Origin of the sequence: Actinoplanes sp. NPDC026619 (assembly GCF_040638295.1) — a bacterium.
Lineage (GTDB): Bacteria > Actinomycetota > Actinomycetes > Mycobacteriales > Micromonosporaceae > Actinoplanes.
The window spans coordinates 57,672-110,592 of the sequence record NZ_JBEZYA010000031.1 but is presented as its reverse complement, the minus strand read 5'-3'; the positions used below and the strand labels follow the sequence as shown (position 1 = coordinate 110,592).

General features: G+C 71.4%; 40 protein-coding genes and 1 pseudogene (1 of these 41 running past the window's edge). 23 read left to right on the top strand and 18 right to left on the bottom strand.

Going from position 1 to position 52,921, the window contains the following annotated elements; genetic code table 11:
* Positions 1 to 89: 89 nt before the first annotated feature.
* Positions 90 to 1,241 carry a PQQ-binding-like beta-propeller repeat protein gene (locus AB0E90_RS43065; RefSeq protein WP_360418118.1) on the bottom strand — a complete coding sequence of 384 codons (1,152 nt, stop codon included), beginning with the start codon at positions 1,239 to 1,241 and terminating at the stop codon, positions 90 to 92.
* Positions 1,242 to 1,373: 132 nt separating this feature from the next.
* Between AB0E90_RS43065 and AB0E90_RS43060 the strand changes: the two genes are divergently transcribed.
* Complete coding sequence (locus tag AB0E90_RS43060) at positions 1,374 to 2,366, top strand: hypothetical protein (RefSeq protein WP_360418117.1); 993 nt, start codon at positions 1,374 to 1,376, stop codon at positions 2,364 to 2,366.
* Positions 2,367 to 2,491: 125 nt separating this feature from the next.
* Here AB0E90_RS43060 and AB0E90_RS43055 read toward each other — a convergent pair whose 3' ends face one another.
* The gene (locus AB0E90_RS43055; protein ID WP_360418116.1) at positions 2,492 to 2,743 is read right to left on the bottom strand and encodes a hypothetical protein; all 252 of its coding nucleotides are present in this window, start codon (positions 2,741 to 2,743) and stop codon (positions 2,492 to 2,494) included.
* Positions 2,744 to 2,848: 105 nt separating this feature from the next.
* On the opposite strand from AB0E90_RS43055, the gene AB0E90_RS43050 reads away from it, so the two are divergent.
* Both AB0E90_RS43050 and AB0E90_RS43045 read left to right on the top strand, forming a co-directional pair.
* Positions 2,849 to 4,591 carry a hypothetical protein gene (locus AB0E90_RS43050; protein WP_360418115.1) on the top strand — a complete coding sequence of 581 codons (1,743 nt, stop codon included), beginning with the start codon at positions 2,849 to 2,851 and terminating at the stop codon, positions 4,589 to 4,591.
* A gap of 215 nt (positions 4,592 to 4,806) precedes the next feature.
* Complete coding sequence (locus tag AB0E90_RS43045) at positions 4,807 to 6,513, top strand: CBM35 domain-containing protein (RefSeq protein ID WP_360418114.1); 1,707 nt, start codon at positions 4,807 to 4,809, stop codon at positions 6,511 to 6,513.
* Here the strand turns inward: AB0E90_RS43045 and AB0E90_RS43040 are convergent.
* From AB0E90_RS43040 to AB0E90_RS43025, 4 genes are read right to left on the bottom strand one after another with little or no spacing between them, the layout of a single operon-like run.
* Positions 6,454 to 7,560, bottom strand: a complete 1,107-nt coding sequence (locus AB0E90_RS43040; protein ID WP_360418113.1) for a MarR family transcriptional regulator — start codon at positions 7,558 to 7,560, stop codon at positions 6,454 to 6,456. The two genes, AB0E90_RS43045 and AB0E90_RS43040, sit on opposite strands and share 60 nt — an antisense overlap.
* Before the next feature lie 23 nt (positions 7,561 to 7,583).
* Positions 7,584 to 8,402: a carbohydrate ABC transporter permease gene (locus AB0E90_RS43035; protein WP_360418112.1), complete on the bottom strand. Its 819-nt coding sequence runs from the start codon at positions 8,400 to 8,402 to the stop codon at positions 7,584 to 7,586.
* Positions 8,402 to 9,280 (bottom strand): sugar ABC transporter permease, encoded by an 879-nt coding sequence (locus AB0E90_RS43030; protein ID WP_360418111.1) that lies wholly within the window; start codon positions 9,278 to 9,280, stop codon positions 8,402 to 8,404. The genes AB0E90_RS43035 and AB0E90_RS43030 overlap by 1 nt, the downstream gene beginning before the upstream one ends.
* A 1-nt stretch (position 9,281) precedes the next feature.
* On the bottom strand, positions 9,282 to 10,592 hold the full coding sequence (locus AB0E90_RS43025) for an ABC transporter substrate-binding protein (RefSeq protein WP_360418110.1): 1,311 nt from the start codon (positions 10,590 to 10,592) through the stop codon (positions 9,282 to 9,284).
* A gap of 147 nt (positions 10,593 to 10,739) precedes the next feature.
* Here AB0E90_RS43025 and AB0E90_RS43020 point away from each other — a divergent pair, with 147 nt between their 5' ends.
* Positions 10,740 to 11,891: a hypothetical protein gene (locus AB0E90_RS43020; protein WP_360418109.1), complete on the top strand. Its 1,152-nt coding sequence runs from the start codon at positions 10,740 to 10,742 to the stop codon at positions 11,889 to 11,891.
* On the opposite strand, the gene AB0E90_RS43015 is transcribed toward AB0E90_RS43020, so the two are convergent.
* Positions 11,862 to 13,097 carry a neutral/alkaline non-lysosomal ceramidase N-terminal domain-containing protein gene (locus tag AB0E90_RS43015; protein ID WP_360418108.1) on the bottom strand — a complete coding sequence of 412 codons (1,236 nt, stop codon included), beginning with the start codon at positions 13,095 to 13,097 and terminating at the stop codon, positions 11,862 to 11,864. The genes AB0E90_RS43020 and AB0E90_RS43015 overlap by 30 nt on opposite strands.
* A 202-nt stretch (positions 13,098 to 13,299) precedes the next feature.
* Between AB0E90_RS43015 and AB0E90_RS43010 the strand changes: the two genes are divergently transcribed.
* The 3 genes from AB0E90_RS43010 to lepB all read left to right on the top strand — a co-directional run bounded on the left by AB0E90_RS43010 (position 13,300) and on the right by lepB (position 16,832).
* Positions 13,300 to 14,340 (top strand): RNA polymerase sigma factor, encoded by a 1,041-nt coding sequence (locus AB0E90_RS43010; RefSeq protein WP_360418107.1) that lies wholly within the window; start codon positions 13,300 to 13,302, stop codon positions 14,338 to 14,340.
* 268 nt (positions 14,341 to 14,608) lie between these two features.
* Positions 14,609 to 16,300 carry a serine/threonine-protein kinase gene (locus AB0E90_RS43005; RefSeq protein WP_360418106.1) on the top strand — a complete coding sequence of 564 codons (1,692 nt, stop codon included), beginning with the start codon at positions 14,609 to 14,611 and terminating at the stop codon, positions 16,298 to 16,300.
* A gap of 40 nt (positions 16,301 to 16,340) precedes the next feature.
* Positions 16,341 to 16,832: a signal peptidase I gene (lepB, locus tag AB0E90_RS43000; protein WP_360418105.1), complete on the top strand. Its 492-nt coding sequence runs from the start codon at positions 16,341 to 16,343 to the stop codon at positions 16,830 to 16,832.
* Here lepB and AB0E90_RS42995 read toward each other — a convergent pair.
* A complete protein-coding gene (locus tag AB0E90_RS42995; RefSeq protein ID WP_360418104.1) occupies positions 16,819 to 17,415 on the bottom strand; it encodes a TetR/AcrR family transcriptional regulator in 597 nt (198 codons plus the stop codon). The two genes, lepB and AB0E90_RS42995, sit on opposite strands and share 14 nt — an antisense overlap.
* Positions 17,416 to 17,499: 84 nt before the next feature.
* Here AB0E90_RS42995 and mddA point away from each other — a divergent pair, with 84 nt between their 5' ends.
* The 5 genes from mddA to AB0E90_RS42970 all read left to right on the top strand — a co-directional run bounded on the left by mddA (position 17,500) and on the right by AB0E90_RS42970 (position 23,117).
* On the top strand, positions 17,500 to 18,234 hold the full coding sequence (gene mddA, locus AB0E90_RS42990; RefSeq protein WP_360418102.1) for a methanethiol S-methyltransferase: 735 nt from the start codon (positions 17,500 to 17,502) through the stop codon (positions 18,232 to 18,234).
* The gene (locus AB0E90_RS42985; RefSeq protein ID WP_360418101.1) at positions 18,221 to 20,326 is read left to right on the top strand and encodes an alpha/beta fold hydrolase; all 2,106 of its coding nucleotides are present in this window, start codon (positions 18,221 to 18,223) and stop codon (positions 20,324 to 20,326) included. Before mddA ends, AB0E90_RS42985 begins: the two co-directional genes overlap by 14 nt.
* A gap of 84 nt (positions 20,327 to 20,410) precedes the next feature.
* Positions 20,411 to 21,409: a ricin-type beta-trefoil lectin domain protein gene (locus AB0E90_RS42980; protein ID WP_360418100.1), complete on the top strand. Its 999-nt coding sequence runs from the start codon at positions 20,411 to 20,413 to the stop codon at positions 21,407 to 21,409.
* Between the two features lie 77 nt (positions 21,410 to 21,486).
* Entirely contained in the window at positions 21,487 to 22,638 is a 1,152-nt protein-coding gene (locus AB0E90_RS42975; protein ID WP_360418122.1) for a protein kinase, read from the top strand.
* A 20-nt stretch (positions 22,639 to 22,658) separates the two neighbouring features.
* The gene (locus tag AB0E90_RS42970) at positions 22,659 to 23,117 is read left to right on the top strand and encodes a nitroreductase/quinone reductase family protein (RefSeq protein ID WP_360418098.1); all 459 of its coding nucleotides are present in this window, start codon (positions 22,659 to 22,661) and stop codon (positions 23,115 to 23,117) included.
* Here the strand turns inward: AB0E90_RS42970 and AB0E90_RS42965 are convergent.
* Both AB0E90_RS42965 and AB0E90_RS42960 read right to left on the bottom strand, forming a co-directional pair.
* Positions 23,114 to 24,028, bottom strand: a complete 915-nt coding sequence (locus tag AB0E90_RS42965; protein WP_360418096.1) for a pentapeptide repeat-containing protein — start codon at positions 24,026 to 24,028, stop codon at positions 23,114 to 23,116. The genes AB0E90_RS42970 and AB0E90_RS42965 overlap by 4 nt on opposite strands.
* Positions 24,025 to 31,320 (bottom strand): RHS repeat-associated core domain-containing protein, encoded by a 7,296-nt coding sequence (locus tag AB0E90_RS42960; RefSeq protein WP_360418095.1) that lies wholly within the window; start codon positions 31,318 to 31,320, stop codon positions 24,025 to 24,027. Before AB0E90_RS42960 ends, AB0E90_RS42965 begins: the two co-directional genes overlap by 4 nt.
* A gap of 169 nt (positions 31,321 to 31,489) precedes the next feature.
* On the opposite strand from AB0E90_RS42960, the gene AB0E90_RS42955 reads away from it, so the two are divergent.
* Entirely contained in the window at positions 31,490 to 31,942 is a 453-nt protein-coding gene (locus tag AB0E90_RS42955) for a helix-turn-helix transcriptional regulator (protein ID WP_360418094.1), read from the top strand.
* Here the strand turns inward: AB0E90_RS42955 and AB0E90_RS42950 are convergent.
* A complete protein-coding gene (locus AB0E90_RS42950) occupies positions 31,922 to 32,980 on the bottom strand; it encodes a Dyp-type peroxidase (protein WP_360418092.1) in 1,059 nt (352 codons plus the stop codon). The two genes, AB0E90_RS42955 and AB0E90_RS42950, sit on opposite strands and share 21 nt — an antisense overlap.
* Positions 32,981 to 33,057: 77 nt before the next feature.
* Positions 33,058 to 34,005 (bottom strand): sugar ABC transporter substrate-binding protein, encoded by a 948-nt coding sequence (locus AB0E90_RS42945; RefSeq protein WP_360418091.1) that lies wholly within the window; start codon positions 34,003 to 34,005, stop codon positions 33,058 to 33,060.
* 122 nt (positions 34,006 to 34,127) lie between these two features.
* On the opposite strand from AB0E90_RS42945, the gene AB0E90_RS42940 reads away from it, so the two are divergent.
* Positions 34,128 to 36,083 (top strand): EAL domain-containing protein, encoded by a 1,956-nt coding sequence (locus AB0E90_RS42940; RefSeq protein WP_360418090.1) that lies wholly within the window; start codon positions 34,128 to 34,130, stop codon positions 36,081 to 36,083.
* A gap of 10 nt (positions 36,084 to 36,093) precedes the next feature.
* A pseudogene (locus tag AB0E90_RS42935) lies at positions 36,094 to 37,368 on the top strand (DHA2 family efflux MFS transporter permease subunit); the annotation flags it as partial.
* A gap of 14 nt (positions 37,369 to 37,382) precedes the next feature.
* Here the strand turns inward: AB0E90_RS42935 and AB0E90_RS42930 are convergent.
* From AB0E90_RS42930 to AB0E90_RS42915, 4 genes are all read right to left on the bottom strand, one after another.
* Positions 37,383 to 38,498, bottom strand: coding sequence for an FAD-dependent monooxygenase (locus AB0E90_RS42930; protein WP_360418089.1), 1,116 nt, complete (start codon positions 38,496 to 38,498; stop codon positions 37,383 to 37,385).
* A gap of 47 nt (positions 38,499 to 38,545) precedes the next feature.
* On the bottom strand, positions 38,546 to 39,775 hold the full coding sequence (locus tag AB0E90_RS42925; protein ID WP_360418088.1) for an MFS transporter: 1,230 nt from the start codon (positions 39,773 to 39,775) through the stop codon (positions 38,546 to 38,548).
* A gap of 215 nt (positions 39,776 to 39,990) precedes the next feature.
* Positions 39,991 to 42,588 (bottom strand): BTAD domain-containing putative transcriptional regulator, encoded by a 2,598-nt coding sequence (locus AB0E90_RS42920; RefSeq protein WP_360418121.1) that lies wholly within the window; start codon positions 42,586 to 42,588, stop codon positions 39,991 to 39,993.
* Positions 42,589 to 42,702: 114 nt separating this feature from the next.
* On the bottom strand, positions 42,703 to 44,082 hold the full coding sequence (locus AB0E90_RS42915) for a M20/M25/M40 family metallo-hydrolase (RefSeq protein WP_360418087.1): 1,380 nt from the start codon (positions 44,080 to 44,082) through the stop codon (positions 42,703 to 42,705).
* Between the two features lie 117 nt (positions 44,083 to 44,199).
* Here AB0E90_RS42915 and AB0E90_RS42910 point away from each other — a divergent pair, with 117 nt between their 5' ends.
* From AB0E90_RS42910 to AB0E90_RS42885, 6 genes are read left to right on the top strand one after another with little or no spacing between them, the layout of a single operon-like run.
* The gene (locus AB0E90_RS42910; protein ID WP_360418086.1) at positions 44,200 to 44,664 is read left to right on the top strand and encodes a DUF6098 family protein; all 465 of its coding nucleotides are present in this window, start codon (positions 44,200 to 44,202) and stop codon (positions 44,662 to 44,664) included.
* A gap of 43 nt (positions 44,665 to 44,707) precedes the next feature.
* Complete coding sequence (locus tag AB0E90_RS42905) at positions 44,708 to 44,923, top strand: CDGSH iron-sulfur domain-containing protein (protein WP_360418085.1); 216 nt, start codon at positions 44,708 to 44,710, stop codon at positions 44,921 to 44,923.
* Positions 44,924 to 44,966: 43 nt separating this feature from the next.
* A complete protein-coding gene (locus AB0E90_RS42900) occupies positions 44,967 to 45,932 on the top strand; it encodes an iron-containing redox enzyme family protein (RefSeq protein WP_360418084.1) in 966 nt (321 codons plus the stop codon).
* A 2-nt stretch (positions 45,933 to 45,934) separates the two neighbouring features.
* Complete coding sequence (locus AB0E90_RS42895) at positions 45,935 to 46,735, top strand: MBL fold metallo-hydrolase (protein ID WP_360418083.1); 801 nt, start codon at positions 45,935 to 45,937, stop codon at positions 46,733 to 46,735.
* Between the two features lie 43 nt (positions 46,736 to 46,778).
* Positions 46,779 to 47,759, top strand: coding sequence for a class I SAM-dependent methyltransferase (locus tag AB0E90_RS42890; RefSeq protein WP_360418082.1), 981 nt, complete (start codon positions 46,779 to 46,781; stop codon positions 47,757 to 47,759).
* Positions 47,756 to 48,862 carry a glutamate--cysteine ligase gene (locus AB0E90_RS42885; protein ID WP_360418081.1) on the top strand — a complete coding sequence of 369 codons (1,107 nt, stop codon included), beginning with the start codon at positions 47,756 to 47,758 and terminating at the stop codon, positions 48,860 to 48,862. Before AB0E90_RS42890 ends, AB0E90_RS42885 begins: the two co-directional genes overlap by 4 nt.
* Positions 48,863 to 48,921: 59 nt before the next feature.
* Here the strand turns inward: AB0E90_RS42885 and AB0E90_RS42880 are convergent, their stop codons facing one another.
* Together AB0E90_RS42880 and AB0E90_RS42875 are read right to left on the bottom strand one after the other, a co-directional pair.
* Entirely contained in the window at positions 48,922 to 50,094 is a 1,173-nt protein-coding gene (locus tag AB0E90_RS42880; RefSeq protein ID WP_360418080.1) for a zinc-dependent alcohol dehydrogenase, read from the bottom strand.
* Positions 50,091 to 50,516, bottom strand: a complete 426-nt coding sequence (locus tag AB0E90_RS42875; protein WP_360418079.1) for a hypothetical protein — start codon at positions 50,514 to 50,516, stop codon at positions 50,091 to 50,093. Before AB0E90_RS42875 ends, AB0E90_RS42880 begins: the two co-directional genes overlap by 4 nt.
* A gap of 194 nt (positions 50,517 to 50,710) precedes the next feature.
* Between AB0E90_RS42875 and AB0E90_RS42870 the strand changes: the two genes are divergently transcribed.
* Positions 50,711 to 51,304, top strand: a complete 594-nt coding sequence (locus tag AB0E90_RS42870; RefSeq protein WP_360418078.1) for a molybdopterin-dependent oxidoreductase — start codon at positions 50,711 to 50,713, stop codon at positions 51,302 to 51,304.
* Positions 51,304 to 52,921 carry the 5' portion of an EAL domain-containing protein gene (locus tag AB0E90_RS42865; RefSeq protein WP_360418077.1) on the top strand. It continues 407 nt past the right edge of the window, so only the first 1,618 of its 2,025 coding nucleotides appear in the window; it begins with the start codon at positions 51,304 to 51,306; the stop codon falls past the right edge of the window. Before AB0E90_RS42870 ends, AB0E90_RS42865 begins: the two co-directional genes overlap by 1 nt.

The window sequence follows — 52,921 nt, the reverse complement described above, 5'->3', positions numbered from 1 at the left end:
GTTACGAAGCAACGGTAACCATCGCCTCAATCATGATCTGGCTACGCGCGAAACCCGACCGGAGCCGACCATGATCCGTCAGATGCGCTCTAGGGCGCGTACGCGCGGAGGGACGATTCGCCGCTGATCAGGAGCCGGCCACCGGCCGGGACGACGTGCTCGCTGAGGCCGCTGTACGTCGCCTTGGCCGCCACCGGCCGGCCGTCGGCCGGGGTGAGAACCGCGAGGCTGCCCTTGCCGTAAAGGACATAAAGCAGACCCCCGGCGCGTACGGGTTCACGCGGGCTCGCCAGGGCACGCGTCCAGACGAGCCGGCCGTTCTTCGCGTCGTAGGTGTTCATCCGGCCGGCCGAAGCGACGTAGACGTAACGGTCGTCGGCGGCGAGATCGCCGGTCTCCTTCGGGATCTTCCACAGTGGCTTGCCGTTGCCGACGAGCCGGGCGCAGAGACTGTCGTCGTCCCGGATGTAGAACCGGGTGCCGTCCGGGCTCGCGGCGCTGACACTGGACGACCGGCTCGTTCCCCACAGCGGCTTCCCGGTGCTGATGCGGCTGGCCCAGGTCTCCGCGCCACCGGTGGTCTCGCGCAGCAGGACGAGGCCGCCCGCGGAGACCGGGCCGGCGAGCACCTGGCCGGGTCGCGACCACAGCAGCGCGCCGTCGGTGAGCCGGTAGGCGTTGACTCCGTGCTGGGCGTCCTCGCACGTGCCGCAGTAGCCGGAGGTCACCACGGTGCCGGCGTCGGCAACCGCCGTGTCGATGGTCCAGCCGCCGCTGCGGGTCCATCGCCGGGCGCCGGTGCCGGCGTCGAGGGCCGTCACCGAACTGCCGTAGGAGCTGGCCGAATAGCAACCGCCGTCGAAGACCAGGATCAGGTTGCCGGCGGCGATCAGGGCCGCGGCGGTGCCGGCGGAGGCGTTGCGCCACAGCTGTTTGCCACTCGCCGCGTCGTAGCCGGCGACGCCGCTCGCGTCACGCCGGAAGACCCGGTCGTCAACGGCCAGCGGGGCGAGCGGGTCGGGGCGGCAGCCCGGCGCCCCGGGCGCCGATGCGACGGTCCAGCGGAGCTTCAGGCGCCCGATCGAGCCGGCGTTGATGACCGACTCGGTCGGGTTGTAACTCGTGTTTCCGGGCCCGAAGCCGTCCTGCGCCCACGAGGCCGGCGGCGGTTTCGCCTGCGCCGGCACCGCCCCGCCGAGTCCGATGGTCATTACCAGAGCCGCCAGCCGAATTCCAGACATATGTCGATGATCGCGTCGCGCGCCGGTGCGGCAGGCCGGACAGCGTGAAGGTCAACACGAAAGTGGGCCACGCCGGACAAACGCGGCCCGCATTGGTTCGAGCGGTGTCTACTCACCGCGGAGGTGGTTCCCGTGCAGATCAGCACGGCCCTGGCGGCTGAGGAAATTCCGGGCAACGCCAACTCGGCGTGGTCCTACTGGATCGGCGCGACGATGAAGAAAGGCGAGCTCGACAACGACCACTACGGTCCGGAAGTCATTCCGCTCAACGGTTTCATGCGAATCTTCCCGGACTCCGACGGACTGCCTCCGGAGTGGGATGACAAGCGACTCACCTACTGCCGGGACAACGGCGTGGTGCCCTTCCTGTCAAGCAACATCAACGGCGACAGCAGCAAGTTCCGGGAGATGCACCGGCGCATCGCCGCAATGCCGGACTGGGTGCGCCTGCTGCTGCTGACCGACCAGCACGAACCGGAGCGCCACTTCAAACAGAATCCGGGCGAGTATCTCGACAACTACCGGGCCTGGTGGAATTCCTGCATCGTGGATCTGCCCGCGGACAAACGGAAGAGGGTGAAGGCCGGGCCGATCCTCACGCTGCAGTGGATCGAGGACCAGAACAAAGGCCATCACGACTACGGCCAGTACGATCCCGGTCCGGCGTTCAGCGATCTGTACGCGATCGACATGTACATGAACTCCTGGGATCGCTCCGGAAAGCACGCGGCCACCGAATACAAGGATCCGGTGGCTTTCCTGTCGGGGCTCAAAGGCTACCGCCACGGCCCCCGCGACCATCGGCCGCGCATCATCGCCGAACTGGGCGCGATCGGCATCCCGTCCGACCCGGCGGGCCGGGGCCGGGCCGGCTGGATCAACGGCATCTGCACGGAGCTCGACACCTGGAGCGAGGCCGAACTCGGCTGGCCGTTCTGGGGGCTCGCCTGGTGGAACACCCGGGGCACCGACGGCGATCACGACCTCCCTCCGCTGGGCCGGGAGCGCTACTTCTATCTCGACAAATTCCAGGACTCGCACGGCACACCGACCACCTATGCCGACCCGCTGCCGCTCAAGGCGTTCAACGCCCAGGCGGCCAGGCACCGCAACCGGGTCAGGTAGAGCGAGATGCCGGCGTCGTCCCGGATCACCGAGCTACGGGTGCACGGCGTGGGTGGGGCGGGACCGGACGCGCTGCTCGGAACGACGGCCCACCGGCAGATCTGGGGAGATCGGATCGCCGGGTTCTACGCGGCCGACGCCGAGCAGCGGGGGCGGCGGGTGGAGGCGTACTGCTGGGGTGGGATGACCTCGCGCAGCAGCGCCCGGGCGCTCTGGGTGCTGCTGTTCCCGTTCATGCTGGCGAACCTGGCCGGCTGGACCTGCTCGGCCCGGACCCGGGCGGACCGGTGGGCGTTCGCGGCGCACCGGGCCTGCGGCCGGTTGGCGGCGCTGGGCATCACGCTCAACCTGCTGCTGATCGCCGCGCTGACCGCCATCGACCTGTGGGCCTTCCAGTACGGGAACCGCCCGGCCGAGAAGCCGGCGCCGAGTGGGAAAGGATCGTCCGGGCCCCGATCGGCGGGCTGGAAACGGGACCTCGAGTGGTGGTCGGTGCGACCGTCGCCGCCGCGGTCCTCCTCGTGCTGTGGCTGCTGTCGCGGCAGGCCCGGCATCGCTACGAAGAGGTCACCCCGGTCGATCCGGACCGCCGGCGTTACCGGGGCAGCGCCGCGGCCCGGCCGGACGGCGTCGCCGACCCGCAGTTCTTCAACGGCGCGGACACCGTCCGCCGGCTCGGGCTCCTGCACGTCGGCGCCGGACTGGCCTGGCTGGCCCTCGCGCTGGCCTGGCTGTCCGGCGGCATGCTCGGCCCCGGCCTGGAGATCGCCGCGGGCACGGTGCTCGCCTGCTCGATCGTGCTGCTCGCGGCCGAGGCCGGCGGGGAACGCGCCATCCGGCCGCTGGTCGTCGCGGCCGCAACGCTGGCCTGCACCGCCGCCGTGCTCGCCTGGCACTCGAACCCGGTGAAGGACCCCCTCCGTCCGAATGCCGAGCACATGCACGCCATTGCGGTCGAGACGTTCTGGCTGATCGTCGCCCTGGTCATGGCACGGTTGCCGGTCCTGGCCACGATCGCGCTGCTGCGGTGGGCGGGAATCCGGCGCGGCGCGCCCGGCACGAAGGCCCCGCGCACCCCTCCCACCTGGCCGGCGGCGCCCCTGATCGTGGCCGTGCTCGGCCTGCTCAGCGTGAACGTCGCCGGCCTGGGCTGCCTGGTCACCGCGGCGAAATCGCTCGGCCTGCCGAAGGACGCGGTCTTCGCCGCGTTACGTGATCAGGTTCCGTGGCTGACCCTGGCGCCGATCGCGGTGGGCATCGTGTTCCTGCTGGTCGAACTGATCCGCTACGCCCTGGCGGGGCGGAGCACGGGGGCGGTCCTGGGCGAGTACGCCGGCCGGGCGGCCGCGACCCCGGCCCCGCCGCCGCCCTGGGACGCCTGGCGGTGCAACGCGCTGCCGATCGACGGCATCTGTGACGGGGAACGCCGGCGCCGGATGCGGTGGGTCCGGGCCGTCGCACGCGGCCGGAAGCTGGCCGGCTTCGCCCCCGACGTGCGCTATCTGCTGGTCGGCTTCGTGGCGATCGCCGCCGTGGTTCTCGCCGGCATCCAGGCCGATATCGGCGCCCTGCGCAACCCGTTGCCGACGTTCGGCGACGACCTGGCCGTCACGATTGCCGGGCTGATCCCGGTAGCCGGAGTCGCGCTGCTGAGGTGGGGCTGGGGCCGCCCGGACGCCCGCCGGTGGCTGGGCGTGCTGTGGGACGTGGGCACGTTCTGGCCGCGCTCGTTCCACCCGTTCGCGCCGCCCTGTTACACCGAACGCGCGGTGCCCGACCTGCAGCGCCGCATCCGGTGGCTGAACGACAGCGGCAGCCGGGTGGTCGTCGTCTCGCACAGCCAGGGCAGCGTGCTGGCCGCGCTGGCCCTGGTCCAGCAACCGGCTGGCCAGCCCGCGCTGGTCACGTTCGGTTCACCCCTGAGGAAGCTGTACGGGTGGGCGTTTCCCGCCTACGTCCACGGCGAGGTCCTGGACCGCCTGCGGGAGTGGCGCAACTTCTCCTACCCGACCGACTACATCGGCGGCCCGGTCGGGCGGGCCGGTGTCGACGTCCCGCTGCCGGACCCGGGCTCCGCCTGGTACGTCGCCGGGGAGCCGATGCCACCGATGCGCCGGCACACCGGCTACTGGTCGGACGAGGCCATGTGGCTCGAGATCGACCGGCTGGCCGCCGAGCCGTCCTCGAGTTCCGCGACGGCGGTATCGGCCGAACGCGTTTCCTGATTTGTTTCCCTCTCCGACCGCTACCCGCTCATTGACCGCAGTCAAGCTCTTGACATGCGTACGCAACGCTCCCTAGCGTCAAGGCAATCGTTTTCCTTCATGCCTTTGATGATCGGTCTCGGCGGTGGCCTCCCCCATCCGCCCCGACGACCCGCGGGTCCGACCTCCCCTAGCGACATCGGAGGCGCTGCCGTCACTACCCCCGAGGTGATGTTGTGCGCACCCGAAGAACCGCCGTGTCCGCGGCGGCCCTGACCGTCCTCACCGTTCTCGCCACCAGCACGCTGTCCGCACCGGCCCACGCGGCCGGGAACACCCTCACCGTCAACGTCGGCACCACGGTCCGGCCGGTCACCCACGTGGCGTCCGGCGGGCTCTACGCCGTGAACACCGGGAACAATCCACCGCTGAGCATGATGTACCCGCTGCGCCTGAACCACCTGACCCAGCCGCCGCCCGGCGGTCAGCAGCTCGGCAACGGCGCCACCCAGCCGTGCTGCGACGGCCTGCAGGTGGCCGGCAAGGTGACCAGCGGCGGCGCCCAGCAGTTCTACCGCCTGCCCGACATCTACCCGAACTTCCCGTACAAGTGGGTGAGCTGGGCCGACTGGGAGTCCAAGGTGCGCACCATGGTGCAGGCGCGCCTGGCCGCCACCACGACGACCAACGTCGACGGTTACGAGTTGTGGAACGAGCCGGACTGGACGTGGAACACCGCGTCGGCCGGGTCCTTCACCGCCGGGTGGACCCGCACCTACCAGCTGATCCGCTCGCTCGACGCGGTGACCCCGATCGTCGGGCCGAGCCACTCGATCTACAACCACAGCTGGATGGTCGACTTCCTGACCAACGCCAAGAACACCGGCACGCTGCCCGACGTGATCGTGTGGCACGAGCTCGACAACGACAGCTACCTCAACGTGCAGGCCCACGTCGCCGACTACCGGGCGATCGAGACCTCGCTGGGCGTCTCCCCGCGGCCGATCTCGATCAACGAGTACGCCTCACCGTCGCAGGTGGACATCCCGAGCGTCGCGGTCCACTACATGGCCGTCTTCGAGCGGCACGGCATCCGCGACGCCGAACGCGCCTACTGGTACGAGGCGGGCACGCTCAACGGCCTGCTCTACAACAACGCGCCGACCTCGTCGTACTGGCCCTACAAGTGGTACGGCGACATGGCCGGCAACATCGTGCAGACGGTCCCCGGCTCGTGGCTGGAGGGGGTCGCGGCGTACGACAGCACCCGCAAGATCGTCAACGTGGTGCTCGGCGGCGACAGCGGCAACAACACCGTCAAGGTCAACGGGCTCGCGGCTCTGGGCACCCAGGTCCGGGTGACGCTGACCCGCAGCGGCACCACCGGGCGCACCACCAACCAGAGCGCGCCGATCGCCGTCACGTCGGGCACCTACAACGTGGTCAGCGGCAGCATCAGCGTGGCGGTCAACAGCATGAACGCCCTGGATTCCTACCAGTTGCTCGTCACCCCGGTCAGCGGCGTGCCCACCTGGCAGCAGCGTTACGAGGCGGAGAACGCCACGGTGGTCAACGCCAACCGGTTCTCCTCGGCGTCGGCGTCCAGCGGCGGTTACGTCGGCCAGATCGACGGGACGGCGGACATGCGCAGCGCCTCGTTCGTCGACTTCCTGGTCAACGTGCCGCAGACCCGCGCCTACACGATGAGCATCGGCTACGCCAACGGCACCGGCGCGAACGCCACCCAGGGCCTCGCCGCCAACGGCAGCGCCTGGTCGACGGTGACCTACCCGGCCACCAGCGCGTGGGGATCGTTCGGCGCCTCGGTCAGCACCACGGTGAACCTCAACGCCGGCTGGAACACGATCCGGCTGGCGAAGGGCTCACCGTACTTCGCCGGCGGAACCGGCTACGCCGAACTGGACGCCATCACGCTGTCCTGATCGGCGCTGATCCGGTTGGTGGCCGTGCCGCGGCACGGCCACCGGCCCGCGCCGGCTGTTCCATTCCGCGTCGGCGCGGGCCTCCAGCCGATCCAGCAGGCGGTCGAGCGACGGCAGCGCGGCCACCAGCCGTTCCTGGTCGTCGGCGGACAGCTCGCCGAGCACCTCGGCGAGCACATCCGCGCGGCCCTGCCGGAACGTGTAGAGCACGTCCTTTCCATGCTCGGTCGCCCGGAGCACCACCGAGCGGCCGTCGGCCGCCGATCGTTCCCGCTCCACCAGCCCGTCGGTCACCAGCGCGCGCAGGGAGTTGCTGACGGTCGGCCGGGCCAGCCGCAGCTCCTCGGCCAGCCGGGCCGGCGACAGCTCACCGCCGGACACCAGCTTGCGCAGGATCTGCACCTGCGACTCCATGGCCGGCATCTCCTCCGAGCCCTTGGTCGCGTCGTAGACGCCACGCCACAAGGCCGGCAGCAGATGGGCGAGTTGTTTCGGCGGGTCGGCGTCCGGGACGGAGAACGGCGGCTCGGCGCCGGGCAGCAGGTCCACCTCGAAGGCGTTGAGCACCATCGCCAGCATGGCGAAAGTGCCGAGCGCGGCGACGAGCTCGACCAGGCCCTGTTCGCCGAACAGCGCACGCGCGGCGGCGTACGTCTCGTCGGTGACGGTGTGCCGTGTCAGCAGCTCGGTGGCGAACAGGTAGAGCGACGCCTCGTCCGCCGCCGGGAAATCAGGCGGCAGACCGCCGGCCAGGCGCCGCAGCGCGCCGGCGTCCACCCCGGCCTCGGCCGCCTTGCCGACGTGGGCGAGCCACGAGTGGGCGGCGCCGTGGTGGCGGGCCGTGACCAGCAGGGCCAGCTCGCGCAGCCGTGGCGGGAGGGACGATTCGTAGAGGCAGAACGACGACAGCAATTCGGCCCGGTCGCAGAGTTGTGGGCTGTGCATCAGCACGCTGAACGGCCCGTTCAGCGGTCCGCGCCGGCCGATGATCCGGTCGATCAGCGCGGCCTGCTCCGGGTCCATGCCGGACGGCGGTCCTAGTCGCATCGAAGGTCCTCTCGTCGAAAGGGTCAACCGGTCGTGCCGCCCTCGGTCAGGCCGGCCAGCACCCGGCGCTGCAGGATGACGTAGGCGACCAGCAGTGGCAGGCTGGTCAGGATCACGTGGGCGAAGACCAGGTTCCAGCGCAGGCCGTACGCGGAGGACGACGCGAACTGGTAGAGCGTCAGCGGGAGGGTGACCCGGCCCGGCCCCTGGAGCAGGAACAGGGCGAAGAAGAAGTCGTTCCACACGTTGATCACCAGCAGGACGGCGCCGGTGAACAGGGCGGGTGACAGCAGCGGGAGCACGATGCGCCGGTACACCTGCCAGCGGCCGGCCCCGTCGAGCTGAGCGGCCTCCTCCCAGTCGGTCGGCAGGGAGCGCACGAAGCCCGTACACAGGAAAATGACCATGCCGAGGCGAGTGCCGACGATGGTCAGCAGGTAACCGGCGCGGGACCCGTTGAGGCCGAGCTGGGTGAGGGTGTAGACGGTCGGGATGATCGCCGGGGGCAGCACGACCGAGAGCACCGAGACGTAGTAGGTGACACGCAGCGATCGGCGCGGCGATCGGGCGTAGGCCCAGGCCGCCATCGAGCCGAGCAGCAGGACGATGACGATGCTCGGCACCGCCATCAGCAGACTGTTGCCGAGGCCGACGAGATACCGGCCCTGGTGCAGGACGGTGGCGTAGTTCGCGCCGCCGTTGAAGTGCGCCGGCAGCCCGATCGAGAGGAGCGAGGCGTCGCCCTCGGTCTTGACCGAGTTGACCACCAGGAGCCAGAGCGGCAGCACGATCCACGGAATCGCGAACAGTGACAACAGGACGTAGCGGCGGGCGGCGGCCATCACATCGGCACCTCCCGGCGGCGGAGCCAGGTGATCAGCGGTACGGCGGTGAGCACCACCAGCAGCGTGACCACCAGACCGAGCGCGCTGGCCTGCCCGAAGTAGCTTTGCCCGTACTGCAGGTAGAGCGCCACGTTGAGCAGGGTGGTGGCGTCGCCGGGGCCACCACCGGTGGTGGCAAACACGGCGTCGAGCGCGCTGAACGCGCCGACCAGCGTGATCACCACGTTGAACGTCACGGCCGGCGCGAGCAGCGGGAACTTGACCGACCAGAAGCGGCGCCAGGGGCCGGCGCCGTCGATCCGGGCGGCCTCGGTCAGCTGCGCCGGGATCCGGTTGAGCCCGGCGATGTAGACGAGGGTGGCCAGCCCGCTCCACTTCCAGGCGTCGATGCAGGCGACCGTGACCAGCGCGGAGACGCCGTGCCCGAGGTAGGCGTAGTGGATCGAGCCGGGTAGCACCGCGCTGAGGAAGTCGTTGGCCGGGCCGTCCGGGCTGAGCACGGCCGACCAGATGTAACCGGCGGCGAGCGGCGACATCAGCACCGGGACGAAGAAGATCGACCGGAAGACGGTGTTGACCCGGTTGGTCCTCTCGAGCGCGGTGGCCAGGGCCAGCCCCACCCCGTTCTGCACGGCCATCGTGATGACCGCGTAGATCACCGTGATCCGGATCGCGTGGCCGAGGATGCCGAGCCGGCCGAGCAACGTGAAGTTGCTCAGCCCGGCCCAGCTGAGGGTGTCGGTGTAGCCGGTCCATCGCACGAACGCGAAGACCGCGTTGGCCAGGAAGGGTACGAGAAAGAACAGCAGCACGAGTACGGCGGAGGGCAGCGCGAAGACGGCCACGCCCGGCCGGCCCCGGCGGGTGATGGCCATCTCATTTGCCCATCGCGGCCTGGGCCTGCAGGAAGTAGGTCTGCATCTTGTCCGCGGTCTGCTGCGGGTTCTCCTGGCCGGCGAGCAGCTTGTCGACCTCCGGGCCGAAGTTGTTGAACCCGGGCAACTGCGAGATGACGGTCAGCCCGGCACCGCCCTGGTAGGCGGTCTGCACCTCCTGCCACAAACCCTGCAACTGCGGACCCGCCGTACCGCTGAGGGTCGGTGGCGCCCCGGAGGCCTGGACGTAGTCGGCGTAGCCCTTGCCGGTGATGAAGTCGACGAAGTCGGCGGCCGCGCGTTCCTTCGTGGCGTCCCCGGTCTTGGGCGCGTAGAACGTGCCGAGGACGGTCGGCGCGTAGTTGGCGAGCTGCTTGGTGGCGGAGACGCCGACGAAGCCGATGGTGTCGTCGACCTTCTTGGTGTCGCCGCCGGCGATGGTGTCGAGCTGGCTGATGCTGTCGGAGTTCTGCGCGACGAAGGCGGCCTTGCCGTCCAGCAGCGCCTTCAGCGAGTCGGTCCACTTCGCGGTGGTGGCGTCGGAGTTGAAGCAGCCGGAGGTGCGCAGCGAGTCGAACGCCTTGAGCCCGGCGACCAGCGGCCCGCTCGCGTCGTTGACCTTGGTCTTGCCGCTGTTGACGTCGTCGGAGTAGGCGGCGCCGACGTTGGACTCGGCCATGTAATTCCAGCCGGCGAGGATCTGCGGCGGCCACCCGTCGCCGCCGGCCATGTAGAGCGGGGTGACGCCGGCCGCCTTCAGCGTGGTGCAGTCGGCGGTCAGGTCGGCGTAACTGGCGGGCGCCGCGATCCCGGCCTTCGTGAGGACCTGCTTGTTGTAGAAGACACCGGACACCGACGGGAAGCCGATCGACGCGGCGTACACCTTGCCGTCGATGTTGCCGGCCACCTTCGCCAGCTCGCCCTCCTTCGCGACGAAGGCGAGGCTGCTCAAATCGAGCATCGTGTTCGCGCCGTTCAGGGCGAGCAGGTCGGTCTTGTTGCCGTGCCATTCCAGCAGGTCGGGCCGCTCGCCGGTGGCCCACTTCGACTGGATTGCCGGCGGGTAGGTGGCCGAGGGGACGTCGACCAGCTGGATGGTGTTGCCGGACGCCGCTTCATATTTCTTGTAGAGGTCGAGCAGTGCCTGCGGATCGGCGGTGTTGTGCCAGAGGGTGAGTGTGATGCCGGTCGGGGCGCTGCCCGCGGTGTTGACGGCGGCAGGGGTATCGGACGAGCCGCCGCCACAGGCGGAGACGGCGAGCCCGGCAACGACGGATGCCGCAAGCGCGGACCGCCGGATCGATGTCCTCATCTTCATCTCTCCTCGTCGAGTCACCAAAGTTGCAGGTGCAGCCCGACGGTATTGCTGACAAAACTATTTTTTAACCGAGCCGTACGCACGCTTAGGTTGCATGCTCGTGCGTCCTGCGCCGGGGCGCCGGTCTGGTAGACGAGACGGATGCCCGACATCTCTTCGCCCCTGCTCGCCGGCGCCGGCCGCGCCCGGATCGTCCTGCCCGCCGGGCTCTTCCCGGTCGACGGCTTCGTGGCCGAACGCGACCCGCTGCACGCCCGCGTCGTGCTGCTGGAACGGGACGGGCAACGGATCGCGCTGGCCGTGCTCGACCAGACCTCGATCGGAGCCGAGTCGCTGGCCGGCATCACCGCCGCGCTGAGCCGCGCGGCCGACGTGGACCCCGCGCAGGTGCTCGTGTGCGCCAGCCACACGTTCTCGGCGCCGCACGTGATGCCGGGCGGCCCGCCGGAGCTGCAGCGGGCGCTCGACGACGCGGTCGAACAGGCGGCCGGCCAGGCACGCCGGATGCGGCCGGCCCGGATCGGATTCACCGTCGGTACGGCCGACGTCAACGTCAACCGGGACGTGCCGACACCCGGCGGCTGGTGGCTCGGGACGAACGAGACCGGGCCGTCCGACAAGGAGCTGGGAGTCCTGCGCGTCGACGACGAGCAGGGCCGCCCGATCGCGGTGCTGATGAACTACGCGGTCCAGGCCTCGGCCGTGCACGACTCCGGCGCGAAGGTGGTCAGCGCCGATCTCGCCGGCGCCGCGGCCGGCCATGTCGAGCGAGCCTGTCCCGGCGCGGTGGCCCTGTTCCTGGTCGGCGCGGCGGGCGATCAGGCGCCCACCCGGACCGGCGAGCACGTCGGGGCCGCCGCGGTCGAGGCGGTCGAGCGCCTGGGCGGCGCCGATGCGACCCCACGGATCCGGCTCGTGCACGACGCGGTCGAGGTCGGGGCACAGCCGCTGCCGCGGCGGGAGGAGATCCGGCCGCAGCGCGCCTACGACTACCGGGCGGCCGGCACCACCACCGCGCCGCTGTGGGCGGCCCGGATCGGCGGCCTCGGGATAGCCGCGGTGCAGGCGGAACTCACCTGCACGACGGGCCGGTGGATCAAGAACAACTCGCCGTTCCCGGTCACGTTCGTCGTGACGATGGCCAACGGGGCGGCCAAGTACATGGCCGACGCCGGCAGCTACGGGCGCGTCACCTACGCCGCCATGAACTCGCAGTACGCGGCGGGCAGCGCCGAACTCGTGGCCGTCCGCCTCGTCGAGGCCCTACACGGCCTCGCGGATCATCCGGCTTAGCCCGTCCACGATCGCCGGCTCCGCATGGCCGCGCACGATCGGGCAGCCGTTCACCGAGTGCACCGGCCGGTCGAACGCCTCGTCGGCCGGCAGATATCCGATCCGGTCGTTGGCGATCGAGACCAGGATCGTCCGCGCCAGCGGCGACCGGGCGGCCAGCCGGCGGTAGACGGTCGTGGTCACCTCCCCCGACACCCCGGCCAGCGCCACGTCGCCGATCAGGATCAGCGACAGCCGCAGGTCGACGCGGTCGACTTCCGCCTGCCGCATGCTTGCCATCACGTCGCGGCCCTTCTTCACCGGGCAGGGCACGACCTCCTCGACCGCTCGCAGGCGCGCGTCCGGCTGCAGGTCGCCGAGGCCGGCTGCCACCCGGACGACCTCGGCGCCGAGCATCAGCCCCTGCGCGTCGACCGCCGCATAGGCGAACGCCCGTTCCGCCTCGGCCGGCATCCGGCCGTGCGGGCCGAAGCCGCCGTAGCGGCCCTCCAGCGACACCCGCGGGTTCTGATCGCCGAGAGCTCCCGGCGTGAACAGCGCCACGCCACCGATCGCCTCCTCGACATGCCGCATCGCCGCGCCGGCCAGATCGCCGCTGACCTCCCGGGTCCACAGCGCCACCGTCGAGTGCACCGCGTAGTTGGCGACGACCGCGATCGGATCACCGGTCAGGGATTCGAAGCGGAGCACCCACACCCGCGGATCCGTCGGCCCGGCCAGGTTGTAGCCCAGCCGCCAGCCGCCCTCGGCGTACACCTCGCGATTGACGTTGATCTCCGCCTGCCCGGCGCCGATCCCGAAACGCGCCGGCCGCGCCCGATCGCGAGCCGTGCGCAAGGCGATCAAAATCCGATCAAAGACCCAGCCGGTGTACGCCGCGGACTCCGCACCGCCGCCGTGCGCCAGCGCGCCCGGCGACACCGACCCGAGCCGCGGCGCGTTGTGGGTGTGCGTAGCCGTGATCATCACGTGCGCCGCCGGGATGCCGAGCTCGGCCTCGATCCGGGCCCGCAGCTCGCGCATGTCGCCGCACTCGATGAGCTCCGCCGAGATCAGCGCCACCTCGGTCGCCCCGTCGTTCAGCACCAGGGCGCGCACGTGGATCGGGTCGTGCACACCGGCGAACGACGTGCCGCCGATCGGGTTCAGCGCCGTGAGCTCGACCGGTGTGATGTCGACCGTGGCGGCCCCTGCCGTGAAAGCCATCGCTGATGCCTCCTCGTGAGTGCGTTTGTCAACGAAACTAAACAGCGCGGCAGCTCCCCGGGCGGGCTGAGCCGGACGCAGATCGCAACCTAAGTTTTCGCTGGTGGTGGATTTGCCGGCGCCGTTCGGCCCCAGGAAGCCGGTCACCGCACCAGGACCGGCCTTAGGTGAAACAGTTGACGCGAGCCGGACATGAGGAGCCGTGGAACGGACCAGATTCGAGGCTCTGTACGCCGAGACGTGGCGGGACATCCTGGGCTACGCGCTGCGCCGCACCGGCAACCCGGAGGACGCCGCCGATGTGGTCGCGGAGGTGTTCACCGTCGCCTGGCGACGGCGGGCCGACGTGCCGGCCGGGCCGGCCGCGCGCCCGTGGCTCTACGGCGTGGCCCGGCTCGTGCTGGCCAACCAGCGGCGTGGCGACCTGCGCCGCGGCCTGCTCGCCACGGCGCTGCGCGACGCCGTCCGGTCGACGCCGCCCGATCCCGCGGCGGTGACGCTCGCCCGGCACGACGCCCGGGCGGTCCGGGCCGGCCTGCACGCCCTGCCCGAGATCGACCGGGAGCTGCTCATGCTGACCGCCTGGGACGGGCTGTCCCCGGCCGAGGCCGCCGATCCGCTGCGCGTCGATCTCGCCGCTCTGCCGGACGAGGCCGCAGAGGCCCTGGCACAGGAGATCCTGATGCAGGCAAACACCGAAGAGAACGAAACGGCCACCGTACGATCCCGGCGGCGCCGCCGCGGCTACGTCGTCGCTCTCGTCACCGCGGGCGCGATCGCGGTGCCCGGCATCGCGGTGGCCGGGGTCGTCGCGTACCAGGGCATGCACAGCGGGGTGTACGGCGACGGCGGCGAAACGGTCGCCGGCGAGGAGCTCCTCTACACCGACGCCCCGGAGATCACCGGGGTGGTCCGGGACCTCACCGCCGAGTTCCCGCTGCCCGCCGGGGCGACCTACGACCGGTTGCTCGCCCGCTATCCGATGACCGAGCGCGTCCTCGTGCAGCGCACCGCCCTGGGCCAGCAGGTCCAGATCACCGCGGCGTGCGCGTGGTACCAGGACTGGCTCACCGGCGACGCCCAGCGGCGGGCCGCCGACCAGCACACCATCGACGCCGTCCCGACCTGGAAGTACTGGGTCTTCGCCGATTCGGGCCGGGCTCTGCTGGAGCGCATCGCCCAGGAGACCCGGTCCGGGACGGATACCACGGTGAAGGAGTACCTCCTCGCAAACTGCATCTGAGACAGGTGGCGGCGAAATGCCGCATACGCTCCGTGTTGCCACAGTGGAACGTGCCAAAACCCGTGAGTAACAAGAAGAGTGTGCAAAATGACGGCTGTCACGTGCTCGTACGCGTGACAGCCGGTCGTAAGATCGGGGATCGTCCAGATCGGATCTTCGTAACCTTGCGTGACCTTCCTTCGCGTACGAGATGAGCATGCTCCCGTGATTCAGCGAGCCAACGCATCTAAGCCCGTGAACACGTCCATGGCCGCCATGGAGCACGCCCATGCCAACTAGGCCCCTTCGGCCCGGTGACCCGCGACGACTCGGCGACTATCGGCTGCTCTCCCTGCTCGGCGAGGGTGGGATGGGCACCGTCTTCCTCGGCCGCGACCCCGCCGGCCGGACCGTCGCCGTGAAGGCGATCCGGCCGGAGCACGCCGACAACTCCGAGTTCCGGGCCCGGTTCCGCAGCGAGGTCGCGCGGGCCCGGCAGGTCCCGTCGTTCTGCACCGCCGCGGTCCTGGACGCCGATCCCGACAGCGACACGCCCTACCTGGTCGTGGAATACGTGGAGGGCCCCAGCCTGCAGGACGTGGTCGAGGACCGCGGCCCGATGTCCGCCGGCGACCTGCACAGCGTCGCGGTCGGGGTGGCGGCGGCGCTGACCGCGATCCACGGCGCCGGTGTCATCCACCGTGACCTGAAGCCGAGCAACGTGCTGCTGTCGCTGGGCCTGCCCAAGGTGATCGACTTCGGCATCGCCCGGGCCCTGGAGGCGACCACCAAGCACACCCGGCCCGGCCGCTGGGTGGGCACCGTCGACTACATGGCTCCCGAACGGCTCGACCCCGAGGTCGGCCCGGTCACCCCGGCGGCGGACATCTTCGCCTGGGGCGGGGTGATCGTCTTCGCCGGCACCGGGCGGAACCCGTTCCACGGCGAGACGCCGGTGGCCACCGCCGCCCAGATCCTCACCAAGCCACCCGAGCTGCGCGGGATGCCCGAGTCGCTGGTCGGCCTGATCGGCCGGGCGTTCGCCAAGGACCCCGGCGACCGGCCGGCCGCGAACGAGCTGCTGCAGGAGTTGCTCGCGGTCAACACCCCACCGGACAGCCCGAGAGCCCGGCCGGCCGGCGGCCGGTTCGACGCGCGCACGCTGCTGCAGCAGATGATCGACGACCGCCCCAAACCGCCGGCGGTCAACGCCCCGGTGCAGATCGACCGTCCGCGGACGGCCACCCGCCGGGGCCACCGGCCGCCGCCGGCTGCCGCCCCCCGGGTGACGAGGCGGCGCCTGGCGTTCGCGGCCGGGGCGCTGGTGCTGGCGTCGGTTGCCGCGGCGACGGTCGCGTACGCCCGGACGACCGGCGAGCCGGTGGCCCAGGCGACCGAGCAACCGCAGATCAAGGTCGCGACGGCGACGACGGCGCCGAGCCTGCGCGGCCCGTCCTTCTTCGATCCGCTGCGCGGGCCGGGCCGGTTCCGGGAGAGCGTGGCGGCGTCCGGTGGCTGCGCGTTCCGGGACGGCCGGCTGCAGGCCCGGGTGAAGGGCCGGTCGACCTACCAGTGCCTGGGGCCGGACGACTCGTTCGCCGGGGACCAGTCGATCTCCGTACACGTCGAGCTGGCGAGCGCGGACGCCTGCGCGATGGTCTGGTTCCGCTACCGCGGCAGCCGGGGCTACCAGCTGACCGCCTGCGCCGACCAGGTCGAGCTGGAGGAGTTGGACGGGGCGCTGCTGACCTCGCTGGGCAAGACGTCGTCCAGCCCGCTGCAACCAGGTAGCCCGCACGAGCTCGCCATCGTGATCTCCAACCAGCACGCCGCCGTCACCGTCGACGGGCAGAACGCCGTGCAGGGCGCGGTGACGGACCCGGACCTGACCGCCGGCCGGATTCTGCTCGGCGTCACCAACAACGGCGCCGAACCCACCGCGGAGGTGTCGTTCACCGACCTCGACGCCCGCGCCGGTTAGCGGGGCAGCGCGGGACGGATCGGGTTGGCATGATTCGCCCGTGCGAAAAACGGGGCTCCTCCTTCTTCTGTTTCCGCTGCTCGCCTCCTGCGGAGTGGTCCACTCGGTGACCGGCGAGAAGCGCTACACGATCGCCTCGCCGGCCATGGAGCCGACGCTGCCTCTGGACAGCAAGATCACCGCAACCGTGGTGAAGCCCGGGAGTTACCAGCCGGTCGACGGCGACATCGTGGTCTTCAAGGCGCCGGCCGAGTGGGACCCCGACAAGACGGGCACGGCCCGCATCTACCGCGTGGTGGCGATCGGGGGCGAGACGATCGCCTGCTGCGACGCCGGGCGGATCCAGCGCAACGGCAAGCCGATCGACGAGCCGTACCTGAAGGTGCCGGGCGTCAACGAACCGTTCCCCGGCGTCACGTTGCCGGCGGGCAGCCTGTTCGTCCTCGGCGACAATCGCGCACACTCCGCCGACTCGACCGTGCACGGCCCGGTGCTCGCGGACACGGTGATCGGGGTGGTCAAGACCGACTGAGGCCGGCCGGTTCCTCGAGCTGCCGGATCGCGGTGCCGAGACTGCGCAGCCAATCGCGCGTCCGGGAGCTCCAGTCCGTCCCGCCGAGAAGGATCACCGCTTCGCCGCCGAGGAAGGACAGCCCGATCAGCCCGGCCACGTCCTCGGCGCGAAACGGCCCGAGCGAGCCGAACCTTTGCTCTGCCTCCCGGGCCACCTCGGTCAGCACCTCGAACCACGACCGCAGCAGGGCCAAGACGCGTTCGGCGACCGCCGGGTCCGACCAGCCTGCCGCGATCATCTCCTGCAGGACGCGCACGTAACCCGAGGCCAGGTCGTCGTCGAGGAAGTCGCAGGCCTGCTCGTAGCGCTTCCACAGTGGCGTCTCGGTGCCGTACATCCGGCGTTGCCGGTCGACCAGCCGCCGGTTCTCGTAGTCCAGCAGCGCCAGCACGAGTCCCTGCTTGCCGCCGAAGTGGTAGTGGATCTGGCTGAGCGGAACGCCGGCCTGATCGGCGACTCGCCGGGTGGACAGCGCGGCGAAGCCGTCGGCCAGGACGCGGTCGCGGGCCGCCTCGATGATGCGGTCGGCTGTCGGGTTCACGTCGTATCCCCTTGTCGGTCGGTCGACCGAATGATAGCTTCCCCGCATTCGGTCGGTCGACCGACTCAGGGGAGGGAGACGCACATGCTCCGCAAGGCACTGACGTTCACCTATGGAACAGTCACCTACCTGGCGTTCCTCGGCGCGTTCCTCTACACGATCGGCTTCCTGGCCGGTGCGGTCGTGCCCAAGGGCGTCGACGACGGAACGGCGCCTCCCGCCTGGCAGGCGGTCCTGGTCGACCTCGCCCTGCTGGGCCTGTTCGCGGTCCAGCACAGCGTGATGGCGCGGCCGTGGTTCAAGGAGCGCCTGACCCGGATCGTGCCGCCGGCCATCGAGCGCAGCACCTACGTCCTCGCCGCCACGGCCGCCCTCGTACTCCTGCTCTGGCTGTGGCAGCCCTGGCCGGCGACGGTCTGGTCGGTCGAGACCGGCTGGGCCCGCACCGCGCTCTGGTCGCTCTACCTGCTCGGCTGGGCCTTCCTGGTGCTGAGCACGTTCGCGCTGGGCCACTTCGACCTGTTCGGCCTGCGCCAGGTGCTGACCCGCCGGCACGCCGAGCCCGCCTTCCGCGAACCGCCGCTGTACCGGGTGATCCGGCACCCGATCATGACCGGCTTCCTCATCGCCTTCTGGGTCGTTCCGGACATGAGCGCCGGCCGGTTGCTCTTCGCCGGGGCTTCCACGGCGTACATCATGGTGGGGGTGCGTCTCGAGGAACACGACCTCAAGCAGCAGTTGGGCGCCCCCTACGCGGACTATCTGGCGCGGGTGCCGCGCTTCGTTCCCCGCCCGGGGGTGAGTCATGGCGAACACTGACGGCTTCGTCGAGCACGGCAACATCAAGATCCACTTCGAGGTGTACGGCGAGGCCGGCCCGACCATCCTGCTGATGCCCTCGTGGACCCTGGTGCACAAGCGGCTGTGGAAACTGCAGGTCCCGTACCTGTCCCGGCTCTTCCGGGTGGTCACCTACGACGGCCCCGGCAACGGCCGATCCGACCGCCCGCTGGACAGCGAGCCGTACTCCCAGGAAAACCAGGTCGCGTACGCGCTGGCCGTGCTCGACGCCACCGGCACCGACAAGGCGGTGCTCGTCGCCCTGTCCCGCGCCACCAACTGGGCGCTGGAACTGGCCGCCGAACACCCCGGCCGGGTGCACGGCACCGTCGTCATCGGCCCCGCCATCGCCCTGCCCCCGCACGCCGCCCGGTCGACCAACCTGAACGTCACCGCCCCCGCGCCGGATCTGCCGGCCACCGCCGTGCCCCTGCTCGGCGCCGATCCACCGGCCCACTGGGCGAAGTACAACTGGTCGTACTGGCAGTCGCACTACGAAGACTTCGCCTGGTTCTTCCTGGGCCAGTGCTTCCCCGAGCCGCACTCCACCAAGGCGATCGAGGACGGCGTGGGCTGGGCCCTCGAAACCACGGGCGAGGTCCTGGTGGCCGAGAGCCGCGCGCCCCGGCCGGACGAGCCGGCGTTGCGGGCCTGGTGCGCCCGGATCGATACCCCGCTGCTGGCCCTGCACGGCACCGACGACCGGATCTCACCGCCGGCCCGCAGCGAACTGCTGTGCGAGCTGACCGGCGGTGAGCTGGTCACGATCGAGGGCGCCGGCCACCTCCCGCTGGTCCGCGACCCGGTCCAGACCAACCTGATCATCCGCCGGTTCGCCGAACGGTTCCGCGCCCCCGCCGGCCGGCGTAGCTGGCCGCGATGGAACAACCGGCCGAAACGCGTGCTCTATCTCTGCTCACCGATCGGGCTGGGCCACGCGCGGCGAGACCTGGCGATCGCGCGGCAGCTGCGGGAACGCCACCCCGGCGTGCAGATCGACTGGCTGACCCAGCATCCGGTGACCCGCATGCTCGCCGACGCCGGCGAGCGGATCCACCCCGGTAGCCGGCTGCTGCGCAACGAGTCCGCCCACATCGAGGCCGAGTCCGGCGAGCACGACCTGCACGCGTTCCAGGCGCTGCGCACCATGGATGAGGTGCTGACGAACAACTTCATGGTCTTCCACGACGTGGTCACCGAGCAGCGCTACGACCTGGTGGTCGGGGACGAGGCCTGGGACGTGGACCACTTCCTGCACGAAAATCCGGAACTGAAGAATTTCGCGTACGCGTGGCTGACCGACTTCGTGGGTTTCCTGCCGATGCCCGACGACGACGAGCGGGCCACGCTGGTGGCCGCCGACTACAACGCCGAGATGATCGAGCGGATCGCCCGCTTTCCCCGCCTGCGCGATCGGGCGGTCTTCATCGGCGACCCGGACGACATCGTGCCGGCGCGGTTCGGGCCGGGCCTGCCGTCCATTCGCGAGTGGACGGAGGCGCATTACGACTTCGCCGGCCAGGTGACCAGCTCCTCCCCCGCCGACCGCGCCGCCCTGGGCTACCGGCCGGGCGAGCCGGTCTGCGTCGTCACGGTCGGCGGTTCCGGGGTCGGGCACGACCTGCTGCGCCGGGCGGTGGACGCCTACCCCGAGGCCGCCCGCCGCGTGCCCGGCCTGCGGATGGTGGTGGTGACCGGCCCGCGCATCGACCCGTCGGCGTTCGCCCGCCGGGACGGCCTGGAACTGCACGGATATCTGCCGGACCTGGATCGCCACCTGGCCGCGGCCGATCTGGCCGTGGTGCAGGGCGGGCTGACCACCTGCATGGAACTGACCGCGAACAACCGGCCGTTCATCTACGTCCCGCTGCGCCACCACTTCGAGCAGCACTTCCACGTGGATCACCGGTTGCGCCGGCACCACGCCGGCCACCGGATCGACTACGACGACCTCACCCCGTCTTCGCTCGCGGAGGCGATCGCGGCGGAGATCGGGCGCGAGGTCCACTACCGCCCGGTCCCGGCCGACGGCGCCGACCGGGCGGCGGGCCTGCTGGCCGACCTGCTGTGACCCGGGCACCATTGCATTGATGAACGTTGATGCGTACCTTACCTGTGCGCCACCTCGCGCCTTCCGCCCCCACGGAGGACACCCATGCATCGACGCGCCCGGCGTGGTCTTGCCGCGCTCTCCGTAGCCGCCCTCGCCGGCGCCGCGCTCCTCGTCGTCTCGGCCGGGCCGGCCTCCGCTGCCATCGGCGCGGTTCGCGGCGTCGCGTCCGGGCGCTGCCTCGACGTGCCCGGCGCCAGCACCACCAACGGCAAACAGGTGGCGCTGTACGACTGCAACGGCGGCGCCAACCAGGAGTGGAACTACACCGCCGCCAAGGAGCTGCGGGTCTACGGCACCAAGTGCCTGGGCGCGCTGAACGGCGGCGCCACGGCCGGCGCCGCCGCGGTGATCGGCGACTGCACCGGCGCCGGCAGCCAGCAGTGGAACGTCACCAACGGCGGGACGATCACCGGCGCCGCGTCCGGGCTCTGCCTGGACGCGCTGAACGCCGGCACCGCGAACGGCACCCTGCTCGACCTCTACACCTGCAACGGCGGCGGCAACCAGAAGTGGAACGTCACGGTCGGGTCGGCGGGCTGCCCGGCGGCCGGCGGCCTCACCTGGACGCTGGCGCGGGCCTCGTCGCCGACCGCCGACCAGACCGACGCCTACAACCAGATCACCACGGCGATGAACCTGGCCGTGGCCGAGTACAACTGCTATCTGGGCGCGGCGAAGGCCCTCAACGTCACCTACGACACGAGCGTCGCCACTGCGGACGGCAATTACAACGGCACGATCCGGTTCGGCAGCAGCCGGGGGTACATGAACCAGGCCACCGCCCAGCACGAGATCGCGCACACCCTCGGCGTCGGCACCTACGGCACCTGGTCGTCGCACGTCTCCGGCGGCCAGTGGACGGGCAGCAAGGCCATCGCGCAGCTGCGTGCGCTCACCGGCAACACGGCGGCCGTGCTCTACGCCGACACCCAGCATTTCTGGCCGTACGGGCTGAATCAGGCCAGTGAGGCCACCTCAGCCGACGACTACGTGTCGAACGTCAAGATGGTGGCCGCACTCCGCTCGGACATGGGTCTGTAACGAAGTGACGACCGACGCAGTTTCCGCAGGCCGTCACCCGGGTAAGCTGTCGCCACCATGGGGAGGTCGCAGTGCAGATGCTCGCGGGGCGGTACGGGTTGGGCGACCCGATCGGCCGGCACGGCGGCGCGGTCGTGCACCACGGTTTCGACACCGTCCTGAGACGCTCCGTCGCAGTCAAGATCTTCCTGGCGTACGGCGAGGAGGAGACCGACGTCCTGCAGGAGGCCCGCACCGCGGCCGGGCTGAGCCACCCCAACATCGCGCAGGTGTACGACTACGGCGAGATCAGTGACGGCGACCGCCGTACCCCGTACCTGGTAATGGAATTTCTCGAGGGTGAGACCCTGGCCGACCGGCTGGCCCGCACCGGCGCCGTTCGATGGCGCGAAGCCGCCGAGATCTGCACCGGCGTCGCCGAGGCGCTGGCCGCCGCGCACGCACAGGGCCTGGTCCACCGGGATGTCAGCCCCCGCACCGTGATGCTCACCCCGGACGGCGTGAAGGTCGTCGACTTCGAGATGGCCACCGCCTCCGGCCGCAACGGCGCCGGCACCGGCGCCGACGTGGAGGCGCTCGGCCCGCTGCTGCTCGCCTGCCTGACCGGCACGGCCGCGCGCCCCGACGGCCCGCTGCCGCGCATCACCGGCGTGCCCCGCGACCTGGTCGGCTTCTACGACGCCTGCGCGACCGAGAGCCGCCCGGAGGCGACGGCCGCCGCGGAAATCCTCCGCCGGATCGCCGGCCCCACCCAGCACCCCCGCCCGGCGCGACCGGCCCGATCCCGCCGGCGCACGGCGGTCATGGCCTCCGCGGCGGCGGTCGCGGCGGTGCTGAGCATCCTCGGCGTGCAGCTGGCGAACGGCACCGCCACCCCGGGCGGCCGATCGGCGGAGGCAGCCGTGGAAGCCCCGCACCCGGCGACGACCACGCCGCTCATCACCAGCCTCGCGCCGACGTCACGACCGGCCACCACGTCGGTTCGCAAGTCGTCCGCGACCAGCGTGGGCCACGTCCGGCGAAAGGCCGCAACCACCCCGGCCCAGCGCCCCACCACGCCGCCCGCCTCGCCGAGCAGCTCGCCGTCGGCCACGCCGACCCCCACCGCGGCCACGTCGTCGCCCACCCCGGACGACACCCCGCAGCCGACCGAGCCGACCACCGCGCCGACCACCCCGGCCCCCGACGACACCCCGCCGGTCACCCCCAGCGCCGAACCGCTCAGCTGAACCGAGGCATGTAACAGATCATGTGGCAGAAGATGTGGCGCGCGGCCGGTGCGCTGCCTGGTTTCACGCCGGTCGCGCGGCGTCTGGTGAACGTCGACCGGTGGCTCGGCCGGGTCACCGGCGGACGGGTGGTGGCGCTCGGCATGGCGCCGTCGCTGCTGCTGACCACGACCGGCCGCCGCAGTGGACTGCCGCGCAGCAATCCGCTGCAGTTCGTCCGCGACGGCGACGACCTCATCGTGATCGCCTCGAACTGGGGTGGCGAGAAGGACCCCGCCTGGTCCTGGAACCTGCGCGCCGACCCGGCCGCGCGGGTGACGCTCGACGGACGCGACATCGCGGTGACCGCCGCCGAGACCGAGGGGGCGGACCGGGACCGGCTCTGGAAGCTGATCGTCGACCAGTGGCCGGGCTACGAGAACTACAAGCTCCGCGCCCCTCATCGGCAGTTGCGCATCTTCCGCCTGAAACGCTCCTAGCCGGAAGGTGGCGCCCAGCCGGATTGGCGCAGGGCGTCGGTCAGCTCCGCTGCCGCCATGTCGAAGTCACGGCGGTTGAGCAGCACCGAGGCGCCCGGGGCGTAGAAGCGCCGCACCTGCTGGAGAATGGCCGAGGCCAGGCCGGTGGCGGGGCCCTGGGGGCGGGCCGCCAGAACGCTCAATGCGCGATCGACGAGGCCGATATCGCCGACCAGCATCAGGTCCGGATCGTCGGGCAATTTCACCGAACCGAAATTGACACCGCGGAAATCAGCCCCGTCGAATTTGGCGTGGGTGAAGTCGACGTTTCTCATCGGGTTGGGATCCGGCTTTTCCTCGCCGAGCATGCGCCCGTCGAAAACGACATCGGCCAGATTTCCGGCGAACGTGCAGTCGATCAGCGTCGATTGCCAGAAATTGACCCGGGTCAAATTGGCGAACGAGAAATCGCAATCGACATAGGTGGCCGCGCTCGTGCCCACGGAGACCATGTTGGCCGAGACGAAACGAACGTGCCGGAACGTGTTTCCGCGCCCGTCGCGCCATGCGCCCAGGGAGGAATTGCGCAGGTCCGCCTGGTCGAACGAACAGTCCTCGACGGTCGTGCCCCACAACCGCCAGTCCTGGCAGTCGGCCCGCTCGAACCGGCAATCCCGGATCTGGCAATCGACGAAGCGCAGGTGCCGAAGGTCCGCGTGGTCGACGGCGACCCCCTCGATGACCACGCCCTCCCACGGGCCGGCCGACCTCGCCCAGCTCATCCCGCGCAGATCGAACCGGCCGTCCACCAGGTCGAGACCCAGCCCGGACAGGCCCATGCCCGCCCGCAGCCGGCGGACGGCCTCGTCGGCCAGTTTGCCGCCCGACGAGGTCCGCCACCTGCTTTTCCATTTCGGCGGGGTCGAATTCATTGCCAGAGTATACCTATGCCCGGTCCGTAGGTCGGTCCATAGTCGAACATGTGCTGCCCCCACATTCTTCCGGTGGTCAGGTCGTACCAGCCGACATCCGTCCGGGTGCCACCATTCACGAAGTCCGGGCCCGGATATCCGGCGGGATTCGGATAGACATCGCTGAGTGCCGGATTGTTACCGGCCAGTTCCTTGACCCGGCCGTCGAGAATGTTGCCCTTGATGGTGTCGGCCATGTGGGGATTCTTGGCGATGCGGGTCAGATCCTTGGGTGAATATCCGATCTGGCCGTTGTCCCATTCCGTCAGCGCCTGATCGGTGTGGCCCTTGAGCTCGGCCGCGATCGGGTCGGGGTCGGAGATGTCGTTGCCCCACATGTCGACGATCCGTGCCCCGCAGTCCTCGACGGCCGGGTCGCACTCGGGATCGGCGCCGGGTGCACGAGGCTTGGTACCGTTCGGGTCGATCAGGTTCGTCGGCTGGTTGGAGACGTACGTGTAGGCGTTGGTGCCACCGGACGCCAGACCGACCGGGTCACGGCTGAGGAACCGGCCGTCGGTCGCCGAGTAGTAGCGGGCGCGGTAGTAATAGAGCCCGTCGCCCTCGTCCGTACGGCCGGTGAAGCGGGTGTCGTTGTCCCCGTCGTCACCGGCGACCGTGGTTCGGCCGAACGGGTCGTAGGAGTATTCCGCGCCCACGCCCGACGAGCCGGCCAGCGCGACGGTGCTGCCGAGCCCGTCGGTCAGCAGCGACCGCGAGCCGTCGGCGGTGGTCCGGGCGAACGTCTCGTCCAGCCCGCCGGTCAGCATGGTCGCCGAGATCGCGCCGCCGGTCTTCTCCTGCACGGCGTTCGGGCCGTCGTACAGATAGGCCGTGGCGGCGCCGCCGGTCGTGCGACCGGTTCGCCGGCCCAGGCCGTCGTACGTGTAGGTGGCCGTCACGTCCGGCCCGGACTGGCCGGTGAGCTGGCCGCGGGCGTTCCACGTGTAGGTGTGCCCGCCGTCCGACGTCAGGTTGCCGTCGTCGTCGTACGTGTTGGTGCTCAGCTGATCGGCCGCGTCGTAGGCGGCCGGCCCGGACGCGCCGGGCAGGTCGACCCGCGCATAGCTGCCGTCCACGTGGGTGATCCGCCCGGAGGTGTCCAGGGTGTAGGCGATATCGCCCAGCGTCGTGCCGCCCTGCCCGTAGGTCAGGCCGGTAAGGTCGCCGTCGGCGTTGTAGCCGTACGTCTGGGTCACACCGGCCGGCAGGGTCACCGTCTTCCGCCGGCCGACCGTGTCGTACCCGATCCCGACCTGCTCGCTTCCCCGGACCACGCTGGTCAGTTGGTCGGCGTCGTTGTAGCCGTAGATCGTGTCGGGCTGCCCGGCCAGCGTCATGCTGGTGCGGCGGTTGGCGTCGTCGTAGCCGTAGCCGACGTCGCCGCTCGGACCGCTCTCGGCCACCAGCCGGTCCAGCGCGTCCGGCGTGAACGTCGTGGCGCCGCCGGCCGAGTCCGCGATGGTCCGGACCCGGTTGCCGGCGTCGTACGTGTAGGTGGTCTGGCTTTCCTGGGTGTCGCCGTCGACGGCGTAGCGGACCGACTTCAGCCGGTCGAGTTCGTCGTAGTCGAAGCGCGTCGTCTGGTGGCGCCCGTCGAGGGTGGTGGCCGGGTTGCCGGCGGCGTCGTAGGTGTACGTGAGCGTGCGTTGCAGCGGGTCGACGACGCTCGACAGCCGATCGGACGAGTCCCAGTTGTAGGTGGTGGTGTGCTGACGCGCGTCGGTGACCACGTGCAGGTTGCCGTTGGCGTCGTACTGGTATCCGGTCGTCCGGCCGAGCGGGTCGGTAGCCGCGGCCAGGTGGCCGGCGCCGTCATAGGTCCAGGTGGCCACGGCCCCGGCCGGATCGGCGGTGCGCAGCGTGCGCCCGGCCGCGTCCTGGAACCGGCGGGTGGTGTTGCCGAGCGCGTCGGTGACGCCGGCCAGGTCGCCCAGCGCGTACGAAAGCGTCTGTTGCTTGTTGTCGTTGTCGGTGACCCGGCTCGCCTGGCCGGCCTCGTTGGTGTCGATGGTGACCTTGCGGCCCATCGGGTCGGTGATCGTGTGCAGGGCGCCGTCGGCCTGATAGCCGTACACCGTGCTGTGGTCGAGGCCGTCCGTGGTCTTGCTGATCTGGCCGAACGGGCCGTCGCGGGCGATCACCTGGGTGCGCTCGTCGCCGGTACCGGCGAGCTGCTTGATCGACGTGACCTGGCCGTAGGCGTCGTAGCCGAATTCGGTGCGGCGGCCGAGCGCGTCCACCGACGCGGTCGCCCGATTGCTGGCCGGGTCGCGGGTGATGACCGTGGTCCGCTCGAGGGTCGTGCCGTAGGCCGAGGTGTCGCCGGTCGAGTAGCCGGTCGCGTTGAACGTCACGCGACGGACGTGGCCCTTCGGGTCGGTGACGCGGGTCTCGGTCACCTTTCCGGCGGCGTCGGTGGTGTACGCGAACCCATAGGTCGCGTTGCCGGGCAGGGTCTGCTGCCGGACCCGGCCGTTGGCGTCGTAGTCGTTGGTCAGGTACGTGGTGCCGCGGGCGTCAGTGATCGTCTTGAGCCGCCCCGACTCGTACGTGTAGGTGGTGACGCCATGGTCCGGCCCGGTGACCGTGTGCAGGTGCCCGTCGCTGTCGTAGCCGTAGTCGACCGACCGGCCCAGCGCGTCCTCGGCCCGGGTCACCCGGTTGCCGGTGTCGTAGCTGAGCTTGATCCACTTGCCGTTGGGCGAGGTGATCTGGGTGATCGGCCCGTTGGCCCGGGTGATGCCGTCGGTCCATGGCCCGGCCGGGGCGCGGGTCAGGGTGACGGTGTTGCCGAACTTGTCACGGATCGCCTGCAGCGGCGACTCGTCGCCGAACACGTACGTGGTGCCGTCGGTGGTCCGGAGATCCCAGCCGTCGTGGTTCCAGATCAGCGTGGCGCCGGCGAACTCGCTGGGGGTCGGATCGGCCGCGAAGGCGGCATTGATGTAGCCGGTGGACGGGTTGCCGCCGGGGCTGGTCCGGTGGAACCGGACGCGGCCGCCGTCCGGCAGGATGAGCCAGCACTCGTAGAAGCGGTTCTCGGAGTACAGGTCGAGGCCGTAATTGAAGCTGGCGCCGACGCCGAACGCCCGTTTCCCGGTGTCCGACGGTTGGTAGGTGCGGGTCAGCGACAGCGGGATCACGTCGTTGACGCTCAGGTCGGTGGTCGTGTCGACCAGCAGGCCGGTGCTCAGATCGACCGGGTCCCCGCCGGTGTTGGGCGGGCCGGCCGGCGGCGCGGCGGCCGGCGGCGGGTCCGCGCCGGGCGTGATGAGCATGGCCCCGGTGAACTGGTAGACCTCGGTGCCCTTGTCCGGCTCGACGCTGCGGCCGTCCGGGGTGACCTTGCCCTTGCCGTAGACGTACCAGCCCTTGCCGGCCGGGTCGTAGTGCCAGAAGTCCATCGGCGCGCCCGGCTTGGCGTGGGTGAAGTTCGGGTAGATCACGCGGGCGCCGGCCGGGAAGAGGTAGGCGCTGCCCGGCTGCACGGTGAAGTAGCTCGGCACCTGCGACGGCGGCAGTGGGAAGGGCGGCCGGTCCACCGGAATCGCGGTGATGCCGAGCTGGGTCACCACCTTGCCGCTGACGTCCCGGACCACCGTGCCCGCGGGCAGCTTGACCTGGAGGCCGGGCACCGCCGGTGTCTCGATGGTGACTTCCGACCTGGTCGGCGACGCGAAGCCGACCACGTGCGTCATGTCCAGCTTGGACAGCCAGATCGTGTACGGAAGGACCGTCGTCTGCCCGGCTGCGAGGTCGACCCCGATGTCATGGAGACCGAACGTGCGCGTCGGGGTGTTCGCGGTGGATCCGTCGACCCGCAGCACCCGATGCCCGGGCCGGACATCCTTCACCAGGAACAACCCGTTGGCGTCGGTCAGCTCCCGCCGGCCGTCGACGAGGACGGTGACGTTGGGCAGCGGCTTGTCGTCGAGCGTGCGGATGCGGCCGCTGAGCGCGGTGGCCCCGGACAGCGCGCGCAGCGGGCCGGGAACCGGTTTCGGGGTGCCGCGCCCGGTCGTCCAGCCGGCGCCGGACAGGTTGGCCGCGTTCGGCGTCCAGCTCTCGCCGGCCTGACCGGCGGCCGGAAGAGCGGCCGGGCCGGCTTCCGGCTGTGCCTTCGCGGACGGCCTGATGTCCGGATGGGTGCGGTGCGGCACCGTCGCGGCCGGCGCCCGCTGCGGACCGGCGCCTCCGCCGGCCGCCGGGGCCGCCAGTGAGGTGCGGGTCTTCAGCGTGGCGACCGCGGTTCCGGTGGCCGAGTTCGGGCCGATCAGGATCTCGTACGTGCCGGTGGCCGGCAGCGACGGGATGCTGACCGTCGCGGCGCCGGGCAGGTAGGCCAGCTCGGAGCCGGCCGGCCGGCGCACCCAGACGTACGGGTAGTAGGGCATCGTCACCGAGGTGAACGCGACGGACAGCAGCTGACCGGTCGTGCCCGCGTAGGTGAACCAGGTGGCCTGCCCGAGCCGGCTCGCGGTGACCGTCTTGCCGGTGTTGAGGGCCAGCGCTCCCCCGCTGATCTGGGCCGACACGGTCACGCTGACCGAACCGGCGGCATGGTCGGAGGCCATCACCGACAGCCGGTACGTGCCCGCCGTCAACTGGTAGGTGTCGACACTGGCCACCTTGGGAATGGCCTCGCCGAAGATCACTGTGCCGGTCGGGCCGGCCAGCCGGACGTAGATCGTCGAAGCGGCGAACGTCCAGCTGCCGAACCCGAACGAGAGCCGCTGGCCGGCGGTCACCGCGATGGTGGTGTCGACGTAGCGGCCGGCCGTCGCGGTCAGGGCCTTGGCCGCGCCACCGACCGCAGTCGCGCCACCGTCGATGGATTGGACCAGGGCGAACGTGAGCGAACCGCCGGTCGAAGCGCGCGGCTGGACCTCGAGCCGGTAGGTGCCGGCCACGGTCAGCGGGTCCATCGCCAGCCACAGATCGTCCAGCCAGCCGGAGTAGACCGCCGACCCGTCCGGCCGGGTCACGTTCACCCAGACCACGTACGTGTACCCGTAGTCGCTGATGTACATGCTCAGGCGCTGGGCGACCGCGCCGGTGAACGTCATCCGGGTCGGCTGGCCCAGGCGCGGCGAGGTGATCGTCTTGTTGGTGCCGACGGTCAGGGCGCCGCCCTCGATCGTCGGCGACGCGGTGACCGTGAGCCCGCCGGAGCCGCCCTCCGCCCGCAGCACGAGGCGGTAGGTGCCGGTGGTCGCGGTGGGAAAGGTGACGGCGCTCGTGGAGTCGAGGTAGACATCGTCGAGGAATCCGCCGTCCGGGCCGGTGACCGACATCAGGGCGTCGGCCGAACTGGGTATCGTCCAGTTGCTCATCGCGGCCGTGACCTCTTGGCCGGCCGTACCGGCCACGGTCAGCGTCACGGCCTTCCCGGCGCTCAGCGTGACGGCGGTGCCGGCGCCGGTGAGGCTGAGCGTTCCCCCGCTGGTCGGCTGGACCAGCGTGGCGGTGTAGCTGCCGGTCTCCGACCCGGTGCTCAGCAGCAGCGCATAGGTGCCGGTCGCGGGCAGGGTCGGCAGGTCGATCCAGCTGCCTGGCGCCCCGATCCGGGTCAGCGTGGTGCCGTCGGGCGCGAGGACGGTGATCGTCGGGTAATACACCGTCGTCACGTTGTTGAGGTCGAGCCCGAGGTTCTGCCCGGCGGTGCCCGCGAAGGTGAGCAGGGTGTCCTGGCCGCGGCGGGTGACCGAGACGGTCTTGGCCGTGCCGACCGCCAGGGCGCCGCCGGCCGCGGCGGCCGAGGTGGTGACGGTCAGCGACCCGGTTCGCTGTTCATAACTGCGCAGCAGCACCGTGTAGCGACCGGCGCCGACGGTGGTGAAGTCGACGTCGCCGTACGGCAGATCGTCCAGCTGCCGGGAGTACTCGTAACCGTTGGTCCAGACCACCGGGGTTCCCGCCGGGTCCTGGACCTCGGCGACCAGTGTGCCGGTCAGGCTGCCGGTGAACCCGAGCCCGATGTGCTGATTGGCCTGGGCGTCGACGGTGAGCTCGGCCTGCTGGCCCGGACGGCTGAAGGTGAGCGCGGTGTCGGCGCCGCCGAGCACCGGCGTGGCCAGGAGTTTGCTGGACAGCGTGGCGACGACCGTGCCGGTCGCGGTCGACGACGTCGGCTTCAGCACGATCTGGTAGGTGCCGGTGGTCGGCAGCGGCGGCATGGCCAGCCCGCCGTCGAAGGTGGAGACCTGCCAGGGCTGGTCGTACTCGTCCCGGGCGAAGGTCGCGCCGTACGGCGTGTAGCCGTAGATGGTGATGTCGCCGGCCGTCGAACCGGTCAGACCCAGACTGAGCCGCTGGCCCTTGACCCCGGCGAAGCGCAGGACGGCCACCTTGCCCGCGGTGGCGAAGCTGACCGTGGTGGCCGTCCCGTCGGCGGTCAGCACGGCGCCGGTCCCGATGTCGCCGGCCCCGAACGGCTGCGTCACGGCCACGAAGTCGCTGGTCGCGGTGGCCGTGCCGCCGGCCGTGGCGACGCTGATGCGGCCGGAGACGGCGGCGGCCGGCACGATGACGGTGAGGCTGATCGCGGCGGCCGCGGTGACCCGTGCGCGGGTGCGCCCGAAGGACACATTGTTCTCCGCGGGCGCGGCCGAGAAGCCCGAGCCGGTGATCGTCACGCTGGTGCCGGCCGCGCCGGAGGCCGGGCTGAAACCGCTGACGACCGGCGCCGGCACCGACGGGGTCACGGTGAATGTCTGCGCCCCGGTCGCGGTGGCCGAACCGGTCGTGACCGCGACGGCCCCGGACGTCGCGCCGGTGGGCACGGTCACCATCAGCCGGCCGGCCGAGGCCGAGGTGACGGTGGCGGCGGTGCCGTTGAACGTGACCGTGTTGCCGGCGGCCGTGGTGGCGAAGCCGGTGCCGCTGACGGCCACGGCGGCGCCGACCGGCGCCCGGCTCGGCGCGATGGCCGAGACGGTCAGCGCGCCGGCCGCCGTGCGGTCGACCGACGTCCGGTTGCCGGCATCGTCGTACGAATACCGCGCCCCGGCCCCGTCGGCGGAGTGGCTCACGCCGCGCAACTGCCCGGCCGCGTCGTACGCGTAGTCGGCGGGCTGAGCGCTCGCGGCCGCCCGGGCGACCGGCCGGACCTGGTTCTCGGCCCGGAGCGCCGGAGCGCCTCGAGCCGGCATCGCCGAGGCCGCGGCCGCGTCGGGCCGGGATGAGTACGTCAACTGGCTCGCGAACAGCACACCGATCGCGAGCACGACCGTCGAGCGACGAACGAACATGATCCCGACCCCCAGTCCCATCCGGCCCAGTCCGGTCCGGACCGGTCCAGTGTGGAGGCGGCGAACGGCCGCTCGGACGGTTGCGACCGACAACGGGACAGGATCGGGACAGACAGACGGACATCGATGGTCGTAAGGTCGGACATGCCTTGCACACGGGGGAGGCGCCATGGAAAACGATGCTCGAACGCCGGATTTCGCGGCCCGTCTGCGCTCGCTGCGAGCCCGGTCGGGCATGACGCTACGGGAGTTGCAGGCGGTCACCTACGCCAGCGACTCGGCCCTGTCCCGCTATCTGACCGGCCACAGCGTGCCGCCCTGGAAGGTGGTGGCCGCCCTCTGCGAGCAGGCCGGCGCCGACGCGGAGGAGCTCCGGCCGCACTGGCAGAAAGCCCGGGCCGCCCGCCGCGACCCGGGCGGCCGGCCGCCGCCCACCCTGGCCGAGCTGAGCGCGGTCGACGACCATCTGGCGTGCATCTCGCACGACGTGTCGGCCGCCATTGCCGAGACCCTCGCCCGCGGCGATCAGGTCCCCGGGCTCCTGCTGGCCGTGCAGCGCGCGGGCGCCGCCGCGCAGGCCCGCCTGCATGCCGCCCAGCGCCTACTCAGCCAGGCGTCGTAACGCCTCGACCGACGGCGGCACGAAGTAATAGCCCCCGCCGAACGGCAACACGTAACGCTCCAGGGCCTCACCCGCGAGCCGCCGCTGCACCGTCGCGAAACCACTCTCGACATCCCGCTGGAAACAGATGAAGACCAGACCTTCCGCGTACGAGTAAGCGCGCCGCAGAATCCGATGGTCCTGGCTGTCCGCGCTCCTCGGGTTGGCCCGCCGGATGTGCGCATCCAGCGGCGTGACCCGGCCGTCCGGGTCACCGGCATAGGTGAACGCGGCATCCTCCGGCCCGCCGGCCAGCGGGGCCCCGTCGGCACGGTGCCGGCCGATCATCTCCTCCTGCCGGACCACCGGGTCACGGTTCCACAGTTGCTCGGCGAACCGGATCAACCGCACCACCTGGTAGGTGCCCCCGGCCGCCCACGCCGGCTCGCCGTCACCGGCCCAGACCAGCCGGTCCATCAGCGTGTCGTCCCTTGGGTCGGGGTTGCCCGCGCCCTCCCGGAAGCCGAACAGATTGCGGGTCGTCGGCAACCCGCCGGCCGTGACCGTGTTCTCCCCGCGAAAGCCGTTCACCCGCCACCGGGTCGACAGCGCGGCGCCGGCCGATCGGGCCAAGTCGTCCGCGACGGCCTCCGCCTCGTCCGGCGTCTCGGCGCACACCTGCAGCAACAGGTCACCGTGGCAGCGGGCCGGCTCGAGGACGTCACTCGGGAACGACGGCATGGTGGTGAGCGCTCGCGGCCGTACGCCGGAAAGCCCGAACCGGTCGTCGAAGAGCGACGCGCCCGCCCCCAGGGTGACGGTCGCGGGGGTCGCGGCCTTGATCCGCGCAGCCAGCGCCACCAGCGGCCGGTCGAGAGCGGAGCCGGTCACGTCCAGCGCCACCAGGGTGGCGAACCCGGACGGCGGTGCAACGACTCCGGGCTGATGCTCGCGTCGCGGCGGCGCCGGTGGCGAGGGCGCGCCGGTGCGAGCGGCCGCCGGCGCACACCCGCCCAGCGAGGCCGCCGCCGCGGTCGTCAACACGGTCCGTCGCCGCATCCCGCAACGATAGAGGACCGCCGATGATCGGGTGGGCGCGTACCGCGCGAACGGGACGGATGCGGGACAGCACCCGGTCAGCTGACGTCGGACATCTTGCGGAAGTAGGAGGCGTCGCCGAGGACCTGGTCGACCGTGGATGCGACCGCCGCGGCGGTGGCGTCGGTGCTGGCCTGGCGGGCCATCACGGCGTCGATGTTGCTCTCGTTGACCGCCAGGCCGGGGGTGTAATACCAGCCTTCCGGCAGCGCCTTGCCGTCCTTCGCGTGCTGCGCCTGCAACCGGCCGGCCACCTCACCCTTCACGAAGTGCTCCGGCGACACCAGCGCGAGCTGGCCGGCCTTCACCGCGGCCAGCGACTTCGGGTCCAGGTCGAAGGCGCCGGCCATCCAGGTGGCCTTGGTCTTGGCCTTGATCGCGGCCAGGTTCCAGCCGTCGGCGTCGCCGGTGCCGAGGAAGGCGATCGCGTCCCTGTTCACCTCGGTGAGCGTCTGCCAGGCCGCGAGGTTGGCGGCGGTCTCCTGCTTGGTGTCGAACGGCCCGACCACCGTCACGCCGGGCAGTTTCGCCATCAGTTCGTCCCGGATGCCCTTGGCCCGGCGGTCCAGCACCTTCACCCCGGGTGCGGACGTGCCAAGGATGATCTTGCCGGTAGCGTTCGCGGGCAGCTTCGCGACCGCCTCGTCCGCGAGCATCTTGCCGAGCTGATAATTGTCGTTGCCGACGAACAGCTTGACGTTCGACGCGGCCAGTGGCGGGTTGTCCACCGCGATGAGCGGGATGTCGTCGCTGACCGCGGCGGCCATCGGTTGCGTGAAGATCTCCGGGGCCAGGGTGAAGACCGAGATGCCGTCCTTCACCCGCGTCTTGAGGTCCTGGAACATCTTCAGCTCGCCCTGGCCGTCGACGATGTCCGGGCCGACCACCTCGCCGGTGACCCCGCCGACCCGGGCCACGCCGGCGGTGAAGCCCGCGCCCATCTGGACCGCGAAGCTCAGCTGGGTGTTGGCCACCACGAACGCCACGTGGGGTGTGCCGCCGCTACCGGCGCTCTTCGAGCAGCCAGCCGAGGTCGCGACAAGCAGAACGCCAGCAAAGGCTGAAATAAGACGATTTCTCATGGCAACCTCAGTATGGGGGGTGCGAGGTGATCAGCAAGGCAGTCCGCAGTAAGGCGATGGCGCGCACCGCCGTCATCGGCTTGACCCTCGGCGTCACCGCCCTCGCCGCACTGGCCGGCTACAGCATCAACGGCAACGTCGAAACCACCCGTCACGTACGGGAGGCCGGCATGCAGAGCGACCAGTGGGGCGCACTCACCCAGAACGTCAGCATCGAGTACGAGATGCTCGGCGACTACCTGCGCGCGAGCACCGACATCGGCCGCCAGCCGTTGCTGTCCGCGATGGGCTCGGCCACCGGCAACATCGACTGGCTCACCGCGAACGGCGACGAGACCGACCAGGCGGAGGCGGCCGATCTCGCCGACTCGTACGCCGCCTACACCGAGACCCTGCACCAGCTGGTGGCGGCCGACGGCAAGGGCGACCGGACCACCGTGGACGCCCTCTCCCAGCAGGCCAGCCTGGCCGCGTCGACCTTGCGCAAGAGCGGCATGGCCCAGGTCGCCCGCAAGCGCCTGGACATGGACCAGTACCTGCTGGCGGTGGACGAGCGCAACAACAAGACGCTGGTGGCCGCCGGGGCGATCGTCGCCGTCGACATGATGCTGCTGATCCTCTGCGCGTCCCTGATGATCGGCCACCAGCGGCGGATCGAACGGCAGGCCCAGGAGAGCAGGTACCGCGCCGGCCACGACGGGCTCACCGGGCTGGCCAACCGCTCCCTGCTGGCCGAGCACGTGGACCGGACCCTCGCCCAGGCCGCCCGCGGCGGCGACCCGGTCGGCCTCCTGCTGCTCGACCTCAACAAGTTCAAGGAGGTCAACGACACCCTCGGCCACCACGCCGGCGACCTGCTGCTCACCGAGGTGGCGGCACGGCTGGCCGACGCCGTACGGGAATCGGACACCGTGGCCCGTCTCGGCGGTGACGAGTTCGCCGTGCTGTTGCCCCGCGTCGGCTCGGCGGACGACTGCCTGGACCTGGCCCGGCGGGTGCTCGACGCGGTGCAGGGCCCGGCCGAGCTCGACGGGGTGCAGGTCGACATCAGCGGCAGCATCGGCGCCGCCGTCTACCCGCTGCACAGCGCCAACTCGGCCGAACTGCTCCAGCACGCCGACATCGCGATGTACACCGCCAAGCGGACCCGCTCGGGCACCGCGATCTACGACGCCGAGGCGGACATCCGCAGCTCGGAGCAGCTCGGCGTGATCGGCGAGCTGCACCGGGCGATCGCCGAGGACGAGCTGGTGCTGCACTATCAGCCCAAGGTCGCGACCGGCACCGGCGAGCTGGTCGGGGTCGAGGCCCTGGTGCGCTGGCAGCACCCGGCCCGCGGGCTGCTGCCGCCGAGCGAGTTCATCCCGCAGGCCGAGGACGACGAGATCATCGTCGCGCTCACCGACGCCATCCTCGAGCTGGCCCTGCGCCAGCACGTGACCTGGCGGGAGGCCGGCGTCGAGCTGCCGGTGGCGGTCAACATCGCGGCCGGCGGGCTCTACGACAACGCCTTCCCGGACCGGGTGTCGGCGGCGCTGATCCGGCACGACGTGCCCGGCGCCATGCTCACCCTGGAGATCACCGAGACGTCGATCATCAGCGATCCGGCCGAGGTGCAGACGATCCTGGACCGACTGCGTGACCTCGGCGTGAAGCTGTCGATCGACGACTTCGGCACCGGTTACTCGTCGATGGCGTACCTGCAGACCATGCCGCTGACCGAATTGAAGATCGACCGCCGGTTCATCAAGAGCGTGCACGAGTCGCCGAGCGACGAGGCGATCGTGCGGGCGATCCTGGAGCTGGCCCGGGCGCTGAACCTCAAGGTCGTGGCCGAGGGCGTGGAGAGCGCGGAGGCACTGGCCGTCCTGGAGACGATGGGCTGCCCGTTCGCGCAGGGCTACCACATGTCCCGGCCGCTGCCGGCCGGCGACGTGCTCCCCTGGGCGGCCGGCCGGGTCGAGGTGCCGGTCAGTTCCTGACCCGCCGCCGCTGACGGCGATCACGCTGTTCACGATCGGGTCGGCGCTGTGCGCCATGGCGAACGACATCAACCTGCTGATCGCCTTCCGGGTGCTCCAGGGCCTCGGCGGCGGCATGCTGATGCCGCTCGGCATGACCATCATGACCAGGGCCGCGGGTCCGAAGCGGATGGGCCGGCTGATGGCCATCCTGGGCGTCCCGATGCTGCTCGGCCCGATCGGTGGCCCGATTCTCGGCGGCTGGCTGATCGACACCGCGAGCTGGCACTGGATCTTCCTGATCAACCTGCCGATCGGCGCCATCGCCCTGATCTACGCGTTCGTGGTCCTGCCCAAGGACGCATCGCACCCGTCCGAGAAGTTCGACTTCGTCGGCATGCTGATGATGTCGCCCGGCCTGGCGCTGTTCCTCTACGGCGTCTCCTCGATCCCGCGGACCGGCACGCTCGGCTCGGCCGAGGTCCTCATCCCCGGGCTGGTCGGACTGGCCCTGGTGATCGGGTTCGTCTTCTACTCGTTCAAGCCGGAGCACCCGCTGCTCGACCTGCGGCTGTTCCGCAACCGCAACCTCGCGATCAGCATCCTCACGATGTTCCTCTTCGCCGTGGCCTTCTTCGGCGGCCTGCTGCTGGTGCCGACGTACTTCCAGCAGATCCGGGGCGAGTCGGTGCTCAAAGCCGGCCTGCTGGTGGCTCCGCAGGGTCTCGGCGCGATGCTGACCATGCCGATCGCCGGCATGTTGAGCGACAAGCTGCCGGTCGGCCGGATCGTGCCGTTCGGCCTGCTGTTCATCCTGGCCGGAATGGCGAGCCTGACCCAGATCACCTCGACCACCTCGTACGGCTGGCTGATCCTGACCTTGTTCGTCATGGGCCTGGGGATGGGCGGCACGATGATGCCGATCATGACCTCGGCGCTGAAGACCCTCCGGAACGCCGAGGTCGCCCGCGGATCGACGCTGCTGAACATCACCCAGCAGATCGCCAGCTCGGTCGGCGTGGCGATCATGTCGGTGATCCTGACCAACGGCCTGAAGGACGCGAAGCTGGCCGGCCCGGCGATCGCGTCCCGCCAGGACCCGGCGATCGCCGCGCAGATCGGCGGCCCGGCCGGTGTCAAGACGGGCCTGGCGCAGGCCGCGAACGCCTTCGCACACACCTACTGGGTGGCGTTCTCGCTGGTCGCGGTGACCGTGGTGGCGGCGCTGTTCTTGCCCCGCAAACGCGAGGACGCGCAGCCGTCGGACGACGCGCCGGCCGGCGCCGCTCCGGTGATCGTGCACTGATCGCCCGGCCGGGATCAGATCGGGGCGGCCATCGCGGCGTGGCCCCGGCCGATCAACTGGTGGACCTCGTGGTGGTGGCCCTCACGCTCGCGGCGGCCGATCTCGACGGAGGTCTCCACCAGGGCGCGGACCCGGTCGCGGCGACGGTTCTCGTACGCGGTGAAGGCGGCCGCCAGGTCGTCCTGCCCGGTCACCTCCTCGGCCAGCACGACCGCGTCCTCGATGGCCAGGGCCGCGCCGCTGACCATCTGCGGCGACGGCGAATGCGCGGCGTCGCCGGCGAGCACTCCCCGGCCGGCATGCCACGGGCCCTCGACGAAGAGGGCGTGGATCGGGCGGCGGACGACCTGGTCCGGCGCGGTGATGGCGTCGCGCACGGCGGCGAACCGGCCGCCGAACGACGCCAGCAGGTCACGCATCCGCGCCGCCAGCTCCTGGTCGGGCACCTCGCCGGGAGCGTCGCGGGCCTCGGTCAGGAACACGTACGCCTGGGTCGGTGAGATCGGGATGACCCCGGTGGTGCCGGCCGGCCCGCCGAAGGTGTGGATGTCGGTGGCCCACGCCGGCCGGTCGACCAGCGCCCGCCACACCATCTGGCCGGTGTACCACGGGTCGCCGGCCAGGCCGAGCAGTTCCCGGATGCGGGAGCGGACCCCGTCCGCGCCGACCAGGTAGTCGACGGTGCGATCGGTGCCGTCGGAGAGCCGGGCGACGAGGGCGTCCGGTCCGTCGGAGATCGCGCGGACCGTGCAGGCGGTGCGCAGCGTGGCGCCGAGGCCGGCGGCGCGTTCGCGCAGGATGCGGTGCAGCGCCGGGCGGCCGATGCCGGCCTCGGCGGGCTGGCCGGGGCCGAGAACGCTGGGCGGTTCGAGGGTGGCGCGCAGCTCGCCGGCCGGGTCGTTGTGCTGGGTGCGGTGGATCGGCGAGCCGGCCGCGATGCACTCGCCGGCCAGGTCGAGGGTGCGCAGGGCACGCAGGGCCGGTCCGGTGAGGCTCAGGCCCCAGCCGGCGACGGCCCAATCGGGCCGGATCTCGAGCACCTCCACGTCGTGCCCGGCTCGTCGCATCGCGATCGCATGCGCGAGCCCGGCGATACCGCCACCCACCACCAGCACCGAACGACGCTTCACGCTTCTCTCCCCCGCCAGTTTTTGATCCAGTGTGGACCATGCCGGCGCTACCCGCCGGCGACGACCCGGCCGGCCGGGTCGAGCCGGCGGCCGGTTCCTGATCGCGAGAACCTGGTCAGCACGATCGCCCCGGTGCCGAGCAGGCCGCTCAGGCCAACCACCGTCGCGGGCGCCAGCCCGGCCTGCACGGCGCCGCCGGTGGCGAGAAACCCGAGGCCCTGGCAGACGAGCAGACCCGAGGCGGCCACGCCCATCGCGCGGCCGCGGAACTCCGGCGCCACCCGGCGCACGAAGATCGCATTGAGCGGCACCATGAACGAGGCGCCCGCGCCCGCCACCGCCAGCAGGATCAGCACCACCGGCAGTCCGGGGCGGGCGAGCATGGGCACCAGCGCCGCGGTGGAGAGCACGGCGGCCGGGCGCAGCAGGCGGTCCCGGGCGCCGGGAGTCAGCACCCGGGTCATCGCGAGCGCGCCGAGCAGGAAACCCGCCGAGGGCGCGGCCAGCAGCAGGCCGGCCTGGGCCGGGCCGCCACCGAGCGAAGCCGCGTAGGGGTAGGCGATCGCCTCCGGGGCGAAGGCGAATCCGCTCGCCACCCACACCAGCGCCAGGCAGGTGCGCAACCACGGGTCGGCCAATATGTAGCGGATGCCGTCCCGGGACTGCGCCAGCAGCCGTTGCGGCGCGGCGCCGGCCAGGGCGGCCGGGCGCCGCGTGACACCGAGCGCGATCAGCGCCGCCGACAGCGCGAAGGTCGCCGCGTCGGCGAGCATCGACCAAACTGGGCCGGCCGCCGCCACCACGACGCCACCGGCGACGAAGCCGAGCAGCTGGCTCAGCTGGTGGGTGATGTTGCTCAGCCCGTTGCCGGTGATGTAGGCCTCGCCGGGCAGCACCTCGGGCATGATCGCGGCGCGGGCCGCCACGAACGGCGGGGAGAACAGGTGCGCCAGGTAGAGCAGGACGATCGCCGACCAGAGCGGCAGGCCCGGCACGGTCACCAGCGCGATCAGCACGGCGCGGGCGAGGTCGCAGCCGATCAGCACGGCCCGGCGGGGCAGCCGGTCGGCGTAGGTGGACAGGATCGGGCCGCCGAAGACCCCGGGCAACCAGGAGCTGGCATAGGCAACGGCCGACAAGAACGCCGATTGCGTACGGTCGTAGACCAGCACCGCCACCGCGATCGCCGCCACCTGGTCGCCCAGGTAGGACAGCACCTGACCGCCGTAGAGGTAACGGAACTCGCGGTAGGCGAAAAGCTCGCGGTAGGTCGCCAAAATCCCCTCCGAAAAGCGGGTGGCGCCGCCCAGAACCCCCCGGGCGGCGCCGTTCGCGTGCGCCTAACCCCAGGTCGCCCCGCGGCGGTTCCAGCTCGTACCGCGGCGGCCCCAGGTCGTGCCCTTGGTGATCGCAGCCATGCTCGGCTCCCTTCGCTGACGTCAGGTCGGGATCGACGATCGCGCATGGCCCCTGCGGAATTCCTGCGGAACCGTCAGGACAGTCGCGCGCGGACCTCCGCCGCGTTGGCGTGACCCAGCTCCTCGTAGATGCCGAGCGCCTCGCGCCACACCGCCACCGCCTGCGCGTCCCGCCCGCAGGCTCGATGGGTGTCACCGAGGTGGACCAGCGTGTCGGCCACCCAGTAGAGGTCGCCGATCTGCCGGTACAACCCCAGCGCCCTCTGGTAGCAGTCCACCGCCGCGGCGTACTCCCCGAGTCCGTGCCGGATGAAGCCGAGGCTGTCCCAGACCGCGGCCCGGTTGTCGACGTCGCCGCTCTGCTCGTAGAGCGCCAGCGCCCGTTCGCAGGCCACCAGCGCCCCGGCGAAGTCGCCCAGCTGCGCGCGGTAGAAGCCGACGGTGTTGAGGGTGTTGGCATTGGCGTAGTCGGAGATCTCCAGCGCCCGTTCGGCGTGGGCCAGGGCGTCGCGCATCCGGCCCTGCCGCTCGGACAGGATCGCCATCTCGTGGTGCACGCCGGACTGCCCCGGCCGGTCCCCGGCCCGCTCGTAGTGCGCCAGCGCCAGCCGGTAGTCGCGGTCGGCCTCGGCGGGGCGGTCCAGCAGGGTCCGAGCCCGGGCGAGGCGGGCGTACGCGTACGCCCGCGCCTCCTCCTGCCGCACCGTGGCCAGCGCCGCCTCCCACACCGTGACCAGGTCGTGCCAGGGGCCCTGCCGGTAGAGGAAGGTGTCCAGCGCCCAGGCCAGTTGCCACGGCCGGTCGCCACCGGTCGCGGCGGCCAGCGCGAGCAGCACGGCCCGTTCCGCCGCGAACCAGCGCATCGCGGCGGCCTGATCGGCGAGCGGCTCGCCGGCCGGATCGATCGGCCGGATCGGCGCCGGCCGGGCCGGCGCCAGGAGCATCGCCCCGGCGAACGCCGTGCCGAGGTAGTGGTCGAGCAGCCGGTCCGCCGCCCCCGGCTCGGCCGCCATCTCCTGCGCGTACGCCCGCATCAGGTCGTGCAGGCGATAACGGCCCGGCACGTGCTCGGTCAGCAGGCTCGCCCCCACCAGCTCGGCCAGCTCCCCCTCGTCACCTTCGCCACCGAAGAGCGCGGCTGCTGCCGCGGCCGAAAAATCCGGACCCGGGTGTACGCCGAGCTGCCGGAACAACCGCGCGGCGGCCGGGTTCAGCGCCTCGTACGACCAGGAGAACACCGCCCGGATGTCGGTGTCCGGGGTGTCGCCGGCCGGGGTGGCCCACCCGGCCAGGCCGCCGGCCAGCTCCGCGAGGCCGACATGTGGCTGCATCACGGCGTGCGCGGCGGCCAGCGTGAGCGCCAGCGGCAGCCGTGCGCACAACCCGATGATGGCGTCACCGGCCGCCCGGTCGGTGGCCATCCGGCCGGCGCCGAGCCGCCGGTCCAGCAGTTCCTGCGCCTCGCCGTGGCTGAGCACGTCCAGCCGCAGCGGCTGCGCGCCGTCCGCGGCCACCAGCCCGGTGAGCTGGTTGCGGCTGGTCACCAGCGTCACGCAGGAGCCGGCGCCGGGCAGCAGCGGGCGCACCTGGTCGCTGTCGCGGGCGTTGTCCAGCACCAGCACGAGCCGCTTGTCCGCCAGCCGGCTGCGCAGCAACGCCGACTGGGCGCCGGTCTCGGCCGGGATGCGCGGCGCCGGGACGCCGAGCGCGCCGAGGAAGCCGCGGACCGCCTCACCCGGGTCCGTCGCCGTGCCGCCCGGGCCGAAGCCACGCAGGTCGACGTAGAGCTGGCCGTCCGGGAAACGGGCCGCCGCGCGGTGCGCCCAGTGCACGGCCAGGGCGGTCTTGCCGACGCCGGCCGAGCCGCCGATGACCGCCAGCGACGGGACCTTGTCGAGGTAGGCGAGCGCGTCGGCCCGGCCGGCGAATCCGGTCACGTCGGCCGGCAGCTGGGCGGGCGCCCGCTCGATCGATCCGGTGGTGGCGGCCTGGTTGCCGGTCAGAACGGCGGCGTACGCGGCCTGCGTGGCCGGCGCCGGGTCGGCGCCCAGCTCGTCGGCGAGCCGGCGGCGCAACGCGGCGTACTGACCGAGCGCGTCGGCGGTGCGGCCGGCCGCGTGCAACGCCCGCATCAACGCGACCGCGACCGGCTCGACGAGCGGCTGTTCCCGCGCGATCGCGCCGAGCGGCCCGATCACCGCGGCCGGGTCGCCGGCCTCGAGCTCGGCGTGCGCCCAGGCCACCACCGCGAGCAGTCGCTCGGAGTCCCAGCCGGCCCGCATCGAGGCGGCCCAGTCGCCGGAGATCCCGGCCAGCGGCTCGCCCCGCCACAGCCGGACGGCCTCGCGCAGCAGCCCGACGTCGCCGTGCGCGTTCGCGGCGAGCGCGCGGAACCGGAGCAGGTCGACCCGATCGGCGGGGAGATCCAGCAGATAACCGCCGGACCGCCGGGTCAGCGGGTCGGCGCCGGCCCGCCGCAGCGCGCCCCGCACCCGGACTAGATGGGATTGCAACGCGTGCCGGGCCCGGGCCGGCGCGGCCTCGCCCCACACCCGGTCGATCAGCGTCTCGGCGGTGACCACCCGGCCGGCCTCACAGGCCAGGGCGGCGAGGACCGCGCGCTGGCGCGGTTCCCCGATCGGCAGCTGCCGTTCGCCGGCCCAGAGTTCCACCGGCCCCAACAGACGCACCTCGAGCACAGCACCCCCGGCGGCAACGGACATCCACCCGCAACGATCCCACACCCCCGCACCCGCCCATCGCCGGCGAGGCGCCGAGACCGTCGGTCACCGCAGCGCGGACGGGCGGGACCACAGGTGCGCCAGGGTCGCGGCCCCGTTCATCAGCATCTCGATGGACACCCGCTCGTCGCTGTCGTGCCACCGGTCCTCGGGCAGCCCGACGCCGAAGAACAGGACCGGAGCGCCGAGAGTGCGGCTGAGCAGTTCGGCCGGCCCGCCACCGGCGTTGCCCATCCGGCCGGGCGGCTGCCCGAAGCCGTCGTGCATCGCCACCGCCAGCGCGTCCAGCGCCGGCAGATCGTCCGGCGTCCGGTACGGCTCCTGTGCCGTCTCCCGCGCGATCGTCAGGTCGTACTCGACCGTGTCGGCGAGTTGTTCGGCCACCCAGCGCCGCAACTGCCCGGCGACCTCGTCGACCTTCTGGTCGGGAACCGTCCGGATGTTCAGGGTCGCGGTCGCCACCGCGGGTATCGCCGAGCGGGTGACCCCGACCGGGTCCCCGGCGACCATGCTGATGATCTCGGCGGCGGGGCGGACCCACAGCCGCTCGAGCACCGAATAGCCGGCCTCGCCGGTGATGCTCCGGGTCTCCGAGCGGTCCAGCCAGTCCCGCTCGGTGAACGGCAGGGCGGCCAGTTCGGCCCGGCGCCGTTCGGACGGCTCGGCCACCGTGTCGTAGAAGCCGGGCAGCGTGATCCGGCCCTTGTCGTCGTGCAACCGGCCAAGCAGGCGGGCCAGCTCGACGGCCGCGTTCGGCGCCGGCCCGGAGGCGGCCCCGCTGTGCACGTCGCGCAGCGGGCCGGACACCCCCAGTTCGGCCATGACCATCCCCCGCGCGCTGGTGCAGACGGCCGGATGATCGGCCCGCCAGGTGAGCGTGTCGGAGAAGACCACCAGGTCGGCGCCGAGCCGGTCGCGGTGGTCGTCGAGCAGGCCGGCCAGGTGCGCCGAGCCGCTCTCCTCCTCGCCCTCGACCAGGAATTTGAGGTTCACCGCGGGCGCGTCGCGGCCGGTGGCGGCGAGATGGGCGCGGATGCCCCAGACGTGACTCATGATCTGGCCCTTGGCGTCGGAGGCGCCGCGGCCGTAGACGCGCCCGTCGCGCACCGCCGGCTCGAACGGCGGTGTTTCCTCCCACAGTTCGTCCTTGGCCGCCCGCACATCGTGATGGCTGTAGATCAGAACCGTGGGCGCTCCGGGCGCGGCGCACCATTCGGCGTACACCGCGGGGGCTTCGCCCTTCCAGACCTCCACCGCCGGGAAGCCGGTGGCGCGCAGCTCCGCCGCCAGCCAGTTCGCCGACCTGATCAGGTCGGGAGCGCGTTCCGGCAGGCCTGCGACGGAGCGGATCCGCAGCCAGCCGACGAGTTCCTCGACGAGCACGTCCTGATGCGCGGACAGAAATTCGCGGACGTCGCGGGTCATCGGATCACCTCACGATACGAATCGGATCGGTGGGGTACCCCGTATCGGCCGCGACATGCTCCGTTCGGGTTCAGTCCGGGCGGACCACGACTAACGCCCGCGAATCGGGGCACGCGGGTGACCGTGTACGACAATCTGCCCACGATCGCCGATCTCGACGAGCTGGCCGAACTGGTCACCGCGTACGCAGCAAAAGATCAATTGTTCGTACGGTGGTCGGCCGGTCCCGCCGGCGACCTGCGCCAGGGGGCCAGCCGCGACTCGCTGACCGGGGTGCCGTTGCCAGGCCTGTCGGCCAACCCGCTGGCCGTCGAACCGTGGTGGGGTGACCGGTCGATGCGGCTCTGGGTCGCCCGCCGGCTGTACGACTACCGCCACCTGCGGTATGAGCACGGGACCACGGTCCGCCCGTGGGTGCTGGTGGGCAGCCAGTGCGGCCGCGGACCGGACAACGAGCCGCTGGTCCGGGTGCGCCGGCCGGTCGCTTGGATCGCCGACACCGCGCTGATCGAGGCGGAGCATCTGGTCGAGGCCCAGAACGCGGCCGGCTGGGGCCCGCTGGACCGGCGCGGAGCCCGGTAGGCCGGGCCGTTTGACCGGCTCGCCGGCGGGCATTCGGTCCGCCATGAGCTCGACCATCATCCCGTACGAGGACGGCCCGCTGATCGTCCGCGGCGACTTCGAGATCGCCACGCCGGACGGCACGCCGATCGAGGCCGGCCGGACGACGGTCGCCCTGTGCCGGTGCGGCAAGTCAGCGATCAAGCCGTTCTGCGACGGCACCCACAAGGCGATCAACTTCCGGGCAGGCACCGACCGCGTCACCCCGGCCCCGCGATGAGCCGGCGGCGTTTATCGCAGGCGTGCGAGGGAAGCCAGCCGACATGAAACTCCCTGCGCCACGCGGTGCCGTCTCCACCGCGCTGATCGATCTGCTCGGCGGGAAAGCGTCGACGTTGCCGCGGACGCCGGTGCCGGACGACGAGGAGGATCTGCACCTGGCGTTGTTCGTCTGCTACGAGATGGCCTACCGCGGCTGGGACGGGGTCGACGACCGCTGGGAGTGGGATCCGGAGCTGCTGCGGTTGCGCGGCGCGCTGGAACACCGGTTCGAGGCCGATCTGCACGCTCTCGCCGGCCCGCCGGAGGCGGTGGATCCGGCGACCGTGCCGCACCGGCTGACCGAGCTGGTCTCCGCCGACGACGGGCCGTCGCTGTCCGGGTACCTTCGTGGCCGGGCGACCCAGGAGCAGTTCCGCGAGTTCGTCACGCACCGTTCCGTCTACCACCTGCGTGAGGCCGATCCGCACACGTACGTGATCCCCCGCCTGGCCGGGCGGCCGAAGGCGGCGCTCATCGAGATCCAGCTCGACGAGTACGGCGGCGGCGTCGAGCCGAAGATGCACCAGGAGCTCTTCAAGCGCACGATGAGCTGGTTCGGCCTCGATCTGACCTACGGGACGTACGTCGACGCGGTCCCGGCCGCGACGCTGGCCGCCAACAACGTGATGTCGCTGTTCGCGCTGCACCGCCGCCGCCGGGGCGCCCTGCTGGGTCACCTCGCCGCCTACGAGATGACCTCCTCGATCCCCAACCGGGCGTACTCCAACGGACTGCGCCGGCTGGGCGGTGACGCGAGCGCGACAGCGTTCTACGACGAGCACGTCGAGGCGGACGCGGTGCACGAGCAGATCGCCGCGCACGACCTGTGCGGCTCCTTCGCCGCCGCCGAGCCGGAACTGGCCGGCGACGTCGTCTGGGGCGCCCGCTGTGCCCTGGCGGTCGACGCCCGGTGGGCCACGTCGGTGCTCGACTCCTGGGCGGCCGGCCGGTCGTCGTTGCGGGAGTGAGCATGCGGGCCGACGTCACCTTCATCGGCAATGCCACGACCGTGCTGCGGCTGGGCGAGTTCACGTTGCTGACCGACCCGGCGTTCGGGCCGGCCGGCAGCCGCGTCTACCTCGGCTACGGGGCCTGGACCCGCCGGCTCACCGATCCTGCGCTGGCGGCGCTCGATCTCGCGCAGGTGGACGCGGTGCTCCTCTCCCACCTGCACGGCGATCATTTCGACCGGGCCGCGCGGGAGCAGCTCGAGCATTCCCTGCCGATCATCACGACGCCCCAGGCCGAACGCCGCCTGCGCCGCCGGCACTTCGAGGCGGTCCGCGGGCTGCCCACCTGGGAATGCCACGAATGGACCCGGGACCGCCAGCGGCTGCGAGTCACCGCGGTGCCCGGCCGACACGGCCCCGGCCTGGCCGACGCGCTGCTGCCGGACGTGATGGGCTCGGTGGTGGAGCTGGAACAGGACGGGCGGTGCGCGCTGCGGTTGTACATCACCGGCGACACGCTGTACGACCCCGGCCTCGCCGAGATACCGCGGCGGTTCGGTGAGATCGACGCCATGCTCATCCACCTCGGCGGCACCCGGCTGCTCGGTCTGCTGCTGACCATGGACGACCGGCAGGGCGCCGACCTGACCGACCTGATCCGGCCCCGGCTGACCGTTCCTGTGCATTTCGACGACTACCGGGTGATGAAGTCGCCGCTGAGCAACTTCCTGGCCCGCGCGCGGGCGCAGGGACTGACCGGCGTTCAGCCGATCACCCGCGGCGGCACGCTGGATCTGCGGCCGCCCGATCGGTGTTCCTGATCAGCGGCGAATAGGTCGCGCGGGGCGGGGAATCCGGCTCGCCATGACGACGACCGGCACGGCCGCAGCGGCCGCACCACCACATGCCGACGCCGCCGCCGACGAAGCGCTGCTTCGCCTCGGCCGGGCGCTTCGGGACCTCGGCTACCGGTTCACCACGATCACCCCGGCCACCCATGAGCGGGTCAACCGGCGTCCCGCGAACGCGTGGGCCCGCACCGAGCGGGACGTGCTGGGCTGGAGCCGGCCGTTCCGGGCCGGGGTCCTGCCCGCGGGGCTGATGGAGCTGCTGGACGCGGCCAGGGCCCTCGAGCGCCACGGCGACGGCTGGCGGAGCCGGATCCGGTTCTCCTCCTACGACGACGAGCTGTTCCTGCACTCCACTTTTCCGACCGCGACCGCCGACTCGGTCTTCTTCGGCCCGGACACGTACCGGATGGCCGACGCGGCGGCCGCACACATCGCGGCGCGGGCCACGCCGGTGCGCCGGGCCGTGGACATCGGTTGCGGCACCGCGGCCGGGGCGATCACCGTCGCGAAGCGGGCGCCGGAGGCCGAGGTCATCGGCGTCGACATCAACGACACCGCGCTGCGGTATGCCCGGATAAACGCCGCGCTGGCCGGCGCCGACCGGGTCCGGCTGTGCCACAGCGACCTGCTGAACGGCGTGGACGGCGCCTTCGACCTGATCATCGCCAACCCGCCGTTCATGATCGATTCAGCCCGGCGCACCTACCGCGACGGCGGCGGGCCGCAGGGCAACCAGCTCCCCCTCGCGGTCGTCGACACCGCGAAGCAGCGGCTGGCGCCGGGCGGCTCGCTGGTGCTGTTCAGCGGGACCGGCATCATCGAGGGACGCGACCCGCTCCGCGAGGCCGCCGAACAGCGGCTGAGCCGGACCGGCCTGGCCTGGACCTACCGCGAGGTCGATCCGGACGTGTACGGCGAGGAACTGGACACCCCCGCCTATCAGCACGCCGAACGGGTCGCGGTCGTGGTGCTGACCGCCACCCGCCCGCGGTGACCGGGGCCGGTCCGGCCCCGACCGTGGGTGTCGAGGAGGAGTTCCTGCTCCTCGACCCGCACAGCGGTGAGAACGTGCCGCTGGCCGGGAAGGTGCTGAGTGCTCTGCCCGAGTCGGTGCGCGGGCAGAGCCGCCTGGAGTTCCGGCACAGCATGATCGAGATGGTCACCCCGGTCTGTACCGGGCTGGCCGAGCTCCGGCAGCACCTGGTGGACAACCGGCGGGCGGCCGCGGCCGCGGCGGCCGACGCCGGCGCCCGCCTGGTCGCCGTCGGCGCGACCCCGGTGGCCGAGCCCGTCCTGGAGCCGACCGAGAACCCGCGGTTCCACGAGATCGCCCGGTTCTACGGGCCGATCGCGGCCGACCCCGCGGTGTGCGGCTGTCACGTCCACGTCGGCGTGCCGGACCGGGCGCTGGCCATCGAGGTCGGCAACCACCTGCGGGCTTGGTTGCCGGTCGTGCAGGCGCTCGCGGCGAACTCACCGCTGTATCGGGGCGCGGACACCGGCTACGCCAGCTGGCGGTCCGTGCAGCTGCAACGGTGGCCCAGCCTGGGACCGGCGCCGCACGCCGATTCGGCCGCCGGCTACGACGCGACGGTGGCCACGCTGGTGTCGGCCGGCGTCATGCTTGACGACACCATGGTCCTCTGGTACTCCCGCCCGTCCGCCACCTTCCCGACGGTCGAGGTGCGGGTCGGTGACGTCGGAGCCACCGTGGACGACACCGTGGTGATCGCGGGCCTCGTCCGGGCGCTGGTGGCGACGGCCATGGACGACATCTCGGCCGGCCGCCCGGCCCGGCGCGTTCCGGACGATCTGTTGCGGGCGGCGCACTGGAACGCGGCGCGCACCGCGCTGGACGGCACGCTGACCGATCTCCGCTCGCAGTGCGCCCGGCCGGCCTGGGACCTGGTGGACGAGCTGGTCGGCTACGTCGGGCCGGTCCTTCGCCGCCAGCGCGACCAGGACGTCGTCGAGGCGCAGCTGGCGCGCCTCCGGCGGGACGGCACCGGCGCGGCCCGGCAACGGCGGATCCTGAGTGCGGGCGGTGACACCGCCGCGGTGCTGGACCGGCTGGCCGAGCTGATCGTCGCCGGATGACGGCGACACGGCCCGGGATGCCGCGCTGAGGCGACTCGTCCCGGGCCGGTCGGATCGCGTCAGTTGGGCAGGAACACCGCCCGTACACAGTCGTCTTCTTTGTCCTTGAACATCCGGTAGCCAGCCGGGGCGTCGGCCAGCGGCATGGTGTGGGTGGCGAGGTGTTCGGTGACCAGCTCGCCGCGGGCCATCCGATCGAGCAGCATCGGGATGTAACGCTGGCCGTGCATCTGCGCTCCGCGCACGGTGAGTCCCTTGTTCATCAGCGCGCCGAGCGGGAACTTGTCCACGAAGCCGGCGTACACGCCGAGGACGAAGACCGAGCCGCCCTTGCGGCAGGCGTGAATCGCGTCGCGTACCGCCGCCGGCCGGTCGGTCTGCAGGCGAAGCTGCTGTTTGACCTGGTCATATAGGAACTGCGCGCCGGGGGTGTGCGCTTCCATGCCGACCGCCTCGATACAGACGTCCGGGCCCCGGCCACCGCTGCGCTCCCGCAGCTCCGCCTCGACGTCGGTGTGCTCGTAGTTCAGCGGTTCGGCCCCGGCGAACTTCTCGGCCTGGCCCAGCCGGTTCTCGTACCGGTCGATCACGATCACCCGGTCGGCGCCGAGCAGCACCGCCGCGCGCGCCGCCATCTGCCCGACCGCCCCGGCGCCCCAGACCGCCACCACGTCACCGGGCCGGACGCCGCCCAGGTCCGCGCCCATCCAGCCGGTGCTCGCCGAGTCGGAGGCGAACAGGGCCCGCTCGTCGGTGACCGCCTCGGGCACGATAAACGCGCCGACGTCGGCGAACGGGACCCGGATGTACTGGGCGTGGCTTCCCGGGTTGCCGCCCATCGCGTGCGAGTACCCGAAACAGCCACCCGGGGCCTGTCCCCACAGCGTCTCGGTGATGGCCGGGTTGGTGTTGCCGTTGTCGCACAGCGAGAACAGCTCCTGGGCGCAGAAATAGCACTTGCCGCAGGCGATGAAGGACGACACCACCACCCGGTCACCCACCCGGTGGTTGCGGACGTCGGATCCGACCTCGACGACCTCGCCCACGAACTCGTGACCGAGGACGTCGCCCTTCTCCATGAACGGGATGTAACCGCCGATCAGGTGCAGGTCCGACCCGCAGGTGACGGTCCGGGTGACCTTGACGATGATGTCGCCGGGGTTGCGGATCTCCGGGTCCGGCACCTCCCCGACGGCCAGCTTGTTGACGCCCTGCCACTGCAACGCCTTCACAGCAGTCCCCCTTCGCGACCGTGCCGGGTGGCCGCGCGCAATGGCGCGTTCAGCGCGGTGGGGGTGCTGGTCGGGCCGCCCGGCTGCAGCACGTCGCCGACTTCCAGAAGTGATCGGCTCTCCCGCAGCAGACGCCGGATGTCGCCGTCGGAGACCGTGTCGTTCAGAGCACGTGCGCTGATCTCCGTGCCCCGATCGGCGGGAGCCGCCCGCAGCTGCACGTCCAGGGCTCCGTGGTAGGCGCTCAACGGCTCCGGCAGCACCTCAGCTATCTCATCGAAGGGCCGCTGGACTGTGATCACATGGCGCCGGCCGGAGGACGGCGCGGAAGCGGACCGCCGCCTGGCGACGACGCGATAGGTCGTACCGCCGAGAGCGGCGGTCACGGCGGTTACCAGCACCGCCCGGGTCATTAATCTCATGGACCCCGAATACCGATTTGGATCCCACTCAAACGACCTTTTTCTGCCATTCGCTCGGGCCTTGTCCCGCTGCGGCCGGGATGCGGAACTCGGCCCACCCGCGGGCGCCGGGTCCCTCAGAAGTGACGCGCGGGTGCCGATTCGAAGCTTGATCGCCGTGCCTGAGCGGTGACCGGCGGCGTGGGGAGAGCGCGATGCAGTCGACCAGATCCTGGCGGATGGGCGCGGTCGCCGCCGTACTGCTGCTTGCCGCTTGTAGCAGTGGCTCCTCCGGAACGCAGGCGGCGGCGCCCGGGCCGGCGACGCCGTCGGCCGCCCGGGTCATCAGCGTCGCCACGCTGAAGCCGGGACAGACGGTTCCGACGCCGGCTGGGAAGGCCCTGTTCACCATGACCGGGAAGATCTCGACCTCCAACAAGGGGGCCGATCTGGTCTTCGACCAGAGCACCGTCGAGGATCTCGGCCTGGTCCAGGTCAAGCTGTACGAGCCGTGGACCAAGGCGGACATGGAGTTCCGCGGGGTCTGGCTGAAGGACCTCGTGGCGGTTGCCGGTGTGCCGGCCGACGCCACCAGGCTGCATATCACCGCCCTCGACGACTACGCGGTCGATCTGTCTCTGGCCGACATCCGGGCCGGCGGGATCATGCTGGCCACCCGGGCCGGCGACGGCTCGGCCATCCCGATCGATCAGGGCGGCCCGAGCCGGGTGGTGTTCTCCGACGGCGTCAAGGCCGGCACCAACGCGGATCAGTGGGTGTGGAGCGTCAAGGAGATAGCTGTCCAGTGATGCCGACGGAATCCGAGGCGGAAGCTGTTCCGTTCGCGGTATCCGAGGGACGGCTGTGGCAACGCATCACCTACGTGGCGCTCGTGGTGACGATGATCGGCGCCACCGTCGGCGTGCTGGGCATCGTGGTACGCAACAGCGTCCTTCTGGGCCGGATGACCACCGACGTCTCGGTGGCGCAGCAGCGCACGACGAACCTGCACAATCTGCAGCTGGCGACCCTGCACCTGTTGCTGGAGCTGACCCAGCAGGGCCAGGGCGACAGCACCGACGAGATCACCGTGCGCCGGGGATTGCTGGGCCGGATGTTCACCGTCGTGGACGGGTTGTTCCCGGCCGGTTCGGCCCAGGTGCGCGAACTGCGGGCGATCCAGGCGTCGCTCGACCGTTTCTCCTGGTCACGCCTGGACGGCACGACGACCGACTGGGACGTCGCGATCATCTCGGCCCGAGGCCTGGTCTCGCAGACCGAGGTTCAGGTCAAGGGCATGTACGACGAGCAGGAGCAGTTCTTCTACGGAGCCACCCGACAGTCCCTGCAGGCCAAGCGGGACAGCCAGAACGCGCTCGCGGTGCTGATGACCCTCGTCATCATCATGGCCGCCTGCTGGCTGGTCCTGCTCCGGCGCCGCACCCGGAGCCGGCTGGTGCAGGCCTACGACGCGCTGGTCGCCGAGGTGTCCGAACGCCGTACGCTGCAGGACCAGCTCACCCACCAGGCGTTCCACGACGCGCTCACCGGCCTGCCGAACCGGGCGCTGTTCGTCCGCCGGCTGGCTGACAGCATTCAGGCGCCCGGCGAGGCCACCGGGGCGCCGTCGGCCGTGCTCGTCGACCTGGACGGATTCAAGAACGTCAACGACACGCTCGGCCACGGCGCCGGCGACGAGCTGCTGCGAGTGATCGCGGAACGCCTCCGCGATTGCGTACGGGCCGGTGACACCGTGTCCCGGCTCGGCGGCGACGAGTTCGCCCTCGTCATCGTCCGGGAGGACCCCCTCGACGGCGCGGTCGCCGCGAGCCGGCGGTTGATCGAGGCGATCCAGCGGCCGATCCCGGTGGCCGGGCAGGAGGTCAGCATCAACGCGAGCGTCGGGATCGCCCACCTGGACGGGCAGGCCGGCGCCGAAGAGCTTCTCGCCGACGCCGACATCGCAATGTACGCGGCGAAGAAGGCCGGCAAGGCCCGCTACGAGGTGTTCCGTTCCGACATGCGGGACCAGACGCGGCGCCGGGTCCGGCTGGAACAGCAACTGGCCCGCGCGGTCGAGGCGCGCGAGATCGAGGTCTTCTACCAGCCGATCGTCGCCCTGGACTCCGGCCGGGTCACCGCCGTGGAGGCGCTCGCCCGCTGGCGGCACCCCGAGGACGGCCTGATCCCGCCCGGAACGTTCATCCCGGTGGCCGAGGAGTCCGGCCTGATCCGCGAGATCGGCCGCGACGTCCTCCGGCAGGCCTGCGCGACGGTCCAGCGCTGGCGGCATTCGGTGCCCGGCTGCACGGACCTGATCGGCACCGTCAACGTGTCCGTCCGGCAACTGCAATCCGGCACGTTCTCCGCCCACCTGGACGAGGCGCTGCAGGAGAGCGGCCTGCCGCCCGCCGCGCTGACTCTGG

Coding starts and splice junctions, on each gene's coding strand:
- AB0E90_RS43065 (WP_360418118.1), bottom strand. CDS start 1,241: ATGTCTGGAATTCGGCTGGCGGCTCTGGTAATGACCATCGGACTCGGC.
- AB0E90_RS43055 (WP_360418116.1), bottom strand. CDS start 2,743: ATGGCGGTCAGCGCGGCGATCAGCAGCAGGTTGAGCGTGATGCCCAGC.
- AB0E90_RS43040 (WP_360418113.1), bottom strand. CDS start 7,560: ATGCGACTAGGACCGCCGTCCGGCATGGACCCGGAGCAGGCCGCGCTG.
- AB0E90_RS43035 (WP_360418112.1), bottom strand. CDS start 8,402: ATGGCCGCCGCCCGCCGCTACGTCCTGTTGTCACTGTTCGCGATTCCG.
- AB0E90_RS43030 (WP_360418111.1), bottom strand. CDS start 9,280: ATGGCCATCACCCGCCGGGGCCGGCCGGGCGTGGCCGTCTTCGCGCTG.
- AB0E90_RS43025 (WP_360418110.1), bottom strand. CDS start 10,592: ATGAGGACATCGATCCGGCGGTCCGCGCTTGCGGCATCCGTCGTTGCC.
- AB0E90_RS43020 (WP_360418109.1), top strand. CDS start 10,740: ATGCCCGACATCTCTTCGCCCCTGCTCGCCGGCGCCGGCCGCGCCCGG.
- AB0E90_RS43015 (WP_360418108.1), bottom strand. CDS start 13,097: ATGGCTTTCACGGCAGGGGCCGCCACGGTCGACATCACACCGGTCGAG.
- AB0E90_RS43005 (WP_360418106.1), top strand. CDS start 14,609: ATGCCAACTAGGCCCCTTCGGCCCGGTGACCCGCGACGACTCGGCGAC.
- mddA (WP_360418102.1), top strand. CDS start 17,500: ATGCTCCGCAAGGCACTGACGTTCACCTATGGAACAGTCACCTACCTG.
- AB0E90_RS42985 (WP_360418101.1), top strand. CDS start 18,221: ATGGCGAACACTGACGGCTTCGTCGAGCACGGCAACATCAAGATCCAC.
- AB0E90_RS42980 (WP_360418100.1), top strand. CDS start 20,411: ATGCATCGACGCGCCCGGCGTGGTCTTGCCGCGCTCTCCGTAGCCGCC.
- AB0E90_RS42975 (WP_360418122.1), top strand. CDS start 21,487: ATGCTCGCGGGGCGGTACGGGTTGGGCGACCCGATCGGCCGGCACGGC.
- AB0E90_RS42970 (WP_360418098.1), top strand. CDS start 22,659: ATGTGGCAGAAGATGTGGCGCGCGGCCGGTGCGCTGCCTGGTTTCACG.
- AB0E90_RS42965 (WP_360418096.1), bottom strand. CDS start 24,028: ATGAATTCGACCCCGCCGAAATGGAAAAGCAGGTGGCGGACCTCGTCG.
- AB0E90_RS42960 (WP_360418095.1), bottom strand. CDS start 31,320: ATGTTCGTTCGTCGCTCGACGGTCGTGCTCGCGATCGGTGTGCTGTTC.
- AB0E90_RS42955 (WP_360418094.1), top strand. CDS start 31,490: ATGGAAAACGATGCTCGAACGCCGGATTTCGCGGCCCGTCTGCGCTCG.
- AB0E90_RS42950 (WP_360418092.1), bottom strand. CDS start 32,980: ATGCGGCGACGGACCGTGTTGACGACCGCGGCGGCGGCCTCGCTGGGC.
- AB0E90_RS42915 (WP_360418087.1), bottom strand. CDS start 44,082: ATGACCCGCGACGTCCGCGAATTTCTGTCCGCGCATCAGGACGTGCTC.
- AB0E90_RS42905 (WP_360418085.1), top strand. CDS start 44,708: ATGAGCTCGACCATCATCCCGTACGAGGACGGCCCGCTGATCGTCCGC.
- AB0E90_RS42900 (WP_360418084.1), top strand. CDS start 44,967: ATGAAACTCCCTGCGCCACGCGGTGCCGTCTCCACCGCGCTGATCGAT.
- AB0E90_RS42895 (WP_360418083.1), top strand. CDS start 45,935: ATGCGGGCCGACGTCACCTTCATCGGCAATGCCACGACCGTGCTGCGG.
- AB0E90_RS42890 (WP_360418082.1), top strand. CDS start 46,779: ATGACGACGACCGGCACGGCCGCAGCGGCCGCACCACCACATGCCGAC.
- AB0E90_RS42875 (WP_360418079.1), bottom strand. CDS start 50,516: ATGAGATTAATGACCCGGGCGGTGCTGGTAACCGCCGTGACCGCCGCT.
- AB0E90_RS42870 (WP_360418078.1), top strand. CDS start 50,711: ATGCAGTCGACCAGATCCTGGCGGATGGGCGCGGTCGCCGCCGTACTG.